Source organism: Deinococcus aestuarii (assembly GCF_018863415.1).
Taxonomy (GTDB): domain Bacteria; phylum Deinococcota; class Deinococci; order Deinococcales; family Deinococcaceae; genus Deinococcus; species Deinococcus aestuarii.
Map to the genome: position 1 here is coordinate 111,786 of NZ_JAHKSN010000008.1, position 53,360 is coordinate 165,145.

Here is a 53,360-nt window from a genome sequence, read left to right on the forward strand (position 1 = left end):
GCCTCCCAGTACACCTCCTCGCCGAATTCGAGCTGTTCGGGCACGCCCGCCAGGCTCCAGTGGTCGCGCGCCGGGGGGAGGTAGAAGCCGCGCAGGTCGGTGTCGCTCGCCGAGGTGTCCAGCCCGAAGGCCCGGCTGCCCACCACGCAGCGGTACTGGACGAAGGGGGCAAAGTCGCGTTCCACATCCGGCAGGGCGTTCTTCTCGTGCCGCCGAACGGTCAGGCCGCCCCGGCTGAGCGTTGCCTCCGTGCCGTCGGGGAAGCGGACCCGGTAGGCGTGGTCAGGGTCGGGAGGCGAGCGGACGACCACGGCGACGGCGCCCGCCGGGTGTCCGGCCACCGGGAGGCGCGTGACGACGCTGGTGCCTACAGGGAGAACGGGCGGCAGGGTCATGAGGTCGCCTTCCCGAACACCGCCATCTGCGTCACCGGGCCGAACGAAGGATGCACCTCGCCCACGTCCGCGAAGCGCACCGTGTAGCCGTGGTCCCGCGCCGCGCCCTCCGCCCACGCCCGGAACTCGGCGCGCGTCCACTCGAAACGGTGGTCGGTGTGCCGCATCCCGGCGTCCTCCCCGAAGACCGCGTTGTACTCGCGGTTGGGCGTCGTCACGACCACCGTCCCCGGACGCGCGTCCCCGAAAAGGTTGGTCGTTAAAGCGTTCAATCGGTGCGGTTCGAGGTGTTCGATGACCTCCACCAGGGCGGCGGCGCCAAAGCCGCGCAGCCGGGCGTCGCGGTAGGTCAGGCTGCCGTGCAGGAGGCGGACGCGCCCGGCGAGTTCGGGGCGTTCCCGCAGGTGGAGCCGCTCGGCGGCGATCTCCAGCGCCCGTGCGCTCACGTCCAGACCGACGAGTTCCCTGAACTGGGGCGCGGCGAGCAGGCGCCGCAGCAGCTTGCCCTCCCCACAGCCCAGGTCGAGGACGCGGGCGGCGCCGCTGGCCTTCAAGACCTCCGCCACCCGGTCTAGCCGCTCGTCGTGAAGGCGGGGGTGAGGGTCGCGGGGAGCGTCGTCCTCCGCCGCCTCCGGGGTGAAGTTGACCTCCGCCTGTCGCACCAGTTCCCGGAAGCGCAGGAAACGCCGGGTGATCAGCTCGCGCTCCGGGTGCGTGTCCAGCCACCCCGCCCCGTGCCGCAGCAGCTTCTCGACCTCCGCGTCGTCGAGGTAGTAGTGCTTGCGGCCGTCGAGCGCGGGCAGCAGCACGTACAGGTGGGCGAGGAGGTCTTTCAGCCGCACGGTCCCGCTCAGCCGCAGCCGGACGTAGGGCCGCTCCCCCCACTCCGGGAAGAGGGGGTCGAGGGGGACGGGCTGCGCCTCCACCGCGTACCCGAGGGGACCGAACAGCCGCGTGGGCAGGTCGGCGGGACCCCGTGCCGCCACGCAGGGCAGCTCGGCGACGAGGGGCAGCGGCGTGTCGGCCAGCGCCTGCCGTTCCTTGCTCCGCCCCGTCATCGCCGTGCCGAAGGCGTCACGCAGGGCGACCGCGAGGAAGCTGCCCCCCGCGTAGGGCCGGTCATTGACGTAGGGTTCGAGGGGAGCGCCCTCACCCGCCCGCGTGTGCCGGGACAGGGCGACCGGATCGACCTCCAGCAGCAGGGCCGCCGTGCAGCGCTCGGGACTCGCCTCCGGGTAGAAGACGGTGGAGCGCCCGAACGGCAACTCGCGCTCCAGCACGCGGTCGGGGTGCTTGTGCAGGAGGAAGCCGAGGTCGGTCGCCGGGGGAGCCCCGGAACCCGGGCGGGTGGCGGTGAGGGTGAGGAGCATCGTGGCGGGCAGGCTAGCGCGGCCCCGTTCCCACGGGCGTCCGTCATGTGGCGGAGCCGGGGAGGCGCGCGGGCTCATCGGCGCCCCTTACAATCGGGGCTGATGCTGTGGACCCGGCCCCTGACCATGCTGCGGCTGCTCGCGCTGCTGGTCGCCTCGGAACTCGTGCGGACCGGCTTTTTCGTGTCGGCGCTGCCGCTGGCGGGGCCGGGGCTGGGGCTGGGCGCGGCGGTGATCGGGCTGATGGTGGGCGGCCACTACCTCGCCGACGCGCTCGCCAAGGGCCCCCTGGGGCTCCTGACGGAACGCTGGGGGCTGGGCCGGGTGCTGGGGCTGGGGGCGGCGCTGGGTTTGGCGGCGGTATTGGGCGCCCGCCTCGCCCCGTCCCCGGGGTGGGGGGTGCTGGGCTGCGCGGTGTGGGGCCTCGCCTACGCCGCCCTCTGGCCGGGCGTGATGAGCACGTCGCAGGCCCTGGCGCGGCCCGGGCGCACGGCGCGGGCGCTGGCCGTCTCCAGCCTCAGCGTGGCCCCCGCCATCCTCGGCGGCGTGCTGGGGGTGGGGCCGCTGATGCAGGCGCGGCCGGAGACGGCGTGGACGCTGCTCGTGGGGGCGCAGGTCGTCGCCCTCGTCCTCGCCCTGAGCCTGTGGGGGCTGCGGCTGCCCCGCGCGGAGGGGGAGGGCGCGGGCCGCGTGAACGTGTGGCGCGGCTGGTCGCGCGTCGCGGTGCTGCTTCCCGCCGCCTTCGCGCAGACGCTCGCGCCGGGACTGCTCGTCACCGTGTTCTATCCGCTGCTCGCCCGGCTGGAGCTGGGACTCGGGGACCTGATCGGGCCGGGGCTGCTCGCGCTCGCGGTGTTCGGGGTTTCGTTCTGGGGGGCGGGCCGCGTCGCCGATCAGGCCCACCCGCGCCGCGCCCTCGCGCCGGGTCTGCTGCTCCTCGCCCTGACCTTCGGGGCGGCGGCCCTGCCGGGGGTGGAGGAGCGGCTGTGGCTGCTCGCACCCCTCCTCGGCGTGGGGTACGGCGCCTTCGTGGTGGGGTGGAACGGGCTGGTCGGGCGCGTGCTCCCCGAGGCCCACCGCGCCGCCGCCTGGGGCACGGTCATGGCGGTCGAGGCGCTGGGCTACGCCGTCGGGCCCGTCCTCGGCGGCGCCCTCTGGGCGAGCTTCGGCCCGGCGGGGGTCTTCACCCTGGGGGCCGCCGTCTTCCTCCTCGCCGAGTGCTACTACCTGCTGCCGGGCCGCTCGGTCACGCGCCCCCTGCCCCAGCCCAGGGGCGAGGGGCTGTGACCGGAACGTCCGACGGTCACAGCCCCTCGGGCTCGATCAGGAGCGGTTCCTCCACCTCGAAGGCCTCGGCGTAGCGCACCCGGGCGAGGGTGCCCCAGTACATCAGGCGGGCGCGGCGGCGCTCCACGACCTCGGGGGTGACCGTCTCGGAGACGTGCCCGCCCGCGAACTGGCTGGCGTGCGCGCGGATGGCGGCCTCCCACCCGGTCATGACGGCCCCCACGTCCACGAGCACGTTCGCCGCGATGTCCCCGTTCCCCTGGTAGAGCAGCACCCGGGAGACGCGGTGCGGTTCGCCCTCCAACTCCGCTTTTCTCAGCCCGGCAAGGTGCAGCGCCCGCCGCGCGAGGTGGTACGTGCCGAGGTGGTCCGGGTGGCGGTCTTTGTGGTGCGGCACGATGAGCACGCGCGGGCGCACCTCGCGCAGCACGCGGGCGAGGGCATGGGCCCCCTGCGGCGTGTCGCTCAGCTCCCCATCCGGCAAGCCGAGCTGCCCGCGCCACGCGAGGCCCAGAATCCGCGCTGCCTGGGCGCACTCCGCCGCCCGCTCCGCCGGGGTGCCCTGGGTGCCGCGCTCGCCGCGCGAGAGTTCGAGGACGCCGACCGGCCGCCCCGCCCCGGACAGCCGCAGCAGCGTCCCGCCCGCCCCGATCTCGGCGTCGTCGGGGTGGGGGGCCAGGCACAGCCAGTCGAGGGGCTGCGGGGCCCCGAAGGTCGTCTCGAAGGGCGGGTGCGCCGTCATGCCCCGCAGGATAGGGCGGACCTCGCCACAACGGGGCAATAAAAAAGCCGCCTCTCGGGCGGTGATGAAAAGAAGATAGCGTGGTATGCACGGGAAGTCAACTTATGCGTCCGAGTCCTGACCGTCCAGCAGGCCCGTGGGAAAACCGTCGATGCTGCGCAGGTTCTTGCGCCCCCAGTAGTCCCTCAGTCCGTCCTCGCCCCACGCCTCCGCCTGGCGGGTCAGGGCCGTGCGGTCCTCCCGGAAGTCGAGAAGCGGCACGCCGAAGCCGCAGGAGGTCTGCACGAGGTCCACGCGCAGTTCGGTGATCTGACGTGTGCCGGGCAGGAGGGTGAAGGCCGGGGCGCGGGCCTCGAACTCGGGCGTCCCCAGGGCCAGCGTGCGCCCCGTGCCGTACAGCCGCAGGATGAGCGGCGGGCCCTCGAACGCACAGAACATCAGGGTGAGACGGGGGGAAAGGCGCAGGTGCGCGGCCGTCTCGTTGCCGCTCCCCGTCAGGTCGAGGTACGCGACGGTGTGGTCGTCCAGCACCCGCAGGGTGTCCAGCCCCCTGGGCGAGATGTTGACCCGCCCCTCCGGCGCCGCGCTGCCCGTGAAAAAGACGTGCTGGCGGGCGATGAACTGTGCATGTTCGGGCAGGATGCGGTCAAACTGCTTCGCCATCCGTCCAGGGTAAAGCGTCCCCACCAAAGAGAAAGAGGCCCCCAGGTGGGAGCCCCTCTTCCGTCGGGTTGCGCTCAGACCGCGAGCACCTGGCGACCGTTGTAGTAGCCGCAGCTCGGGCAGATGTGGTGGCTGAGCTTCTTGGCGTGGCAGTGGGGGCACTCGCCCAGGGTGGGGGGGGTCAGCGCGTGGTGGCTGCGGCGCATGTCGCGCTTGCTCTTGCTCGTCTTCTTTTTGGGAACGGGGTGCTTCGCCATGATCTTTCTCCTCGGGAAGCCGCTCGGCGTCTGGGACTGGTGGAACGCTGCCGGGGCTTTTCTGCTCAGCCCTCGTGGGCGAGACAACAGCCGGGAGTATAACACGGCTGCCCGGAAGGAGGCGAGGGGGCCGGGTTAGCGGCTCGGCCCCGTGCGGGAGGCCGCGCGGGGTGAGGGCCGGTCACGTCCGCTCGCCCGAGGTCCTCGGGGTAAGGGTGAGGACTGGGCCTCCCTCCTGCCGCTCAGCCTGCCCGTGCCGCGCGTTATCCGTAGCCTGTCTCGTCCCACACGTCCGAGGTCGTCGGTGCCCGCGCCACACCCACGTCAACCTGTCCCGGTGTGGGAATCCTCCGGGAGGCGTTCTAGAGTGCTGGCGTGCAAGAACTCGCGCTGCCTCCGGTCACGCTGGCGCAGGGGCTGTATTTCCTCGATCTGCTGGGGGTGCTCGCCTTCAGCATGTCGGGGGCGCTGCTCGGCGTCCGCAGGCAGTTCGACCTCTTCGGCGTCCTAGTGCTCGGGTGCGTGACCGCCGTAGGGGGCGGGGCGATCCGCGACAGCCTGACCGGGGTAACCCTGCCCCTCTTCCTGCGCGACGAGACGTACCTGTGGGTGGCGCTCGCGGGGGCGGCCCTGAGCTTCGGCTTCGGGGAGCGGCTCGCCCGCTTCGAAAAGGCCCTGCGGGTATTCGACTCGCTGGGCCTGAGCCTCTTCGCCGCCTCAGGGGCGCTCGGCGCCATCGCCGCCGGGCTGGGGCCGCTGGGGGTGGTCTTCGCGGGAATGCTCAGCGGGGTGGGGGGCGGCATCATCCGCGACCTGATCGTGGGCCAGGTCCCCGAGGTGATGTACCGCCGCGACCAGCTCTACGCCACCGCCGCCGCCGGGGGTGCCCTCGTCGTGTACCTCCTCCACCCGCACCTCACGCCCTTCCAGGCCCAGCTCGGCGGGGTGTTCACCGTCCTGCTGCTGCGCTGGGTGTCGCGTCGGGGGTGGGTACGGCTGCCCGTGCGGCGGCTGCCGGGGGGATGAGGAGCCGTCAGCTCTCAGCAGTCAGCCTTCAGCGGCGGGAGGCTTGGGATGACGTTTCAGGGTTTTTCTGAAGGCTGAGAGCTGACGGCTGACCGCTCCCCCATCCCCTACACTGTCCCCACCATGTCTAAACAAGACTCCCGGCTCGCCGGATTCCGCACCCGTGCCGTTCACGCGGGGCACGGCCTCGACCCGGTGACGGGGGCCCACGCCGTGCCCATCTACGCCACGTCCACCTTCGGCTACGGCAGCGCCGAGCGCGGCGCCCGCCTCTTCGCGGGGGAGGAACAGGGTTACTTCTACTCGCGGCTCTCCAACCCCACCGTGCGCGCCTTCGAGGAGAAGGTGGCGAGCCTGGAAGGGGCGGAGGACGCCGTGGCCTTCGGCAGCGGCATGGGCGCGGCGAGCGCGGTCGCCCTGACCCTGCTGGCCTCCGGCGACGAGGTGGCCTTCGTCGGTCCCCTCTACGGCGGCACCGAGGGGCTGCTGCGCGACATCCTGGGCCGCTTCGGCGTGACGGTGCGTGAGGCCGGGGACCTGGAGGCGTTGCGCGCGGCGGTAAATGACCGCACCCGGCTCGTCTGGCTGGAGACGCCCACCAACCCCACCCTGAAGGTGCTCGACCTGCGGGCCGCGGCCGAGGTGGCGCACGCGGCGGGTGCCCTCGTCGTCGTGGACAACACCTTCGCCACGCCCTACCTGACGCGCCCGCTGGAACACGGCGCCGACCTCGTGATGCACTCGGCGACCAAGTACCTCGGCGGGCACGGCGACGTGATCGCGGGGGTGGTCGCCGCCCGCGCCGAGCTGGTGGCCGAGCTGCGCCTCCACGGGCTGCGGCACGTGGGCTCGGTCCTGGGGCCCCAGGGGGCGGCCCTGCTGCTGCGCGGCCTCAAGACGCTGCCGCTGCGGATGGAGGCCCACTGCGCGAATGCGGCGGCGCTGGCGGAGGCCCTTCAGGGTCACCCTGCGCTGAGGGCCCTGCACTACCCCGGCCTGCCCACCCACCCGGGCCACGCGGTCGCCGCCCGGCAGATGCGTGCGTTCGGCGGCCTGCTCAGCCTCGACCTGGGGACGCGGGAGGCGGCCTTCGCCTTCCTCGACGGGCTGCGGCTCTTTACCCAGGCGGTCAGCCTGGGCGACGTGGAAAGCCTCTCGTGCCACCCGGGCAGCACCACCCACCACCTCCTCGGCGAGGAGACGCTGGCGCGCCAGGGCGTCACGCCGGGCCTGGTGCGCCTCTCGGTGGGCATCGAGGACGCGGAGGATTTGATTGCGGACGTGCGGGCGGCGTTAGAACGGGTGCCCGTGGCCGCCGGGCGCTGAGCGGTTCGGCAGCATCGCCCACCGTCTGAACCGGACGCGTCACGGTACAACGCGGCCATGATCCAGCCGGAACGGGTGCAGATGCTGAGGCCGGGCGAGCCGGGGCGGGACGGCTTCGTCCTGCTGTGGGTGCAGTCCAGCGTGCGGACGCGGGACAACCACGCCCTCGAATACGCGGCGGGGGAGGCAAGAAGGCTAGGCCAGCCCCTCGCCGCCGTCTTCGGTCTGAACCCGGATTATCCGGAGGCGAACGCCCGGCACTTCCAATACCTGCTGGAGGGGCTGCGCGATTTAAGGGGAGGGCTTGCCGAACGCGGCATTCCCCTCTCCATCCGCATCGGCCACACGCCCGACGAGGTGTTGAAAGCCGCTCAGGGTGCCAGTCTCGTCGTCACCGACCGGGGGTACCTGCGCCCTGGCCGCCAGTGGCGCCGGAGCCTCGCCGAGCGGCTGAGCGTGCCCTTCGTGCAGGTCGAGTCCGACGCGGTGGTGCCCATCCGCACGGTGTCGGACAAGCAGGAGTTCGCCGCACGGACCCTCCGGCCCAAGCTTCACCGCCACCTCGAACACTTCCTCGTGCCCGTGGACGTGCAAGACGGCGTGCAGGGGCACCCCGACTGGGACCCCGGCCTCGATGTGGGCGACCCCGCCCTGACTGTCCGTGCCCTCGGCGTGGACAACAGCGTCCCCCCCGGCGAGGAGGGGGGCGGCGAGGTGAAGGCCCTCGCGCGGCTGGACCACTTCGTCTCCCGCCTGTTGCCCCGCTACGACTCCGGGCGGCGCGACCCCAACGTGGACGGGGGCAGCCGCCTGAGCGCGTACCTTCATTACGGTCACCTCTCGCCCCTGACGGCGGCCCTCGCGGCGCGCGAGCACTCGGACGGCGGGCCCGGCCTGGACGCCTTTTTCGAGGAGATGATCGTCCGGCGCGAACTCAGCTTCAACTACTGCGAGTTCAACCCCGCCTACGACCGCTATGAGGGTCTGCCAGCCTGGACCCGGCAGACGCTGGAGGAGCACGCCGCCGATCCCCGCCCCCACCTCTACACCCGGGAGCAACTCGACGCCGCGCAGACCCACGACCGCTACTGGAACGCCGCCCACACCGAGATGGTCCGCACGGGCCGGATGCACAACGCCATGCGGATGTACTGGGGCAAGAAGATTCTGGAGTGGACCGCCACGCCGCAGGAGGCCTACGACACGACCCTGTGGCTGAACAACCGCTACGAACTCGACGGCCGCGACGCCAACTCTTACGTCAGCGTGGGCTGGGTCTTCGGCCTGCACGACCGCCCGTGGGCGCGGCGCCCCATCTTCGGCACCGTGCGTTACCTCGCCGAGAGCGGCCTGAACCGCAAGTTCGACGCGGAGGCCTACGCGCGCCGCTGGACCTGAGAAAAGTCACACCCCTGAGCATCTTGCACACCTCACTCAAGCCGGGGTGCTATGCTGCCGCCTGAACCGCTGGTGTCCGGTTCACACAAAACAGGGCAGCGCAAGGTCTGTCTTTCGCCTGGAAGACAGAAGACGAGGTGGAGGTGAGCGAGGTTCTGCGGATGCCTCCAGGCCCCGGCACGGGCCTACCCGACCTTCCTCCGGGAAGGTGAAGCGCGGCGATAAGCCTCTGCGGCAACGTGGGGATAAGGCCGGGCAGTGCACACCAATCAACCCAGACACCGCCTGCTCCGGTCTAACTCCGGGTGTGGGTCAAGGAGCACGTATGTGCGGAATCGTCGGCTATATCGGCACCCGGCAGGCGCAGGACGTTCTGATCTCAGGCCTTGCCAAGCTCGAATACCGGGGCTACGACAGCGCGGGCGTGGCGGTCGCGGACGGAGGCCAGATCGAAGTCAAGAAAAAGGCCGGGAAGCTCGCCAACCTCAGCGGTGAACTCAGCCATCATCCCCTGCCCGGCACCCTGGGCATCGGCCACACGCGCTGGGCCACCCACGGGCTCCCCAACGACACGAACGCCCACCCCCACGCCACCGAGGACGGCCGGATCGTCATCATCCACAACGGCATCATCGAGAACTACCTCGGGCTCAAGGAGGGGCTGATGAGCCGGGGCCACACCTTCAAGAGTGAAACCGACTCGGAGGTGCTCGCCCACCTGATCGAGGAGGCGTACACGGGCGACCTGTACGAGGCGGTGAGAACGGCCCTCTCGCAGGTGCGCGGCGCCTACGGCATCGTCGTGACGCATGTGGACCACCGGGAGATCGTGGCGGCCCGGACGGTGAGTCCGCTCGTCATGGGCGTCGGCGAGGGCGAGATGTTCCTCGCCTCCGACGTGCCCGCCCTGCTGCCGTACACGCGCAACATGGTCTTCCTGCACGACGGCGACATGGTGGTGCTGCACGACGACGGCTTCCGGGTGACGGACCTGCAAGGCAACCCGGTCGAGCGCTCCATCGACCACATCGAGTGGGACGCCGAGGCGGCGGAGAAGGGCGGCTTCGACACCTACATGCTCAAGGAGATCTACGAGCAGCCCACCGCCCTGACGAACACCCTGATCGGCCGCCTCCACGACGACACCGGCGAGGTGAACCTCGACATCGGGCTCGATCCCCAGAGCTTCAAACGCATCTCGATCATCGCCTGCGGCACGGCCTACTACGCGGGGCTGGTCGGTGAGTACCTGATCGAGCAGCTCGCCCGCATCCCGGTTGAGGTGGACGTGGCCTCCGAGTACCGCTACCGCAATCCTCTGGTCAGCGAGCAGACCCTCGCCATCGTGGTGAGCCAGTCGGGCGAGACCATCGACACGCTCGAAGCCCTGCGCGAGGCGAAAAAGGGCGGGGCGAGGACCCTCGGGGTGATCAACGCCAAGGGAAGCTCCATGACCCGTGAACTCGACGACACGCTCTACATCCACGCCGGGCCGGAGATCGGCGTGGCGAGTACCAAGGCGTACACGGCGCAGGTCAGCGCGATGCTGATGCTCGCCCTGTGGCTCGCCCGGGCGCGTGGGACGCTCACCGAGGAGCGGGCGCAGGAACTCCTGGGCGCCGCCCGCGAGCTGCCCCGCCTGGTGGAAGAAGCCCTGAGCCCCGAGCGGGTCGAGAAGATCAAGGCCGTGGCCGAGAAGTACGCGGGCGCGCGCGACTACCTCTTCCTGGGCCGCGGGGTGAACGCGCCGACCGCCCTGGAGGGAGCGCTGAAGCTCAAGGAGATCAGCTACATCCACGCGGAAGGGTACGCGGCGGGCGAGATGAAGCACGGCCCCATCGCCTTGATCGACGAGCACCTCCCCGTGGTCGTGATCGCCACCGAGAGCCCGCTGCTGGAAAAGACCATCTCCAACGTGCAGGAGGTGCGCGCCCGCTCCGGCAAGGTCATCGCGCTGCTCAGCGACGGCGACACGGAAAACGCCCGCCACGCCGACGACGTGCTGTACGTTCCCCGCGCCCACGAGGCGGTGAGCCCGGTGGTCAACGTGGTGGCGCTGCAACTGCTGAGCTACTTCACCGCGACGGCGCTCGGCAAGGACGTGGACAAGCCGCGCAACCTGGCAAAAAGCGTGACCGTGGAATAAAGAATCTTGGAGGGAAGGGAAGGAGGAGGGAGCTTCCCTTCTCCTCTCTTGTTCCCACGCTGGCACAATGGGTCACCGCAGCCCGCCCAGCGGCCCCTTTCCCAGGAGACCCCCATGCAGGACCATCCCGAGAAGAACCCCTCGCCCGTGTCGGCGCTCGATCCCGAGACGCTCTCCTTCCTTCAGGACGTGCTCGACCTCGCGCGCCGGGGAGACGCCGGGAGACTCGCCCCCCTGCTCGACCACGGGCTGCCGCCCAACCTGTGCAATCAGCGGGGCGACAGCCTGCTGATGCTCGCCAGCTACCACGGCCACCAGAACGCCGCCCGCGTGCTGCTGGAGCACGGCGCCGACCCCGAGCTGCGCAACGACCAGGGGCAGACGCCGCTGCTAGGCGCGGCCTTCAAGGGGGACGTGGCGGTGGCCGACCTCCTCCTCGCGCACGGCGCCGACGTGGAGAGCGCGGGCCCGGACGGCAAGACGGCCCTGATGCTGGCCGCCATGTTCAACCGCACGGACGTGGTGGAACTCCTCCTGGCGCGCGGCGCGGACCTCCACGCGCGGGACGCCCGGGGGATGACCGCGCTCGACGCGGCCCGGGTGATGGGCGCCCCCGACACGGCGGCCCAGTTGGAAGGGCGACCGGGAGCGGCGGTGAACCCCTGACCGGAGGCGGTCTGCCTCATTCCGCCCCCGCCAGCACGACGGACCGCTCCTCCCGGTAGGCGAGGTCCCGGGCGGTGGCCCGCGCCCCCCAGTCGCCGCGCCGGGCCTCCTCGCCCATCCAGGCGCCGCGGGTGGCCCAGTCCTCGCGGGTCGGGGCCCAGGCCCGCACGGACACGCGCCACTCCCCGTGGACGACCCAGCCCACCGCCGCCAGCCGCTCCGGCACCCCGGGCACGTCCAGCGTCGGCCCGACGTACAGGAACCGGGCCCCGGGCGCGGCGACGGCGGGGAGGTGGCGGATGATGCCCGTTGGCCCGCGCCGGGACACGATCCGGTCGAAGGGACCAGCCAGGGCGCCCGGCACCTCCCCGCGTCCGTCCCAGAGGTGGAACTCGGCGCCCGGTGCGTTCGCCCGCGCGAGGTCGAGCGGGGCGGGTTCGCGGTCGTAGGCGACCCAGCGGGCCACCCCTTCCCCGAACCGAGCGGCGTCCGGACCGTGACCGCACCCGGCCTCCAGCACCCGCACGCCCGGCCCCAGCCGTTCCTCCAGCAGGGCGTCGAAGGTCTGCTCGGGGTCGGGGCCGTCCAGCAGGTGGTTCCAGGGATGGCGGTCACCCCCCAACTCCCGGGCAACCCGGGCGGACCACTCCCGGGAATGCGGCACGTCGGTCATGGGCCCAGCATGGCACCTCCCCCAGCCTGCCGACCGCAGCGCCGGGAAACGGCCGTAAGAGATTTGAGGGTGACGGCCCGGTACGTTGGGTGAATGACCTCCCCGAAGCCGCTTCTCGGCCGTCAGCGACGGGCCGCCCTCCTGCTCGCTCTCGCCGCCCTCGGCACGGGCGGCGCCACGAGCCCGCGTCTTGACGGCCTGCTCGCCGTCAACGACGCCCCCTCGCCGTGCCAGGGGGTCCGCGTCAAGGTGTTCGAGGGGGGCCGCCTCACGGGCGAGGTCACGGTGTTGCCGGGCGGTCAGGTCAACCCCGCCGGGACCGCGAAGAAGGCGGCGCCGCGCTTCGAGAAGGGCCGCGCCTACAACCTTCAGGCGACCTGCATCAGCGTGTCGGGCGCCTTCCAGAACTCGGAGCTGAGCTTCAAGGCCGAGGGCCGGACCGTGATGGTCGTGTTCATCAAGACAGGCTTTCAGTTCCGGCGCGGCGGCCTCGCCTACTGAGGGCCCCGCGCTAGCCTGCGCTCCATGACTGGCCCCCGCCCCCCCGAACGGCCCCGCATTCTCGTCGCCAACGACGACGGCATCTTCTCGCCGGGTATCAAGGCGCTGGCCCTCGCGCTCGCCGACCTCGGCGACGTGGTGGTGGTGGCGCCCGACGTGGAGCAGTCGGCGGTCGGGCACGGCATCACCATCCGGCGCCCGCTGCGCTTCAAACACACGGCCTCAGCGGGTTTCGGCGCCCTGCCCGCCTACCGGGTGGACGGCACGCCCGCCGACTGCGTGGTGCTCGGCGCGTGGCTGCTGGGCAGGCCCGACCTCGTGGTGAGCGGCATCAACCTCGGGCCCAACCTCGGCGACGACCTGACCCACTCGGGCACGGTCGCGGCGGCCTTCGAGGGGCTGGGGCTGGGCATTCCCTCTATCGCCTTCAGCCAGCAGGGAGGCGAGGGCGGCGAGTACACCTTCACGGCGGGGGCCGCCTACGCGGCGCGGCTGGCGCGGGAGGTCCTGGCGCGGGGCCTTCCGCCGCGCGTGCTCCTCAACGTGAATTTCCCGGGCCGGATGCCGCGTGGCGTGCGGGTGACCCGGGTGGGCGACCACCGCTGGGAGGACGCCATCGTGACCCGCCAGGACCCCGAGGGCCGCGAGTACCACTGGGTCGCGGGCACCAGCCGCGCCGCCGACGCCCACGACGACCAGACCGATTACGGCGCCGTGCAGGCCGGACTGATCAGCGTGACCCCCGTCCGGCTCGACCTCACCGCCCGCGACCTGCTGGAGGAGGTCGGGGGGTATCTGCCGGACGTGTGAGGTCGTGTTCGAAACGGCTCCCGACGGGAGACCGGGCGCGTCGGCACGGCGCTGGCGGCCCCTCCCGCCTGCCCCACTGGAGGTCATTCTGCGAATCCCCTCCAGTGGGGCGAACAACAGTCCCCATTCCGGAGCTAGAGAACCTGACCGCACTGTTCCGCCCCACCCTGCGGGTGGTGGTCGGGGAGGCTGGGAGTGGTCCCCTCACCTCTGGTCGAGCACCTCGAAGGCCCACGCCCGCGCCCCCGCCGGGAGGGGCAGCGCGGGCATCTGCGCCGCCCAACGGCTCGCCACCAGGAACAGGCCCGGCTGTCCCGGGCTGCCGAGCAGTTCGGCGCCCACGAAGCCCGGCAAGTCGGGCAGCGCGGCCAGGAACGCCTCCATCTGTGCCCGCGCCGCCTCGCCGCGGGCCTCGGCGTAGTGGACGCGCAGGGGCGGCGCGGCGCTCACTCGTAGAGGGCGAGGGGGTCTTTGGGGTCCCAGCGCAGGTAGGTGCCGAAATGGAGGTGGGTCCCCGTGGAGCGCCCGGTGTTGCCCACGCGCCCGACCGGCTGACCGGCGGCGACCCGCTCCCCGGTGCGGGCGATGGTCGAACTCAGGTGCGCGTAGCGGGTAATCCAGCCGTCCGGGTGCTCCAGCACGACCGTCCAGCCCCAGCCGCGCTCGAAGTCGGCCCGCGACTCGATCACCCGGCCCGCCCGCGCGGCGAGGACGGGCGTGCCCTGCGGCGCGAGGATGTCCACCCCGTAGTGCATCTCGCGCTCGCCGCCCAGCACCCGCGGCCCGAAGTCGCTCGTGACCGCCTTGTACCCCGCCACCGGCCACAGCCACCCGTTTCGGGTGGCCGGGCCCGGCACGACCGGGGTCACGCGGATGGACGCCGTGCGCACCGTCGCGCCGGGCGTGCGGTTGCCGGGTCGGGGGGCCGGGGCACCCGCCGCCGCCGTCCGCCCGGGGATGCGCACGCTCGCCCCGGTCCACAGCGCCCGCCCGGCGTCCAGCCCCGGGTTGGCGCGCAGCAGTTGCGCGAGGGTCAGGCCGTACTGTCGGGCGATGACGGTCAGGTTCTCGCCGCTGCTGACCCGGTGGGTGCTCCCCGCCCCGGTGCGGCCAGGAAGGGTCAGGGTCTTGCCCGCCTGCACGTTGTTCGCGTTCCTCAGGCTGGGGTTCGCGGCCTTCAGGGCGGCCACACTGACGCCAGCCCGCCGCGCGATCAAGGTCAGGTTGTCGCCGGGCCGGACCCGGTAGGTCGTGGCGGCGCTCGCCAGACCCGCCAGCAGCAGGGTCAGGGTGGCGAGACTCCGCCGGACGTGGGCACGAGAGGCCGCCCCACGGCTGGAGGAGCGCCGGATGAGAACGAAGTTCACAATCGCCACCATAACGGGGGGGTCATGAACTGCATGTGAAGAATCCCGCGCCGCGTGTGGGGTTCCCCCCCGGAACCGCGTGGCAAACCTCACAGGGCGCTACCCTGCCCGCATGAGCGAGCGCCCCGCCTTCTCCCCCCCGCCGGGCTTCGCGCGCCTGCGGCTGACCCTGGCCTGGGACGGGGCGGCCTTCGCGGGGTGGCAGGCCCAACGCAACGCCCCCAGCGTGCAGGAGACGCTGCACGCCGCCTGCGCGCGGGTGGGAGGAGAGGGCGCGGCCCGCCCCGTCGCCGCCGGACGCACCGACGCCGGGGTCCACGCGGGGGCGATGCCCGCCCACCTCGACGTGCCGGACGGGTTCCGCATCCCCCCGGGGCGGCTGGCCCGCGCCCTGAACGCACACCTGCCGCCCTCCGTGGCCGTGCTGGAGGCCGCTCCCGCTCCCGGGGGCTTCCACGCCCGCTTCTCCTGCACCGAGCGGCGCTACACCTACCGGCTGCTCGCCTCGCCGCAGCGTCACCCCCTCTGGGCGGGGCGGGCGCTGCACGTTCCCGGCCCCCTCGATGTGGACGCGATGAACCGCGCCGCCTGCGCCTTAATGGGCACCCACGACTTCGCCGCCTTCGCCACCCGGGAAGACCGCCAGACCGTGCGGGAGGTGCGCGCCCTGAGCGTCCGGCCCGGTCCTCCCGTCGTCGGCGGGCGGGTGTGGGAGGTCGAGGTCGCGGGCGAGAGCTTCCTGCGCCACATGGTGCGCGGACTGGTGGGCACCCTGCTCCTCGTGGGACAGGGCAAACTCGGGCCGGAGGAGGTCGCGGGCATCCTGGCGGGCCGCCGCCGCGCGGACGCCGGGGCGAACGTGCCCGCACATGGATTGACCTTCACGGGGGCGAGTTACGCGGGGTTCGGCAAAGGGGAGTGACCCAGGGCGAGGAGATGGGCGCTGACCCCGAAAAGGGCGGGGTCCCGCTCCGTTCGGCGGATCACGTCGAGCAGTCGCCCGCGTCGTTCCGGGTCTACCCACCGCGCGTCGAAATCCGGCACGACGTTGCCCAGCCCCTCCACCGCGTAGAGGTCCACGTTCCAAAACCCGGCCTCCTCCACCTCCCGCCGCAGTTCCTCGGGGCGGTGGCAGTAGGCGGTGGTGAACCAGCCGGGGGCAGAGGCTGGCGGCTGATGGACTCCACCCTCCAGCGTCGCGTCTCTCATCGCCCGGAAGCGTTCGTCCGCGTCCATCCCCGCGAGAAGCCCGTCCACCGTGCTCGCCGTGCGGGCGATGGCCGCCGCGAGCACCACCCCGCCCGGACGTAGACAGCGCCTCGCCTCGGTCAGTGCCAACCTCCGGTCCCCCTCCCCCGTCAGGTGATAGAGCGGCCCGAACAGGAGCACGGCGTCGGCGCTCCCGTCCGGGAAGGGCAGCGCCCGCGCGTCCCCGACCGTGGCGGAGGCGAGCCCGGCCAGCGCGGGATCGGCCCGAGCCCGTTCGATGTGCCCGGCCATCGCGTCGAGCAGGTGGACGGTGTACCCCTCCTCCAGCAGCGGGCGGGCGTAGGGTCCGGTGCCCCCGCCCACGTCGAGCACGGTGGCGGGCGGGGGCGGCAGGAAGCGCGCGAGGAGTTCCCGCGTCCGCTCGAACTCCAGCCGGTTGCTCCCGCGCGTCAGGCGGTCGTGTTCCCGGTCCTGCGCGTAATACGGCGCGATCTCGTCCATAGCGCAGGGTAGGCGAGGAGTCAGCGGAGGGTATCGGCCGGATGACCTGGTGACGCCTCCCCGGCCTCGGCGACCTGACGGAGACCGCCTTCCAGCCTCGGCATCGCCGCCAGCGCGTCCCGCAGCGCCCCCGTCTGTGCCCGCAGATTCTCCAGCGCCAGGCGCCGCCGCTCGCCATTCATGAACTGCCGGGGCACCCGTTCGACCTTGGGCGGCGCGTCTTCCATGCAGCGCAGCAGGCGACCGAGCCCGGCGTGTTGCCCCCCGACCTCCGCCGCGACCCGCCGCAACCTCTCGCGGTCGGCGGGGTCCAGGGCCGCCCCATTCTCCGCCCTCTCCAGAAGCCCACGGGCCGACGCGACCTCGCCGGTCAGCCCTTCGATGGTGGCCGCCCACGCGGGCAGGCCCTGGCCCGTCTGCCGCAGGATTTCCGCGCTCACCGCCGACTCCGCGAAGCCGCGCACGAAGCGGGGGAGGGCCGCGAAGGCCGTCTCCGCCTCTGTCTTCGCGGCGTTCAGGCGCGCGAAGCCGTCCAGCACCGCCGAGGCCGCACGAAAGGTCTCCTCACGGTCGGCGGCGAACTCCACGGGCATGGCGTCGTCCATGCCCCGAGGCTAACAAAAGGGCGGGGGGCAGGAACCCGCAAGCTCCCGTCCCCTCCTTCACCTGACGCCCTCACCCCCGCCGCGTCACCCCATCGCTCGTCAGCAGGGCGCCGTAGAGGTCCGGGCGGCGGTCGCGGAAAAAGCCCATCCCGGCGCGGAACCGGCGGGCCCCGGCGAGGTCGAGGGGGTGGGTCAGCGCCCCTTCCTCCTCCTCGCCGAACTCGGCCACGAGCTCACCCGTGTAGTCGGTGATAAAGGAGTGCCCGTAGTACGTCTGGGTCACGTCCCCGACGCGCTCGGTGCCGATGCGGTTGGATGAGCCCACGTAGGTCGAGTTGCTGACCGCGTGGCCCACCATCGCCCGCTGCCACATCTGGTAGGTGTTGGGCGTCTCCACCTCGGCGGGCTCGGAGCCGATGGCGGTCGGGTAGAGCAGGAAGTCGGCGCCCTGGAGCATCATCACGCGGGCGGTCTCCGGGTACCACTGGTCCCAGCAGATGCCCACGCCGACGCGCCCGAAACGCGTCTGCCACACCCTGAAGCCGGTGTCGCCGGGGTTGAAGTAATACTTCTCCTCGTAGCCGGGGCCGTCGGGGATGTGGGTCTTGCGGTAGTTGCCGAGCACGCTGCCGTCGGCGTCGATACACACCAGCGAGTTGTAGTGCGCCTGCCCCGCCCGCTCGAAGTACGAGAGCGGCAGCACCACCCCGAGTTCGGCGGCGAGGTTCTGGAACCGCCCGATGAAGGGGTGGCCGTCCAGCGGGTGCGCGAGAGCGAAGTAGTCCTCGCGCTCCACCTGACAGAAGTAGAGGTTCTCGAAGAGTTCGGGCAGCAGCACCACCCCGGCGCCTTGCCGCGCGGCGTCCCGGACGTGCGCCTCGGCGCGGCTCACGTTGTCCTCCAGCCGGTCGGTCATGTGCATCTGGATCACGGCGAGGGTCACGGGGTCAGACATGGCTCTTCTCCTTTGGGTGCGGCTCCTGAGAATGCGAAGGCAGGCCGAGGCGGCGGGCCACCTCACCTTTCGGGCGGGTCAGACCGCTGCGAGCGTCCAGATACTCGCGGTAGACGGGATCGAAAGAATGGACGAGGACGGCCATCACCCCGTGGTGGTTGACCTCCAGCCCGGCGATCACGAAGCCCGCCCGCAGCTTGGGCACGAGGACGGCGTTGTTGGTGGCGTGGTGATGACTGCGGACCACGGTGTAGCCCTCGTCCCGGAAGGTGGTGAGCAGGTGCGCGAGGAGCCGGGTGTACAGGCCGCGTCCCCGGTGCCCCGGCAGCAGGGCCGTGTTGCTCATGTACAGGGTGCGCTCGTCCCATCCCCGGGCGGAGTGCCAGCCCACGACCTCGCCGCCGCGCGCGATCAGCCACGCGAAGGTCGGAGTGTCGGGCCGGGGCAGCCTCGGCGTCTCGCCCCAGTCGAAGGTCGCCGTGTCGTAGGCGCAGCTTTCCAACTGCGCGTACACCTCGCGGTAAACGTCGTTGGAGACGGTGTGGACGGTGTAGCCGTCGCCGAGATCGAAGGCGGGCTCGGTTCCGGCGGGAAGGGACACGCTGACCGGCTCCCCCTGCGCCGCCCTCCCGGCCACGTCGCCCAGCCCCAGCCGCCGCGCCACCTCGCCCGACGCCTGCCGAAAGCCGCTGCGGACGTGCATGGCCTCCCGGTAGCCACCGTCGAGGCTCAGCGTCAGCGCCACGTTCACTCCACCCTCGTACAGGTTCAGTCCCTGGAGGAAGAACCCGGCGCGCAGCTTGGGCACGATCACCCGGTTGTTGGTGGCGCGGTGGTGGCTCTGCACCAGGGTATAGCCCGCCTCGCGGAAGGTGTCGAGGAGATGCGGCAGGAGCCGGGTGTACAGCCCTTTCCCCTGGTGCTCCGGCAGAATCCCGGTATCTGCCATGTACACCGCGCGCTCGCCTTGCTGGTGGGCGTGGTGCCAGCCGATCAGGTTCTCCCCGTGGTAGAGGCCCCACTGGAAGCTTTCGCCAAGGGGTCGTGGCGCCTTGGTCGGCGGGTCGAAGGCATACAGCGAGCCCCCGCCGAAAATGCGTCCCTCCAGCCGGGCGCACGCCTCACGGTACGCCTCCAGGCTGATGGGCCGCGCCTCGTACCCGTCCCTAAGCGCGACTACCCGCCCGTCCACGGCTCTCCCACGGGCTGCTGCTGGGTCATGCAGTGGAAGCTGCCGCCGCCCTCGATGATCTTGCGGCTGGAGAGCCCGATCACCTCCCGCCCGGGGAAGAGGGGCCGCAGCACCTCCAGCGCCCGCTCGTCGTTGGGGTCCCCGTACTGCGGGACGACCACGAACCCGTTCCCGACGTAGAAGTTCGCGTAGGTGGGCGGCAGACGGCCCTCTGCCCCCTCCAGCCGGTTCACCGGGAGGGGCAACTCCACGATGCGGAAGGGTCGCCCCCGCGCGTCTGTCATCGCCCGCAGGTCCGCGAGGTTCTTCGCCATGACGGGGTGGTTGGCGTCCGAGGGGTCCTCCGCCACGCTCGTCACGATGGTGCGCTCGTCCGTGAAACGGGTGATCGTGTCGATGTGCCCGTCAGTGTGGTCGTTCTCCAACCCGCCATCCAACCACAGCAGCTTCTCCACCCCGAGGGTGTCGCTCAGCAGGGCCGCGTAGTCCTCCTCGGTTAGGCCCGGGTTGCGCGCCTCGCTCAGGAAGCACGAGCGGGTGGTCAGGCCCACGCGCGCGCCGTTGACCTCCAGGCCGCCGCCCTCCAGCACCTCGGGGCGGTCCCAGTGCCTTATGCCGAGGAAGGCGGCGACGTACTCGGGCACCTCGTCGTCCTGCTCCCAGCGGAACTTGCCGCCCCAGGCATTGAATTTCCAGTTGATGAGGGAGAGCGCAGGCGGCTGAGCGGCGGGTGAGGGGACCTGCGCCGACCCGTCCCCCGTCACCCGGTCCTCACGCGTCACAAAGATCGGCCCGTTGTCCCGAATCCACACGTCGTCGAGGGGGACGCGGTGGAGGGTCACGTCCACCCCATCGCCCAGCCGCCGCCGCGCGTCTCCTTCGCTCTCCTCGTCGCGCACGAGGAGGTGAACGGGCTCGAAGCGGGCAATCGTGCGCACCAGCTCCGCGAACTCGGCGCGCACGCCCTCCAGGTGGCCGAACCACAGCTCGTCGTCACCGGGCCAGCTCATCCAGGTCGCCGCGTGGGGGGCCCACTCGGGCGGCATGGCGAAGCCCGACTCGCGCGGGGTGGGGTCCTGCGGGGTCAGGTGCGCGGCGGTGGGAGAGGGGGGGCGGGACGTGCTCACGGCGCGCATTGTCGCACCCCCGCATCTGGGGAAGGTGACGCGGGTGGTCCTGGGGGCGAGGCTCAGCCCAGCAGCGTGGAGTCGCCGGGGCAGGCCAGCGCGCGGAACCCGGCGGCCTTCTCGGACAGGCCCATCTCGTCGTAGCAGGCGGCGAGCTTGAGGGCGAAAAACTGGGTGGCGCGGCAGTCCTCGCGGCGTTCGGCGGCCTCCAGGCACACCCGGTAGTGCATCACGGCGAGGTGGTACTGCGCTCCAGACGCGGCGTGTTCGGCCCGGCAATGGCTCATTCTCAGGGACACGATGTCAGTCGCCAGCGCTTTCATGATCCCAAGTCTAAACACGCCTCCGACGACATGAATGAAAGGTGAATCCGATTTCCCCGCGTCCTCGGAGCCGCCTCACGTGCTCCCCAGAGGTCAGACGGGGCGCACCCGGAGCGTCAGCGCGGGCAGATTCACGTCGCCCAGACGCACCCGCAGCGCCGTACCCACCGGGGCGGGCGTGCTCAGCGGCAGGTCGAGGGCGAGCTCCGGAATGAGCAGGGTCGCCTGCGGGCCGCGTCGGTCCACGACCACCGCCTCCCACTCGCGCTCCGGCTGGGCCGCGATGAAGCGCAGGGTGTGGTGGCGGCGGCTGAGCCGTTCGGCCTGCCGGGTGGCGTCCGCGTTCAGGCTCGCCTGCGCGACCCGGGCCGCGACCTCCTTGCCGCTCAGGGGCTCCTCGCCCGTCAGCGCCGCCCTGAGTTGTTGGTGCACCACGAGGTCGAGGTAACGTCGCATCGGGCTTGTGGCCTGGCAGTAGAGGTCGAGGCCCATGCCGTGATGCGGCCCCGGCGCGGGCTGGAAGCGGGTGCGGGCGAGCGTCTTGCGCCGTGCCCAGTGGGCCGCGAGGGTGTCGCCCCGCACGTCCCGCGTCGGCGCGTCCTGGGTGGCGAAGGGAAGGGGGATGGCGTGGTCGTCCGCGTAGATCGCCGCCCCCCACCCCGCCAGCGTCATGCACTCCTGCACCACGGCGCGCATCTCGGGCCTGGGCAGGGGCGTCACGGCGGCGCCCTCCTCGTCCGCCCGCACCCGCACCTCGGGGAGGTCGATGCTCAGCGCCCCCTCCGACTCGCGCAGCTCCCGGCTGGCCCGCGCGAGCCGGGCGAGGGTGACGAAGGGGTCCTCCTCCGCCTCCAGCCGCGCCTGCGCCCCGGTGTACGTCAGCCGGGTCACCCGCACCCGTGTGAGCTGCACGTCCACGGCGTCCGCGTTCCCGTCCGCGTCGAGATCGAGGCTGATCGACAAGGCCGGGCTCGTCTCCGCGAGGCCCAGGCCCGCCCGCTCGACCAGGGCGTCAGGCAACATGCCCATCGTCCGGTCGGGCAGGTAGAGGGTCGCTCCCCGCGCCCGCGCCTCCAGGTCGAGGGGACTGTCCGGCGGGACGAGGGCCGCCACGTCCGCCACATGGACCCACAGCCGGGTGAGGCCCCCCTCCAGCGCTTCGATCCCCACCGCGTCGTCCGGGTCGCGGTTGCCCTCGTCGTCGATGGCGAAGGCCGGGAGATGGGTGAGGTCCAGCCGCTTCTCGTCGGGAAAATCGGGCACGTCGAGCATGACAGGGGTCAGGGCGGCACCCAGGCGGTCGGCGTAGGGCGTCCGCGCCTCCGGCCATAGGCCCAGGCGCAACAGCAGCGCGTGGGCGGCCTCGGGTGTCTCGGCCTGCCCCAGTTCGCGCAGCGCGCGGGACTTCTCCTGCTTGCCGCGCGCCATCAACTCCACCTCGGTGCGTTGCGCGGGCGTCAGGTCGGGGAGGGAATGGGTCATGGAGGGCAGGATAACGGGCCCGCGTTCTCCCCCGCCGCCGAGAGTGGAAAACCAACCTTTACACGAGTCATTCCTGGGGCCACTTCTGACCCTGATGAGGCCCAAAAATAGCGACTCCGGCTGCCCAAGTGAGAGCTAGTAGAAAACCAGACTTGACATTTTGTGCTTCAGATGTTTCTATTCTCTCAAAGGAGGGGCGCATGAATGAGCAGGCGAACGAAAGTTTCCGCGCGCAGGTGGAGCGTCTGGTGGCCGAGGGCAAACTCACCCCCGAGGAAGCGGCGGGGCTGCTGGAGGGGGACGAGCGCGTGGCCGGAGACGTGGCCGCCTCCGATTCGCCGGGGATACCCACGGGAGACACGCCGCCCGACCTCGACCTGGGGGTGAACGGCTACAGCCTGACGGTGCTGCACGACGCGTCGGTGCCCGGGCCGCAACTCAGCGCGAACCGCGAGGGGGAAGTAACCCTCACCGCCACGGCGCACGGCTGGCGGGTGGAGCGGGCCCACCGGCCTCAGGGGGGCTGGTCGGGTGGTCTGCCCGTCAAGGTGATTCTCAGCCTGCCCTTCGCGCCCCGGCACACGCGGGCCGAGGTCCACGGCGGGAACCTGCACCTTCCCGACCTGGCGGGCGAGGCCCGGGTCGAGGTCCACGGGGGAAACGTCCGCATGGGCCGCGCCGCGAGCCTGAGCGCGAACGTCCACGGGGGCAACCTCAAGGCCGCCGAGATGGGTGGGCCCACCCACCTGAGCGTCCACGGCGGCGGACTGAGCCTGGAGGGCGCGCGCACCCTGAATGCCAGCGTCCACGGGGGCAACCTGCGCTGGGCCGGGCAGCTCGTGGGCGGGGACCACCGGGTCGAGGTGAACGCGGGCAATGTCAGCCTCGCTCTGCTTCCCGGCAGCAGCGTCCGCGTGGAGGCCGAGGTCACGGTCGGGGGCTTCATGGCGAACTTCCCCACCACGAAAAGCGGCGGCTTCATGAACGCGCGGCACACCGGCCAGGTCGGTGAAGGGGCGGCCTCACTCTCCTGCCGGGTCACCGCCGGGCAGCTCATGGTCAACACGGCGTGAGGGGGGAAGCGAGATGAGAGAAAAGGTCAAACGTCTGCTCGACCTCGTGCGCGCGGGACGCCTGAGCCTCGACGACGCCGCGCCGCTGCTCGCCGCCCTCAGCCCCAAGCTCGCCCTGACGGAGGGCGACCGCGAACTCGTCGCCTCGCTCCTCGCCCGCGAGGAGATGGAGACCGGGCAGGTTGCCGAACACCTGCTGCTGCTGCGCGGGGTGCGTGACGTGCCTCAGCCGCCCCCGCCCCCCCGGGCCCCGGGCACGCTGGGTTCGGCGGAGTGGGTGCGAACGGGTCCGCTGCCGCGCAGCGTGGTGGACCGCCTGACGGGAGGAATCGATACCATCATGGAACGAGTCGGAGAGTCCGTGGACCGCGCCTTCGAGGGCGGCCCTCCTCGCCCGCCGCGCGGTGCCCCGACCTCTGCCCGCGTCCTGCGCGTGCAGGTCGAGTCCTCGGAGGGGGACGAGTACGCGGCGAACCTGCCCGTCAGCCTCGCGCCGCACCTGCACCGGCTGATTCCCGCCCACGGCATCCGGGCGCTGGAACGCGCGGGCCTGAGCGTCGAGGCCCTGCAACTCCTGATCGAGGCCGACCCCCCGCCCGGCGACCTGATCGACGCCGAGGACAGCGAGGGCAACAGCGTCAAACTCAGCCTGAAGTGAAGCGGAAGGCTCCAGGCACAGGGCAGAAGGCTTTTCGGGTGGCCTTTTGCCCTCGCCCTTCGGCCATCTGCGTAGAGTGACCCCATGCCCCGCCCCCTGCCCCTGCCCTTTCCGGACGAGACGGAAGCGCCACTCGTCACGGAGCTGCGTTTTCCGACGAGCGGCGTCACTGTGCGCGGCGTGTTCGAGCTCAACGAGTTCGCCACCCTGACGCCCGAGAACCTCGACTTCCTGCGCCTGTACATCCGCGTGCGCGGCAACCTCAAGGAGGTCGAGCGGGTGCTGGGCCTGAGCTACCCCACCGTCCGTGCCCGCTTCGACACCCTGCTGCGCGCCATCGGCTACGAGCCCGAAGCCGCCGATCCCCAGTCCGAGGTGCTCGAAAGGCTCGAACGCGGCGAGATCACCCCGGACGAGGCGGCCAGGAAGCTGCGGCGCTGAGGGGCCGGTCCCCTCTCCTGCCCGACCGGCCTACCAGCGGCTCATCTCACGCACGAAGCTGTCCGCCTGGTAGCCGATGCTGTAGGCCTCCATCGCGTCGTGCAGCATCTTCGCCCACTCCAGGTCGTCTTGCACCAGCTTCGCCCAACCCCGCTGGATGGGGGCTCCCCCCGCCGACGGGAACAGCTTGCTGCGGCTGGTCAGCCCCAGGCGGTGCAGGTAGTCCCCCACCTGCGCCGTCGTCTTCACCTGTTGCCGCGCCAGCGCCGTGAGCTGCGCCCGCTCGGCCCGCCCGGTCTTGGCCCACTGGGTCTGGATCGCCAGCCCGTACGTCGGCGCGTAGTCGATGCGCTGCTGAACCGACCCCGGCAGGTCGCGCCACCGCCTCACCAGGTCGCGGGTCTCGGCGGGCTCCTGGGCGGCGCTGATCGGGTTCACCCCCGCCAGCGAGGCCACGAAGCGGTGCGCCCCGAACCAAGCCCTGAGCGAGAACGCCGTCAGCAGGTACCGGGTCTCGGGGTCGGCGGCCAGCACGGGGCGGTGCCGCAGGACGGCGGCGCTGAACGCCTGGGGCCGCCTCTGGTGGTTCCAGTACGCGTTGTGGAAGTACAGGTGCAGCATGTCCACCCGCCTCACCGGGCTCAGCGTCTGCAACTGCTTCACCGCGGCCACGTCGGCGGCGATGTCACGGCGCTCCTTGGCAGGGTCGCGGCGGAACTGCGCCTGCTCGTCTTTGAGGATGGCGGCCTTTTCGGCGGCGCTGAAGGTGCCCCCCGACATCAGTTCACCGAGCCGGTAGGTCGCCGCGAGGTCGGCGGCGGTCAGCGTGTCCCGGCCCGCCGAGGCGGGTGAACCGAGAGCGAGGGTGAGGACGAGCGAGCCCAGAGCCAGGCTGCTCCGCGGAGCGGGTCGCATGTCCGAAGCCTACCCGGGCCGGGCGCTCTTGCCAACCTGGCCGGTCCGGAGAGCGCCTCAGAGCACGCCCAGGTAGATCTCGTCCAGCGTGAGGCTGCGGCCCAGGCAGGCGATCTCGATGCCGCCGCTCCCGCTCAGGTCCTGCAACGTCCAGCCGCCCGCCTGCCGCCCGTAGGCGTACACGCGCCGCTCCTTCTGCTCCACGATCAGGTAGGTCTGGAGGGAGGGGATGGCGATGTAGACGCCGTATTTCCCGAAGCGGTCGTGAGAGGCCGTGCTTTGCGAGAGCACTTCCACGAGCAGGCAGGGGAGGTCTCGGCGTCGTTATCGCCGCTGTCACGGTCGCAGACGAGCGGCACGTCGGGGTAGGAGGCGTTGTCCTCGACCCTCAGCTTCATGTCGTTCTGGTAGAGGCGGCACCCGGCGCGCACGGCGTCTAGGTACAGCGTCCCGAAGATGTTGCCACTGATCAGGACGTGGGGCCGACTCGCCCCGCCTGCCCGTGCAGCGGATACACGAAGCCGCCCACATACTCGCGCCTGTAGGGGCTCTTCTCCTCCGTGCGCAGGAATTCCTCCACGCTCATCGCTCGGGGGGCGGGGTCGCCCATGCCTCCATCGTAAGCTGCGCGAGGTCGTCCCACACCATCCGCACCTCGCGCAGTTCGCCGCCGGGAAGCGGCTCGGTCCTCTCGCCCGCCTCACGTCCGCCCAGGTGGGCATAGAAGGCGCGGGTGGGGTTTTGATCCAGCACCCACAGGGCCAGCGAGCGGAACCCTCGGGCCTGCAACTCGCGCGCCACAGCCGAGACGAGCGCACGCCCGATGCCCTGCCCGTGTGCGGATTTCAGCGCGTAGAGCGTATACAGCTCCGCGTCGAAGCCGGGGTGCTCGCGTGCCGGGCCGCCCGAGGCGAAGGCGACGACCTTCCCCTCCCGCTCGGCGACGAGGACGATCTCGCCCGTCTCGGCGCTCAGGTGGCGGGCCCAGAAGCCTTCGCGCCGCTCGCGGGCCACCTCGCCCGTCGCCCGGGTCAGGAAGTCTTCCGGCATCAGCCCCGTGTACGTCTCCCGCCAGCTCGTGACATGGACGTGGGCGAGGCCCGGCGCGTCGGCGGGGACGGCGGGGCGGACGAGGAAGGGCCGGGTCATGGCCCAGGGTACGGGGTCAGTCCTGCGCCTGCACCTCGGCCTCCTCCTGCCGCGCCTGCCACGCCGCGTAGGTCAGGCGGTCGAGGGAGAAGGTGTCGCGCGTGCGCGTGTACGTGCCCCGCCCGCCCATCCGTCCCACCAGATCGAGGGCGGCGGTCTCGACGTGGTGACGTTCCAGGTTCTGCACGGCGTCGGCGCGCAGGTGGAGGCCCAGCACCTCGCCGAGGATGACGCGGGTGCGCCCGATCACGACCGTCCGCACCTCGCGGCACTCCAGGCTCGCCGGGCTCTGCGCCACGCGCGGCACGCGCACGCGCACGCCGGGGGCGAGGGCCACGCCCAGCGTCTCGGGTTCGCCCAGCTCATACGGAAAGTCGATGGCGGTCGCGTTCATCACGGGGGCGAGGTCCAGGCTCACGAGGTTGACCGTGAACTCCCCACCCCGCCCGATGTTGAGCGCGGTGTCCTTGGGCGTGCCGTCCGCCCGGTCGCCCGGCCCGAAGGCCACGACCGCCGGGTCCGAGCCCATCAGGCCGAAAAAGGAGTAGGGGGCGAGGTTGACGTGCCCGCCCCCTCCCAGCGTGCCCACCCAGGCGACGGGACGCGGCACGACCACCCCGGCGACGAGCTTGTAGACCTCGGCGGGGGCGAGGGCGGAGAAGTCGAAGTGGAGGTGGGACGCCCCGGAAACGGTCATGGCCCAGGGTAGCCCCTCCCGGGAGGGACGCTATGCTCGGGAGGTGCCGGACGCTCAGCCGCTGACCTACCGCGAGGCCTACGCGCGGCTTTCCCGCATCGCCGCCGAGCTGGAGAGCGGGGACGCCGACCTCGACCGGGTGCTCCCGCTGCTGGAGGAGGCGAGAACCGCCTACGCCGCCTGCCGGGACCGCATCGAGGCGGTGCGCGCCGTGCTGGCGGGGGAGTGGGCCACCACCGAGCCGGACGGGGACGAGGACGACGAGGCGGACGATCCCCCCGGGGATGACCCGTACGCCGACCCCTTCTGACGGGCGCTGGGCGTATGCTCGCCCCATGAGGAACGCCCGCCCCTCCGCCGCGCCCCCCGCCGAGACGCTCCGGGCCCCCAGGGTCAATCCGCTCGTGTACCGCCTCGTGGTGATCGTCACGACGCTGCCGATCTTCCTGCGCGGGCAGAGCATCGAGGTCCACGGGCGCGAGCATGTCCCGCCGCCGGGCACGCCGTTGATCGTCGCCGGAAACCACCGCACGGGCTTCGACCCCTTCCTGATCGCCTCCAGCCTGCCGCCGGGCCGCTACATGCAGTTCATGGCGAAAAAGGAACTCTTCGTCCCGGTGATCGGCCCCATCATCCGCGCGGGCGGGTCCTTCCCGGTGGACCGCAGCGCGAACGACTTGGGGGCGGTGCGGACCAGCCTGCGCGTTCTCCAGGCGGGTGGAACGCTCGGCATCTTTCCCGAGGGCACCCGCGGCGGCGGAGAATTGCAGGGCGGCGTGGCCCTCCTCGCGCTCAAGGGCAAGGCACCCGTCCTGCCGGTGGGTCTCAGCCGCGTGGGAAGACGCTGGATCGTCCGCTTCGGCGAGCCCGTCGATCCCACCGGGGGCATCAAGGCCCTGACCGCCCAGATCGGCGAGCGCATCGCCGCCCTCGCGGAGCCGGGGGGGGAGGTCGTCCGCTCACGGTGAGGGAGGCCTCGCCGGGGCTAGAGTGGCCCGAGGGCGGGCGTGGGGGAAGCCGGTGGAACTCCGGCACGGCCCGCGCAACGGTGAGGGTGCTCCTGTGGGGCCCCCGAGTCCGGACACCTGCCCCGTCCGGGCCGCACTTCCCCGACCGGAGCGGCCCGTGCCCCGACCTCCCGCGGCCTGGAGGAACGCGCCCGGCGCCTGCCCCCTCCCGGGTGGGCCCTGGGCGTGCCCCCTCCGCCCCTCACCGGGGGCGGTGCCTCCTTGGCCGCGCGGGGAGGAACGAGACCCCCATGCCCCGACCCCCGACCCTTCCAACCCCCTTCGGCCCATCGGGGCGCGATGAGCCTTGAACGAGAGGGCCGCGCGCCCGCCCTCCCCGCCGCCCGCCCCCGCGTCCTCGGGCGCACCCTCGCGCTGGTCTGCGGGCTTCTCGCCGCCCTTGTGCTCGCGGTGGGGGTGGGGAGCGTGACCATCCCGCCGGGAGAGGTGGTGGGGGCCATCTGGCGCGGGTTGAGCGGCGCGGAACTCGCCGGAAACGACGTGATCGTGTGGCAGCTCCGCCTGCCGCGCGTGGTGATGGCGGTGCTCGTGGGCGCGTGCCTCTCCGTGTGCGGCGGGGCCTTCCAGGGGGTCTTCCGCAACCCGCTCGCCGACCCCTACCTCCTCGGCGCGGCGAGCGGGGCGGCGCTGGGGGCGACGGTCGGGATCGTGGCGGGGTGGCCGCGCCCCGTGCTTCCCCTGGTGTCGCTCGCGGCGTCCCTCGTGGCGGTCGTCCTCACGCTCGCCCTCGCGCGGGAGGGGCGGCGCTTTCCCACCACGCGCCTGATCCTGGCGGGCGTGGTCGTGGGAAGCGTCCTGAGTGCCTTCACCACCTTCCTGATCCTGCGCGGCGAGGACAGAGCAAGGCAGGTCCTCGCCTACACCCTGGGCGACCTGGGCTTCAGCGGCTGGCGCGACGTGGGGACGGTGCTGCCCTACGCGGTGGTCGGCTGTGGCGTGCTGATCGGGCTGGGCCGGGCGCTCGACACCCTGCAACTCGGCGACCTCACCGCGCGCAGCCTGGGCGTGCCCGTGGAGCGCCTGCGCCTGATCGTCGTGATCGCCGCGAGCGTGGCGACCGCCGCCGCCGTCGCGTACGTGGGGATCATCGGCTTCGTGGGACTCATCGTGCCGCATGTCGCGCGGTTGAGCTGGGGGGCGGGACACCGGGTCCTGCTGCCCGTCTCCGCGCTGCTGGGGGGGGCGCTGCTCGTCCTCGCCGACCTGCTGGCGCGCACGACCATTCTTTCGCAGGTCGGCGTGGTGACGACGCTGCTGGGGGGGCCCTTTTTTCTGTGGCTCCTGCGGCGGGGCGGGCGTGAGTAGGGCGGTCGGCGATCAGCCGTCAGCCGTCAGCGCAGAGACGCTGGAGGCGCGGGGCCTGCATGTCCGGGCGGGAACGCACCCGGCGGTGCGGGGGGTGAGTGCGGCGTTCCGGGCCGGGGAGTTCGCCGCCGTGATCGGGCCGAACGGGGCGGGGAAGAGCACGCTGCTGCGGGCGCTGCTGGGCCTGAGCCGCTCGGAAGCGGGGGAGGTATGGCTCTGCGGCCGTCCGCTCGCCGAGTGGACCCGCGCGGAGCGGGCACGCACGCTCGCCTACCTCGCGCAGGGGGAGGAGCTGCCGCTGGACGCCCGCGTGCGGGACGTGGTTTCCCTCGGGCGTGGGGCGGGGGCGTGGAGGTGGGGCCTGATTCCCACGCGGCCCTGGACCCGGGCCGACGAGGACGCGGTGACGGCGGCGCTGGAGCGCACCGACACCCGGCATTTCGAGGACCGCCGCGTCCGCGAGCTGTCGGGCGGGGAGCGGCAGCGGGTCTCCCTGGCCCGCGCCCTGGCCGCCGGGCCCCGCTTCCTGCTCCTCGACGAGCCCACCAACCACCTCGACCTCGCCTACGGGCTGGAGGTGGTGCGCCACCTGCGCTGCGAGGTCGCCGGGGGCCTCGGTGTCGTCGCCGTCCTGCACGACCTCAACCTCGCCGCCCGCGCCGACCGCCTGCTGCTGCTCGCCGGGGGCCGGGTGCTCGCCCAGGGGACCGCCGCGGAAGTCCTCACCCCCGCCCACCTCCACGCCGCCTACGGGCTGCGGGCGAGGGTCACGCGGGACGGGGAGCGCCTTCTCGTCATCCCGGAGGACTGAACCGCCTTGCCGCCGAAATACTTCAAGACCTCCGGTCATCTGCTCGTCTGCCAGGGCCCGAACTGCAAGGCCCGCGGCGCGGACTTCCTGTACCGCGCCCTCTGGACCCACCTGGAGCGCCAGTCGCTCGCCTACTACAAGACGGGCGGCAGCGTCCGCCTCACCGAGAGCGGCTGCCTGGGGGCGTGCAGCTACGGCCCGGCCCTCTGTGTGTACCGCGAGCGGGGGGGCAGGCTGGAGGAGGGCTGGTACGCGGCGGTGGACTTTTCCCTCGCCTCGTCGGTCGCGCGGGCGGTGCACGAGGGGGAAGCGTTGCCCCGGGAGCGGCGGTACGGGCCGGATGAGTGAAGCTCCGTCCCCCGTGCGGCGGGGTGGGCCTCATGTGGCCTGGGACAAAGGCCAGGCCGGGGGGGTGTAGAGAGGGGTCATGGAGCCGGTCAAACTCATCTCTCTCTCCGTGAAACGCACCCGCCTGCGTCCGTGGATCGACTTCGGCGGCTTTTTCGCGTTCTTCGGCATCTCGGGGGTGGACCACGACCGCGAGCGCCGCGTCCAGAAGCGTTTCGAGGAGGAGTTCTACCCCCATCAGGTGACCGCGACGCTCTCGGCCCGCGTCGCCCCCGGCCCCTACGCCCTGGGCGGTCTGCCGGAGGAGGCCAACCGCCTGGGCTGGACCGTCCAGCCGAACGGCGCGGCGACCACCCGCCTGAGCGACGACGGCCTCGCCAGCCTGCGCGCGTGGATGGAGCGGGGATCACGGACGGTGCAGCCCACGCCGCTGTAGGGGCGTGAAGGACGGGGCGCGAAGGTGTTGTCATGCCGAGCGCCAGCGAAAGCTCCTCAGCCTGCCAGACCCATGTGAGCCCAGCTCTGGCGTTCATCGGCCCGCAGGACAAAGCTCAACCCCCTTCCCCAAAAGGCGTGGGGCAGAACTAAGCGGTCGTTTCACCCGCAGCTTTCCGTCACCGCCACAGCCCACCCACCCAGGCCAACCCGAAGCACACGCCCGCCGCAATCAGGGCGGCCAACATGGGGGCGAGCGGCCACTCGATCCCCGGAGCCGCGCGGCCAAGCTTGTTCTGAGCGGCCGCCTCGGCTCCCGCCGTCCGCGACGTGCCGAGAGCCATCGCTCCAGCCAGGACGCACAGGACGGTGCCCGCGAAGTTGAGTCCGGCCAGCACACTCGCCAGCCCGTTCCTGAACAGCAGGAGGCCGAGGAGGGCCGAGACGGCGCCGAAGCCCACCCCGTAGAGTGCCCCGCGTCGGAGGGGGTCTCCTAGCGCCGCCCACCGCGTCCGGGGTTCAAGCGACGACTTCATGGGGTCAGAATACTACCGCTACACAGGGCTCCGACCCTTATATTCGCGTCGACCTCACCCCTACCCCCGCACCACCTCCAGAATCTTTTCCCCGTACTTGCGCAGCCGCTCGGGGCCCATGCCGCGCACGGCCCGCAGGTCGTCGAGGGTGTAGGGCACCCGGCGGGCGATCTCGGCCAGGGTGGCGTTGCTGGCGATGATGAAGCGGCTGACCTCCTGCCGCTTGGCCTCGGCGTTGCGCCACTCGCGCAGCCGGGCATACACCGCGGCCTGCTCGTCGGTGAGGTTGGCGGCGGGGTCGGGCGCCCCCCCACCCGCCTCCGCCGTCGGCAGGTCGGGCGGCAGGTCGGGCAGGGCGGGCGCGGGGTCGGGCTCCGGCTCGGCGGCCCGGGTCGGCTCGGCCTCGACGGGTGTCTGCGCCACCGTGTCCACGGCTCCCTCCGGCTCGTCAGGAGCGGCGAGGGGCGGCGTGGTCTCCAGCTCGGGGGCGTCGGGGCCCGCGCTGATCGGGGTGGGCAGGGGCGCGGGCGCCGGGGGCGGGCTGCTGAACACGATCTCGGGCGTCCAGGGCGCCTCCTCGGGCTCGGTGGGCGTGGGCGAGGTGGGCCGGGCCCCCCCCTCGGGCTCGGCCTGCGGGGCGGGCTCGGGCGCGTCGAAGGTCACCCGGTCGAGGCCCTGCGGCGCGTCCGCGCGCGGGGCGTCGGGCAGCGGCCGGTCGGGCCGGGGGAGGTCGGCGCGGGCGGGGCGCTCCGGGCGACCTCCCCGGTCACGGCGGAAGCGGTCCTCGCGTCGCGTCGCGGCCTCCTCCTGGGCGGGCGGGGGAAGGGGGGCGGGCTCCGGCACATCCGCCTGCGCGTCACCGCCCTCCACCTCCAGGTCCCGCACGAGGGGGATGGGGGCATTCACGGGTTCTTGCACCTGGGGAGCGCGCAAGAGGGCCAGGGCCGTCTCCGCGTCCTGCAAGCCGGGTGAAAAGATCACCCCGCCCTCGACATTGCGGGTGGCGGCGAGCACCCCGCCGGGGAGGTGGGGGGTGTCGGGCGCCGCGTCGGGGGGCAGCAGCAGCGCGGTCGGGCCGAAGGGGAGCGCGCCCCCGCCGAGCCGCTCGGCGAGGAGCCCGGTCGTGCGGGCGGCGCGGGCCAGCCGCAGGGGCAAGGTCGCCACGTCGCGCAGGGCGAGCGCCACCGTCAGGTCGGCGGGGGCGGGGGCCGCCGGGGCGGGAGCCTCCCCGGCGCCGAAGAGCAGCGCGAGGTGCCCGTCGCCGAAGCCCGTCAGCGTCACCGGGTCGCGGTAGACCACGTAGGCGGCGCCGCGTGAGGGCCAGCCGCCCCCCGGCGCGAGGGTGGCGTCCACGATCACGGGCACCCCGGCGCGGGCGGCCCGGCGCAGCAAGCGGTCGTCGGGCTCGGCGAGCCACACGCCCCGCGCGCCCGTCCAGTCGGCGTCGAGCCCGGCGGCGGCGAGGCCCTGCCCGGCGAGCGCCGAGCGGTTCACGCCGAGGCGTTCGTCCACCCGCAGCACGCCGGGGCCCAGCAGCGCGGCGAGTTGCCGGGCGAGCGCGGCCTCCCCCGCCAGGGTCAGGCCCCAGTCGGCGCCCTCCAGCGCGGCGAGGGCGCTTGCCAGCCGGGCGTGGGGATCACCGCGTTCGGCGTGGAGGGCCACCAGCCGGGTGTCGGGCCGCGTCTCCGGACGGGCAGGAGCTTGGGAGGAGTCGGGCGAGTTGGTCATGGCGCCCATTGTGCCGCACCGGGGCGGGGCAGCCGCGCGAGAATCCGCGGGGCGTGAACTTCATGTCCCCGCATCTGCGGCCACCTCCACCCGACGGTCCGCGTACCGTGGGGCCATGAGGACCATTCTGCTGACGGCCCTGCTGCTGATTGCCCCCTCCGTGAGCGCCCAGGGAGGGACGACCCCGGCCCCCCCACCCGCCCCCGCCGCGGCGAACACGGCGACCCTGAGCCTCACCGCGCGGCCCGGCACGCTGGCCGAACTCACCCTGACCACCGTCACGCGCCTGACCCTGGAGGACGTGCAGGTGAGCGCCCCAGACGGCGCGGGCCCGGGCGAGGCGGAGCTGAGCGACCTGCGGCGCGGAATCGAGGAGACGCTGGGTCGGGTGGGCCCCCAGACGAGCGTCGGCAAGGCGTTTTACAAGGTTCAGGAGCGTGCCCCGGACGGCACCGTCACCCTCCTGAGCACGGTGGTCACCGACGTGCCCGGTCAGGGCCCCGTGGCCCTGCGGACGGTGCAGAGAGTCGCCCCGGACGGCACGGTGAGCCTCGTCCGGCTGGAGAGCGACAACCCGCTCGTGCAGTCGGTCCTCTCCGGCCTGAGCCCCGAGGCGCTGCGGGCCCAGGCGGGCGGGGGCGGAAGCGACCTGACGGGCGTGTACGGCCAGACCTTCACGGTGGGGCAGCCCGTGACCCGGACGGTCACGGTGGACGCCCAGGCGCTGCTGGGAAATCTCTTCGGGGCGGTCGCCGCCGGGCTGGGGGGCGGCCAGAATCCGCTCGGGCAGGTGCAGGCCAGCCCGCTGACCGTCACCACGACCACGACCTACCGGGGCGTGAACCCCGCCGGGCTGCACGTGTTCGAGACGCGCAGCACCAACGCCGACTGGACGCTCGAATTCGGCGGTGAGGGCGCGGCGGCGGGCACCCCGCGCATCCGGCTCGACCTCCTCGGCGGCTCGACCGGCAGCGGCCTGAGCCTCTACCGCCAGGGCGGCCTCCCCGTGGGCAGCGCCCAGGTCCAGGCCACGCGCCTGCGGGTGAGCCTGACCCAGCCGGGCGGCGAACAGCTTCAGGTGCTGTTGCGCCTCGACCAGACCGTCACCCTGCGCCCTCGCTGAAGGGAAAGGGCAGGGGCCCCCTCCGCTACTTCCCGAACCTCCGGTCGCGCCCCTGGAAGTCGCGCAGGGCCCGCAGGAAGTCCACCCGGCGGAAGCCCGGCCAGTACACGTCGCAGAAGTAGTACTCGGAATACACGCTCTGCCACAGCATGAAGCCCGAGAGCCGGATCTCGCCGCTGGTGCGGATGATGAAGTCGGGGTCGGGGATGCCCGCCGTGTACAGGTGCGCGCTGATGTGCTCGGGTTTCAGGTGCGCGACCACGTGCTCAAGCGTTCCGCCCGCCGCCGCCTGGGCGCTGAGGTGCTGCTTGACCGCATCCACGATCTCCTCGCGGCCCCCGTATCCCACGGCGATATTCAGCAGCATCCCGTCGTAGCGGGCCGTCTTCTCCTCCAGTTCGCGCAGGGCGTCCAGAACATTGACCGGAAAGTCGTGGTGCTGCCCGATGGCGCGCACCCGCACCCGGTTGGCGTGGATGCGCGGGTCGCGGGCGAGGTTGCGGGCCTCGCGGTCAAAGAGGCCCATCAGGTGGCGCACTTCCTCGGGGTCGCGGGCCACGTTGTCGGTCGAGAGCACCCAGATCGTCACCGCCGGGATGCCCAGTTCGAGGCACCACTGCAAGACCTCGTGCGCCTTGTCGATGCCGAACTCGTAGCCCAGTTCGCGCTCCACCCCGAGGGCCCGGGCGTAGCGGCGGTTGCCGTCGAGGATCAGGCCGAGGTGGCGGGGAAGCTTGCCGTGGCTTTTGACCGCCCGGGCGAGGCGTTGCTCGTAACCCCACAGCAGGGCGCCGCGTGCCGCGTCCCGCGTTTTCTTGGCGGTGCGGAGGGCGGCTTTGAGGGGCGGGCGGGTCATGACGGGCGTCAGTGTAGCGCCTGGGGGGGAGGGCGGCTTCCCTCCAAAGGGGCAGGGGGCGCGGCGGCGGGCCAGCCGTGGTCGCGGGCCTGGAGCGTCCAGGTTGGGGGTCTGGACAGCAGCCTCTCTTCACTGTAACCCGCAGGGCCGCAGGGGGTGGGCGCCGACGTCCCCCGGCGACCCTCACCCCCGATGGGGCTCTTTTCGACCCCCGCACCCCGGCCAGAACGGGACCACCCCGACGAGGCCGTCCCGTCTGCCGAGGAGGTGCCCAGTTCGCGGCCCGTTCCCCCTACACGTCCTCGCCCCCCGTGTCCATCCGCACCACCCGCGGGGTGAAGGTCGCCACCACGTCCACGAGGTCGCTCTGGCGGGCCAGGACGTGTTCGATGCGCTTGTAGGCCTGGGGCGCCTCGTCGATGCCGCCGCCGATCAGGGTCACGCCGCGCTCTCGCAGGTAGGCCTGCACGTCCTTCTTGGCGAGGGTGTTCGCGGCGGCCTTGCGTCCGAGCTGGCGACCCGCCCCGTGGCTGGCGCTGGCGAGGGCCTCCGGGTTGCCCTTCCCGCGCACCACGAAGCCGGGGTCGGCCATGCTGCCGGGGATCAGGCCGAGCTGGCCGCGCTCGGCGGGGGTGGCCCCCTTGCGGTGGACGATCCGCTCATGGCCCTCCACCGCCTGCTTCCAGGCGAGGTTGTGGCTGTTGCCGACGGTGACGGCGGGCCTGACCCCCAGCGCGCGGGCGAGGCGGGCGTGGATCAGGTCGTGGTTGGCGAGGGCGTAGCGTCCGGCGAGGTTCATCGCCTGCCAGTAGCCCTCGCCCTCCTCGGTGTCGAGGGGGAGCCAGGCGAGCTTGCGGCCCTGCGCGTCGAGGGCGGGGTGCAGGGCCTGGGCCACCTTCGTGTAGTGGTTCGCCACCTGCGCCCCGAAGCCGCGCGAGCCGCTGTGCGAGAGGATGGCGAGGTACTCGCCCGCCTCCAGCCCCAGGTCGTGGGCGGGTAAGCTGAGGGTGCCGAACTCGACGAAGTGGTTGCCGCTGCCCGAGGTGCCGATCTGCTCGGCGGCCTTGCCGTGCAGGTGGCGCAGGAGGGGCTGATCGCGCCACGTCTCCTCATGCAGGACCTCGTGGTCCTCGCGGTCGCGCTTCTCGAAACCCACCCCGGCGCCGAAGCGGGTGTGCTTGGTCAGGAGGCGGGTCGCCTCGTCGGTGCTCAGGCTGGCCGGGGCCAGGGGCAGCACGCTCAGGCGCATCGAGCAGCCGATGTCCACCCCGACCCCGTAGGGGATCACGGCGCCCTCGGTCGCCAGCACCCCGCCGATGGGGAGGCCGTAGCCCACGTGGGCGTCGGGCATCAGCGCCCCGGCCCGGGCGACGGGCAGGCGCATCGCCACGTCCATCTGGTCGCGGGCGCCGGGTTCAATCAGGTCCGCGCCCCACACGCGGTAGGGGAGGGGGGAGGGGCGAAGCGCACTCGCACGCCGGGCGTCCAGCACCGCCTGCTGGGAGGTCAGCTCCGCCGCCAGCTCGGCATACACGCCGCCCGAGACGTACGCTTCCGGGTTGGCCTGCACCGAGCGCAATTCGTTCAGGATTTCCTCGCGGTCGATTCCTGCGCGCTCGCGCAAGGTCGCGGCGGCGAGGGCCAGCGCGACGGCTTTTTTCTCGAAGCCCAGCTTGGTGATCTGTTTTCCGTTCATGGGGTCTTTCTGCGGAACGGAACCCGGCGCCTTGCGCCATTCACGTCCCGTCGGTGGTGAGGAGTGGGGGGAGGCCCCGGTCGTCTCGTGTCTCGTCCTGATCTCGTCCGTCGTCTGGGTCTGCGGGTGTGTCCAACATGTCGCCCCCTTCCTCAAAAGGTGCGGTGTGAAGACTCGAGGTCCGCCCGTCAGTGTGCCCGGCGCCCTGCCCGGACGCATCGGCCAGATGACGCAAGGCGGGTAGGCCGGACGGGGCCACGCCTCAGCCCCACTCCTCCTCGTCGTCGTGCGTGAGTTGCCGGGCCCAGTCGGTCACCACCTCGGGGTAGAGGCCGTGCAGCCGGTCCAGCAGCCGCTCCACGTCGGCGTCCGACCAGCCGCCCACCCCCGGCAGGCGGCGCGGCGGCGTCCCCGGGAGAAAGGAGGCGGGGTCGTCGCGCAGGACCAGCAGGGTGGCGGCGGCGTGCTTGCAGATGGCGTTGTACTCGTCGGGGCAGGAGCACGAGACCTCGCCGTTCTGGAGGTTGACCCGCACCCGGTAGGGGGCTGGACGGCTGCCCCGCACGCGGGTCCGGACGACCTCGCCCTGCCGCTCGCGGTGGGTGACCTGCCCGCAGAGCGGCTGTGCCCGCTCGCGCACCTTGCCGGGGGCGGAGCGCAACAGCTCCTCCGGGGTCAGGCTCACCGCCGGGCCCCCAGCGCCGCCCGCGCCTCGCCCACCTCGTCCCAGGGCAGGGTCTCGCCGTCCCGTTCCAGGGTGTCCTCCGGCCCCTTCCCGGCAAGGAGCACGGTGTCCCCCGCCCGCGCCCCGCGGATCACGTGCCGGATCGCCTCGCCCCGGTCCCCGATGCTCGTGAAGTTGGACCGGCCCGCCTCCCGCGCCCCCCGCTCCATCTCGCGCAGGATGTCGGCCAGGGGCGTGTCGCGGTGGTCCTCCTCGGTGAAGACGGCGTGGTCGGCGAGCCGGGTCGCCACCTCGCCCAGGGGCGCGCGTTTGCCGGGGTCGCGCGGCCCACCTGCCGAGCCGATGAGCACCCACAGCCGCCCGGCGGTCGTCGCGCGCAGGGTGGAGAGGGCCTTTTCCAGGCTGGGCGGCGTGTGCGCGAAGTCCACGATCACGCGGGGGGCGTCCTCGCCCCCGTGGACGAGTTCCATTCGCCCCGGCACCCCCCGGAAGGAGGCGAGCCCCTTCACAAGTTGCGGCACGCTCGCGCCCAGGTGAGCCGCTGCCCCCAGCCCGGCCAGCGCATTCGCCACGTTGAACCGCCCGATCATGGGCAGGTGGGCGCCGAACTCGCCCAGGGGGGAGAGGACATGGAAATGCAGGCCGGTGGCGCGTTCCTCGATCCGCGCGGCCCGCCAGTCCGCCTCCCGCCCGTCCGCCGAGTAGGTCGTCTCCGACGGCGCGAGGCCCATCAGCCTCTGTGTCCACGGATCGTCCGCGTTCAGCACGGCGTGGCGGGCGCGTTCCACCAGCTTCCTCTTCTCCGCGAAGTAGTGCTCGACCGTGCCGTGAAAGTCGAGGTGCTCGCGGCTGAGGTGCGTCCACACCGCCACGTCCCAGTCCACCCCCCGCACCCGGTCCAGGGCGAGGGCGTGGCTGCTCGCTTCCAGCACGACGGCCTGGGCACCCGAGGCGACCATCTCCGCCAGGGTCGCCTGCACCTGTGGCGCCTCGGGAGTCGTGAAGTGGGCCGGAAAGTGCCGCAGCACGCCGTCCGGCAACTCGTACCCGACCGTGCTCAGAAGGCCGGTTTCCAGCTCCGCCGCCCGCAGCAGATGCCGGGTCAGCCAACTCGTCGTCGTCTTGCCGTCCGTGCCCGTCACGCCGACCACGCGGAGCTCCCGGCTGGGGTGTCCGGCGAGGGCCGCCGCCGTGTCCGCCAGGGCCGCCCGCGCGCTTCGCACCGTCAGGTAGGGGAGGGTGGAGGTCGACCCTTCCGGCAGCCCCTCGCCCAGAACCGCCACCGCTCCCCGCGCCGCCACCTCGTCCAGAAAGCCGTGCCCGTCGAAGCGCGCCCCGCGAATAGCCACGAAGGCGAACCCCGGTTCCACCCACGCCGCGTTGTGCGTCACGCCGCGCACCTCCACGTCGGGCAGGGGGGAGGCGGGGACGGCGAGAACGGCGGCGAGGTCACGCAGGCGCATACAGGTCGAGACTAGCAGCCGCCCTCCGGGCCCCACGAAGGTCCTTTCCCTTCAGGACGCCGACGCCCGCGAGGTCGGTTGCGTTCACCGGAAGCCGGCGGGCAGGGTGGATAACTGACAAGGCCGCACCGGCACCTGTCCTCACCCTGGCTCCCCGGCTGACGGCTGAGGGTTGACGGCTACCTCAACAGCGGCAGCCCGAACCCGTACCCCTGTACCCGGTCACACACCCACTGGAAGGCCGCCGGGTCATGCACGAAGTCGAGCCGGTCGCCGGGCACCCGCACGACCGGGCAGGCGTCGAAGGCCCGGATCCACTCGTCGTAGAGGCGGTTGAGGCCCAGCAGGTAGGCGTCGGGGATGCCCTGCTCGTAGTCCCGCCCGCGCTGGGCGATGCGCTGCCGCAGCGTCGGCAATGCCGCGTCGATGTGGATGAGGAGGTCGGGCACCCGCAGGGCGGGGAGGATGCCCTCATAAAGGCCCAGGTACGTCCTCCAGTCGCGCGCCTCCATCTGCCCGCTCTCAAAAAGGTTGCGCGCGAAGATGTTGGCGTCCTCGAAGACGGTCCGGTCCTGAATGACGTAGCGCGCCCCCGTCACGAGATGGAGGTGCTGCTCCAGCCGCCGCGATAGGAAGTAGATCTGCGAGTGAAAGGAGTACCGCCGCATGTCGCGGTAGAAGTCCTCCAGGTACGGGTTCTCCGCGTAGGGCTCGTAGACGGGCCGCAGGCCGTACCGTTCCGAGAGCATCCGCGTCAGGGTGCTCTTGCCGCTGCCGATGTTGCCGGAGACGGCGAGGTACATCAGCTCGTCCCGCTTGCGCCCGTGGTGTGGGGCTTGTGGCGGGTGGAGGCAGGCAGATCACCCCTCCACCCGCCACAGGCGACGCGCCAGACGCTCCCCCTCATCCCCTCACCGCCCCTTCCGCCTGCAAGGCCTCCTCCACCCGGCTCAGGATCGCCCGCTCGTCCTCGGGGTTGCCCACGAAGTCGTACCCGCTCGCGTCCACGGTCAGGAGGCGGCCCGGGTAGGTGCGGAAGTACTCGTCGTAGCGGGCGGTCAGCTCGGCGAGGTAGGCGGCCTGCATGGTGCGCTCGAAGGGGCGGCCCCGCTTCTCGATTCTCGAGAGGAGCAGGCCCGGCTCGGCCCGCAGGTACACCACGAGGTCGGGGGTGGGCAGCCGGGGTGAGAGGTGGGCGTAGAGGTCCTCGTACAGGGCGAATTCGGCGTCACGCAGGTTCATCGCCGCGAAGATGAAGTCCTTGTCGAAGAGGTAGTCGCTCACGACGTGGCCGCTCCACAGCCCCGGCTGCGCGAGGGCCGAGAGCTGCTTGAAGCGCGAGAGCAGGAAAAAGACCTGCACCTGGAAGGCGTACACCTCGGGCGCCTCGTAGAAGCGGGCCAGGAAGGGATTTTCCTCCACGACCTCCAGGTTGAGTTCCGCGCCGTAGCGCGCCGCGAGCCTGCCCGCGAGGCTGGTCTTTCCTACCCCGATGGGGCCTTCCACGACGACGTACATAGCGGGGGAGATGATAGGGCCTGGAGCGGTCAGCCGTCAGCCTTCAGCAAAAAGAGCCAGGGCACAAGCCGAGGCTCCTTCTCGCTGACCGCTCTACTGCAAGGTCCGCTTCTGGAGCGGCACCCGCACGTCCACGCTCCGCTTGTTGCGCCACACCCGGAGGTTCACCGTCTGCCCGGGGCGCTTGGCCGCGACGAGGCGGATCACGTCGAAGCTGCCGCGCACCCGCTGGCCGTCCACGGCGACGATGATGTCGCCCAGGGGCGCGAGAAGCTGGCCCCGGCTGTTGCGCAGCGAACCGCGCAGTCCCGCGCGGGCTCCGGCGCTCCCGGCGGGCACCTCGTCCACCAGCGCCCCCTCGCTGCTGCTCAGCCCGGCGAGCTGGCGCAGGGCGGGCTCCAGGCTGTCGAGGTCCACCAGGGTCACCCCCAGGGTGCCGCGCTGGGGCAAGCCGACCTGCTCCAAGTCCTCCAGGCTCTGGCGCACGAGGTCGCCGGGAATGGCGATGCCGATCACGCCGGGCACGAAGTTGTTCGGCGCGGCGTTCGCGTCGGCCACGCCCACCACCGCCCCACGCGAGTCGAGCACCGGGCCACCGCTGTTGCCGCCCTGGATGTTGGTGGTCGTCACGAGATACTGCCCGATCTCCCCGCCGAGCTGGTCGTTGCGGGGCACGTCGCGCGCGCTCGCCGCCACGCTAAACACGCCCGTTGCCACGAAGTTCGCAATCCGCAGCGGCGTGCCGATGGTGATGAGCTTCTGCCCCGGCAGGAGGCCCGCGCTGCGCCCGAAGCTCAGCGTCCGGGGGGCCGTCACCCCCGTCACCCGCAGGATGGCGATGTCGATGCCGGGGTCCACGCCCTCGACCCGCGCCGTTACCCGCCGCCCGTTGGAGAGGGTTACGCTCACCGACTCCTGGTACTGGATGACGTGGTAGTTCGTGACGATCAGGTCACGCTTGTAGAAAAAGCCCGTGCCCGTCTCCACCGGGTCGTCGCCCGCCTGAAGCACGTCCTTGCGCAGCCGGGCGTCCACCCGCACGACCGCCGGGAGGGCCCCCTGCGCCACCTCCACCGTGTTGATCTCGTCGGCGGTGACAAGGGTCCGCTGGGCGTGCACCCGGCCCGTGACATAGGCGGCCGTCGCTGCGGCGAGCAGCAGCAGCGCGAGTCCGGCGGCACGGGCCAGGGGCTTCACTCCCCCCCGCCGCCCTTGCCGCCGCCGTCCGTACCGCTGGCCTTGCCCGTTCCCGCCTCGGCGGATTTGGGCCGCGAGTCGGTCACGTAAAACCCGCTGCCCCGGAACACCAGGCCCGGCTGCGAGGGCACGCGCCTCACCGGAGCGCCTGTCTCGGGGTGGGTGCTGAGCGCCTCGTCGCGGATGCTCTGCTTGATCTCGAACGTTTCGCCGGTCTCGATGTTCTTGTAAACGTAGGTGGGCATGGCCTCGGTTCTCCAGCGGTCAATCTAGCAAGGTGGACATGAGGGAAGGGGGCGGCAAGTCCCGGTGGGCCAGACGAAAAGACCCCCACCCGCGAGAGGGGTGAGGGTCCTGGGAGGGACGTCCCGGTTACGCGCCGACCAGGGGCCGCTCCAGCCCGAACACCCGGTCGTCCACCGCGAGCGACTCGTTCCCGGCCTTGATCGTGGCGGCGAGCGCCTTCGTCTCCGGGAAGAGTTTGGCGAAGTAGAAACGCGCGGTCTGAAGCTTGCCGAGGTAGAAGCCGTCCCGGTCCTGCCCGGCCTGCACCTTCTGCGCGGCGATCTTCGCCATCCGCGCCCACAGGTAGCCGTAGACGACGTGTCCGAAGAAGCGCAGGTAATCGACGGCGACCGCGTTTACCTCGTCGGCACCCTCGGGTCCCGCGAGCGCCTTCTGGCCGACCACCATCGTGAGGCTGCCGAGCTGGTTGGCGGCCTTGCCGAGCGCGTCGAGGTAGGGGGCCAGCTCCTCGTCGCCCTCGTTCTCCTCCACGAACGCCTGGAGCACCCCGGCGAGCTTCTGGAGTTTCTTGCCGCCGTCCATCAGCACCTTGCGGCCCAGCAGGTCGAGCGCCTGGACGCCGTTTGTGCCCTCGTAAATCTGGCTGATGCGCGCGTCGCGGACGAACTGCTCCATGCCCCACTCGCGGATGTAGCCGTGCCCGCCGTACACCTGCTGGCTGAGAACAGCCACGTTGAAGCCGTTGTCGGTCATGAACGCCTTGGCGATGGGCGTCAGGAGCGCCACGAGGTCGGCGGCCTCCTTGCGCCTCGCCTCGTCGGGGTGGTGGTGCTCGATGTCGATGCTCAGCGCCAGCCACATCGCCATCGCGCGGCCCGCCTCCGTGTACGCCTTGCCGGTGAGCAGCATCCGGCGCACGTCGGGGTGCACGATGATGGGGTCGGCTTCCTCGGCGGGGTTCACGCGCGGCTCATGGCGCATCTGGAGGCGGTCCTTGGCGTAGGTCAGGGCGTTCTGGTACGCCACCTCGCCCAGCGCGAGCCCCTGGAGCCCGGTACCGAGTCGGGCGGCATTCATCATGATGAACATGTTGTTCATGCCCTTGTTGACTTCGCCGACCAAGTAGCCCCTCGCGCCGTCGAAGTTCAGCACGGCGGTCGCGTTGCCGTGAATCCCCATCTTGTGCTCGATGGAGCCGCACACCACGCCGTTGCGCTCGCCCACGCTTCCGTCCGCGTTCGGCAGGAACTTGGGCACCAGGAAGAGGCTGATCCCCTTCGTGCCCGCCGGGCTGCCCTCCAGCCGCGCGAGGACGAGGTGGACGATGTTCTCGGCCAGGTCGTGCTCACCCGCGCTGATGAAAATCTTGGTGCCCGTGATCGCGTAGCTGCCGTCGCCGTTGTCCGTCGCCTTGGTGCGGATGATCCCCAGGTCGGTGCCCGCGTGCGGCTCGGTGAGGCACATCGTGCCCGTCCACTCGCCGCTCACGAGCCTGGGGAGGTAGGTGTCCTTGAGCTCCTGGCTGCCGACCGCGTGCAGGGCGGAGTAGGCGCCGTGCGAGAGGCCGGGATACATCGACCACGCGACGTTGGCCGAGTTCAGCAGCTCCACGAGGACGTTGCTGACGAGGTGGGGCATCCCCTGCCCGCCGTACTCGGGGTCGGCGTCGAGGGCGGTCCAGCCCGCTTTGCGGTACTTGTCGTAGGCGGCCTTGAAGCCCGTGGGGGTGGTCACGACCCCGCCCGGGTGCCAGGTGCAGCCCTCCTCGTCGCCCACCCGGTTCAGGGGCACGAGTTCGGTCTCGACGAAGCGGGCGGCCTCTTCGAGGACCTGATTCATCAGCTCGGCGTCGGCGGTCTCGTTCCCCGCGTAAAAGGGCAGGGCGCCGAGGACCTGGGGGGCGTCCAGCAGCTCGTGCATCAGGAACTTGATGTCGCGCAGGGGGGCCTTGTACTGGGGCATAGGGGTCTCTCCTCCTTGGGGGCCGCTCCCTCACGGGGGGCGCACTCCCGGTCTTGATGATTGTACCCAGTCTAAAACTTCGCGGGGCGAAAGTCACGCGGGAGGGCGGCCCCTGCCGGACAGGCCCCGGGCCCCCGCGAGCATGCAGGCGGACACACGGGAGGGGGCCCTACTTTACAGCGCCCTGCCGGGCCGAACCCGAACGGTCGTCCGTCCTGGACGGACTGACGGCAGGTCCGCCGGGGGCCTGTCTCCTTTTCGGCCGCGCCTCCGGCAGAGTTTCGGGTATCCTGACCCTGATCATGAATTATCCAAGCCTGGTCTGGCACCTCAAGCGCACGGAGCTGTTCGCGGACCTTGAGCTGACGGAGTTGGAGCGCGTGGCCGCCACGACGCCCTACCGCTCGTACCAGCCGGGCGAGGTCATCTACCGCATGGACGACCCGGCAGACGCCCTGTATTTCGTCCGCAGCGGCCTCGTGAAAATCAGCAAGCTCTTTCCCAACGGCAAGGAGGCCATCCTCGGCGTGATCGGCCAGCACGACACCTTCGGGGAGTTGCTGCTGCAACCTGAAGAACGCCGCCCCACCCAGGCCGAGGCGCTGGAGCGCACCACCCTGATCGTGCTCCCGCGCACCGAGCTGCAAAAACTCCTGAACACCAAGCCCGACCTCGCCATGAAACTGATCCGCCTGATGGCCGCCCGGCTCTTCGAGGCCCAGTCGTGGACCGCCGCCGTGAGTGCCTACAGCGCCCCCGAGCGCGTCGCCAGCCTGCTCTACCGCCTCGCCCGCGAGTTCGGGCGGCCCCACTCGCAGGGGGTCGAACTGGCGCTGAAGCTCAACCAGGAGGACATCGCCCGGATGGTCGGCGCCACCCGCGAAACGGTCAGCCATTCCCTCGGCAAGCTCAAGCAGGAGGGGGCCATCGTCCGCGCCCGCGCGCCCATGATCGTCCGGCTGGAGGGCCTGCGGCGCTACCTGGAGGAGTAGGTCAGAGCGGGTCCGTGAGGGAGAGGTCGCCCGTCACGGTGCCTGCCTCTGCGGTCAGCCTGCGCCGGGCCTTCTCCGCCCAGAGGTAACGGGACGCGAGCGTGCGGTGGGGTGACCACGCCTGCACGACCTCGTTTTGCTCCTCGCGGGTGACGGCGCCGGGGTGCAGCCGCTCCAGCTCCTGCCGCAGGACCAAATCCCCGAAGCTGAACACGTCGGGCCGGGCGAGGCCGAACATCAGAAACATCTCGACGGTCCAGCGCCCGATACCGGGCAGGGGCGTCAGCCGCTCGATCACCGCCTCGTCGGGCAGGGCCTCCAGGTGCGTGAAGTCCACCCGCCCATCCAGGGCCGCCTCCGCGAGGGCGCGCACGGTGCGGACCTTGGCCCAGGAAAGACCGAGGGCGCGCAGATCGTCCGGCGCGGCGGCCAGCAGGGGACCGGGCCCCACCTCCCCGAGCCTCCCCACCAGCCGCGCGTAGATGCTCGCCGCCGCCCGCACCGAGAGCTGCTGCCCTGCCACGCTGCGGACCAGGGTGCCGAAGGGGTCGGGGGTAGGGGAGAGGACGGGCAGGGCGCCCACCCGCGCAATCAGGTCGGCGAGGGCCGGGTCACGGCCCAGCCACGGCACGGCCCCCTCGTGGTCGGTGAGGGGGAGGGCAGGGACAGAGGAGGAGAAGGTCACAGGAGGGGCCATTCAAGCGCAGATGGGCGGTGCAGACGGTGGCGCCCGTTCCTTACGCCTTCGCCCCCTGCGCGCGCTTGCGGCGCAGGAACCACACCACGGCGGCGACGACGACGACGGCCAGGATGACCTTCGACGCGGGGCCGATGTAGCGCTCCACCCGGTCGTAGTTCTCGCCGAGGACGTATCCGGCCCCGGCGAGGGCAGACGCCCACAGCCCCGAGCCGATGGCGCTGTAGAGCAGGAACTTGGGGAGCGGCATCTCGCTCATGCCCGCCGGGAGGCTCAGGAGGCTGCGGATGCCGGGCACCATGCGCCCGAAGAGCACCGCCTTGGTGCCGTGGCGGTCGAACCAGTCGTCGGCCTTGCGGATGTCCCTGCCGCTGAGGGTGAGCCACCTGCCGTACTTGTCCGCCCACGCGACGAGCCGTTCTTCCCCGAACGCGCGCCCGATGTAATACAGCGGCAGGGTGCCCAGGACGCTGCCCAGGGTGCCCATCGCCACGACCATGAGGATGTTCAGGTCCCCGCGCGAGGCCGCGAAGCCCGCCGAGGGCATGATCAGCTCGCTGGGAATGGGCGGAAACACGTTCTCCAGGATCATCAGCAGCAGGATGCCCAGGTAGCCCATGCTGTCCATCAGGTTCTGTACCCAGTCGGCCATATCCGCAACAGCCTAGCGGGTCGGGCCGGGGCGTGCGTCCGCCGAAAGTGAGCGGCCTTGGGGGCAGGGCTTCGGGGGCCGTGTCGCCCGGGCCGGGCCGGACCCTAGACTGCCCCCATGTCCCCCCTCCCGGCCCTGCGCGCCCTGATCTTCGACTTCGACGGCACCATCCTCGACACCGAGACGCGCGAGTTCCACCACTGGCAGAGCCTTTACCGCGAACACGGGCGCGAACTCGCCCTCGCGGACTGGCAGCACGGCATCGGCACCTGGGACGCCTTCGACCCCTGGGCCGGACTGCCCGAGCACGTCCTGGCCGACCGCGAGCAGGTCCGGCTGGGGCTGCACGAGCGCATCGTCTCCGACATCGCCGAACAGGACCTGCGGCCCGGGGTGCGCGACGTGCTGGAGGGGGCCTCGGGCGCGGGCCTGCGCCTCGCCCTCGCCACGAGCAGCGACCGGGCCTGGGTCACCCGCTGGCTGGAGCAACACCGCCTCCTGAGCCTGTTCGAGGTCCTCGCCACCCGCGACGACGTGCGCCGGGTCAAGCCCGACCCCGAGCTGTATTCGCTCGCCGCCTCCCGCCTGAGTCTGCGTCCCGGGGAATGCCTCGCCGTCGAGGACAGCCTCAACGGGGCCACCGCCGCCGTCGCCGCCGGGTGCCGGGTGGTCGTCGTGCCCAACGACGTGACCCGCACCCAGCCCTTCCCGCCCGAGTGGCCCCGGCTGGACGGCGGATACGCGGGCGGGCTGGAGGAGCTGGTGCGGGTGGCGGGGGGTTGAGGCGGCAACGAGAACGCGCGCCGGGTAGTTAAAGCCCGGCGCGCGTTCAAGGAAGAAGGGTGAGAGCGTTCGATGCAAAAAAAGTTATCACCCTGAGCAAAGGGTCTCCTGCCAGGAAGAGGGGAGGCTTCGCGGAGTTGACCCTTGAGCGCGAGCGTTGGAATCAGCAGGACACCTTGTCCTGTCCAACGTTTTAGAGGGCGAGCAGCTTGCCCAGGTTGCCGTCGTCGGTCAGGCCGTTCGGGAAGAAGCCGCCCTTCGCTGCCTTGCCCGTCGTGTCGAGGAAGACGATGTTCGCCACCTGACGGGGGGTGCGGCTGAAGGCGATGGCGTTGGCGTCGGCGGCGACGATGTTCGCCATGCCGTTCATGGTGATGCCCTGGTCGCGGTCGTCGCTGCCGTCCACCGCGTCGCGCAGGTTGCTGATGGCCTGCACGACCTGTTCGACGGTCAGCCCGGCGGCGGCCTGCTGGGCCCGGCGCTGATAGAGCAGGGTGCGGATGGCGCCCGAGTGGTACGCCTCGACCGCCAGGATGCCCGCCGCGTTCTCCAGGTTGCCGCCCGCCTTCTGGTCGTCGAGGAAGCGCGCCGCTCCCTTGTAGGCGGTGACGCCCACGTCCTCGAAGATGAACGCGCCGTGCAGGAAGAACAGCTCGTTGGCGTAGGGGTTGAAGTTCGTGATGGCCCCGTTCGAGGCGGCGTTCCCGGCGGCGGCGAAGGCCGGGCCGAGGTCGAGTTGCGGCTGCGCGACGGCGGCGCTTCCCAGCACCGAGCGGATGACCTTGACGTGGGCCAGCTCGTCCGAGGCGATCTCCTCGGCGTAGGCGCGGACCTCGGCGGACAGGCCGGGGATGGCCGACTTGCCGTCGAAGCCCTGGGGCAGGGTCACGCGGGCGCTGCTGCCCCCCGCCGCGTCCAGCTCACCCAGGCGGCCCACGGCGGCGAGGTAGAAGGCGGCCTCCAGGTATTCCAGGTTGAGGGCGAAGTTGAAGATGGCCGCGTCGAGGCCGTTGTCCTGGCTCGGCGTCGTGGCGATGACGCTCGTGCAGCCCGACAGCACGGCGCCCGCGCCCATCAGACCGGCCATGCCCAGGAACTTGCGGCGGGTGCTCGTGCCCTGCGTGTCGTTACTCATAGGTGAAACCTCCAGAAAAGATACGGACGAACGGAGACAGACGGCGAAGACCCGGGACCGTCTGGAGACGAACCCGTCACGCGTGGGGCAGAGGTTCTGCTCGCTGGCGTCGCTTCACCCTGCCTCTATGCCGCTCCCCCGGCTTTGGATGACTGCATTCGTCGAAAGTCGGAGACGATGAAGGCTGCATGAAAATCAAAGGGCACTCCACATTCAAAGGCCGCCGAGAACTTGCTCGGCGGCCCCTCAAATTCGGTGCGGATGACCTTCAGCGCCTACCCGTGAGCCTCCCGCCCCCCGAGCGCCCACTCCAGGAAGGCCCACACATCGGCGGACTCCTCGATCACGAGGGCGGTGGGTTTACCCGCCCCGTGCCCGGCGCGCGTCTGGATGCGGATGAGGATGGGCGCCTCGCCTCCCTGCGCGTGTTGCAGGGCCGCCGCGAACTTGAAGGAGTGGGCGGGAACCACCCGGTCGTCGTGGTCGCCGGTCGTGATCAGGGTGGGGGGGTAGGCCGTGCCCTCGCGGAGGGTGTGCAGCGGCGAGTAGGACCGCAGAAGGTCGAAGAGGGCGGGGTCGTCTGCCCGCCCGTAGTCGGTGGCCCATGCCCAGCCGATGGTGAAGAGGTGATAGCGCAGCATGTCGAGCACACCGACCTGGGGCACGACGGCCCCGAACAGCTCCGGGCGCCGCGTCATGCACGCGCCCACGAGCAGGCCACCGTTGCTCCCGCCCTGGATGCCGAGTTGTTGGGGTCTCGTGACCCCCGTTTCGATGAGGTGTTCGGCGCACGCGGTGAAGTCGTCGAAGACGTTCTCCTTGCGCTCGCGGGTGCCCGCCTGGTGCCAGTCCTCGCCGTACTCGCCGCCACCCCGCAGGTTCGCCTGCACATACACGCCGCCGCGCTCCAACCAGCTCAACCGCGAGGGGCTGAACCCCGGCGTCAGGCTGATTCCGAACCCGCCGTAGCCGTAGAGCAGGGTGGGGTTCGACCCGTCACGCTCCAGCCCCCGGTGGTGGACGAGGAACATCGGCACGCGGGTGCCGTCGGGGCTTGCTGTGAACTCCTGCCGCACCTCGAAGGCGTCCGCGTCGAAGGCCACGGCGGGCTCGGAGAGCGGCTCGGGCGTTCCGTCCGGCAGGCTCAGCCGGTATGGAGTGAGTGGGAACAGGAAGGAGGTGAAGCCGAAGTAGACCTCGAGGTCGTCCGGCCGTGTATTCAACTCGGTGACCGAGCCCAGCGTCGGCAACTCGACCTCGCGCCGTACCTTGCCCGAGCGGGCGTGCAGGGTGAGACGGTGGCTCGCGTCCCGCAGGGTGAGGGCCAGCAGACCCTCCGGTACGAGGGCGACGTACTCCAGAGCGTCCGGCCCCTCGGAGATCACGTCGCGGCGCTCGCCCGTCTCGATGTTCCAGGCGACGAGCCTGCCCAGCGGCGCGTCCTCGTCCGTCCGCACGAAGAGGGTGGGGCCGTCGTTGCCGACCACCGTGAAGCCCGCCCGGAAGTCGCCCACGAGTTCGGTGAAGGGGGCGTCCGAGCCGACCTCCCGCACCCAGAGCTGGTTGTGGGGGCTGCTGCCCAGCCAGACGTGGACGACGAGGTAACGGCCGTCGTGCGTCACGTGTGCCCCGAAGCCCCAGTCGGGCTGGTCGGGCCGGGCGAGGATCACCTCGTCCGCCTTCTGCGGTGAGCCGAGGCGGTGCAACAGCAGGCGCTGGCCCCGGTTCGCGCCGGTGAGGGCGTCTCCCTGCGCCGGAGGGTCATAGGCCCCGTAGTAGAACCCCGAGCCGTCCGGAAGCCACGCCGCGCCGCTGAACTTGCTCCACTCGATGTGGTCCCCGGCGTCCTGCCCGCTCGAAACGTCCCGCACCCGCCACGTCAGCCAGTCGCTGCCCCCGCTCTGGGTGCCGTAGGCGAGCCGGGCGCCGTCCTCGCTGACCGAGGCCCCCATCAGGGCGACGGTGCCGTCCGCGCCCAGCGTGTTGGGGTCGAGAAGCAGGCACCACGGGCCGGTGGGCGAGTCCGCCACCTGGAGGACCGGCTGGTTGAGCAGCCCGGGGTTGTAGGTGCGGAAATAACGGTCACCGCGCCGCCACGGCACCCCGTCCTTCGGGAAGTCCCACAGCGCCGTCAGCCGCTCGCGGTACGCCTCCCGCGCGGGCAAGTCCGCCAGGAACGCCCCCGTCACCTCGTTCTGCGCCGCCACCCACGCCCGCGTCTGCGCCGAGTCCGGGTCTTCGAGCCAGCGGTAGGGGTCGGCCACCGGGCACTCCCGCCCCCGCGCGTCCCGGTACACGTCCACCTGATCGCCCCGCGGCGACTCCGGATACTGAAAGGTCATGCCCGCCATCCTGCCACGGGAAGACCAAAACGAGCCCGCATCTGCTGAAAGCTGACCGCTCCTACACGTCCGGATACACCTTCAGCTCCGTCACGTGCGCCCGGTCGGGCCGCGTGAGGGCGTGCGCGACGCTCTTGGCGAGGCCGCGCGGGTCGATCATGGCGTCCCAGCTCAGGCCCGCCTCGCGGTTTCTGGGGGTGTCGACCGCGCCCATCGGGTAGAGCACGCAGCCGCGCACGCCCCGGGCCTTGAGTTCGTCGTGGAGGCTGAGGATATAGGCGGCGACGGCGGCCTTGCTCGCCGTGTACAGCGCCGACTTGGGGCCGCTGAGCCGCGCCGCCGAGCCCGAGCTGAAGCCGATGATCATGCCGTCTTTCTGCCGCAGCATGTGGGGCAGTGCGCCCTGCACCGCGTGGAAGAGGGTAAGCATATTCGTGTCGAACATCAGCCGCAGGTCTTCCCCGCTGGCCTTCTGAACGTCCTGCGGCGCGTAGGCGCCCACCGTGTGCACGAGCGCGTCTACCTTGACCTTCCGCAGGGCCTCCACGCTGGCGGGGTCGGTGAGGTCGAGGTCGAGCACCTCGGTCGCGGGAAAGCGGTCGGCGGCCTTGGCGAGGCTCTCGCCGCGCCCGACGAGGACGAGCTGCGCGCCCGCGTCCTCCAGTTCCTGGGCGATGGCGGTCGCCAGCGCGCCGCCTGCCCCCGTCAGCATGATCGTAGAGGAGCCGAGGTTCGCCATACCCCCAGCCTACCGGGCGGGGACCTTCAGGCAGCGTTAAGCCAGCGGCCAGACAGGTCTGGAGGGCGTGGACGGAGGCCTTAAGTTTCCCCCCCGTACACCGCCGCCCGCACGTCCACCCACTCCCCCGACCCGAGCACGAACGGCTGGCGCTGAAGGTCGGTCGTGACCTGCGGGCCGTGCGGCGCGAGGTACACGTTGACCTCGGTGCGGATGCCAAACCCCCGCTCACGGGGGTAGGTGCCCGGCTCCACCGTCACGGCGAGGCCGGGGGTCAGGCGGCGGGTGTCGCGCGTCTCGTAGTCGTCGAGGTTCGCCCCCGAGCCGTGGAGCTGCACCCCGAGGTCGTGCCCGGTGCGGTGGAGGAAGGAAGGCGCCCAGGTCTCTCCCATCGCGTCCCGCGCCGCCCGGTCCACCTCCCAGCCCTGGAGGCTGCCGTGCCGCTCGTGGAGGAGGCTCAAGGCCGCGTCCCGCGCACCGCGCACCGCCTCCCACGCCTCCCGGTACTCGGCGCCCGGCTCGCCAGCGAAGCCCACCCAGGTCACGTCCGCGAAGGGGCGGCCCGGCTCCTGCGCCCACAGGTCGATCAGGACGCACTCACCGGGATTCAGCGTCGCATTGCGCTCTCCCCCCAGCTGGTAGTGCGGGTCGGCGGCGTTCGCGCCGAAGCTGACGTTGACGGGGTGGCCGCTGTCCAGCCCTTCCTCCGCGATGGCCCGCTCGATCACCGCCTGCACCTCCAATTCCGTGACCGGCTCGCCTGCCCTGAGCCGCTCGTGGATCAGGCGGAAGGCGTCGTCCTTGGCCCGCATCAGGAGGGCCGCCGCCCGGCCATGCGCCACGAAGTCCTCGGGGGACCAGACCAGAAAGGCCTGGAGGAGGTCGGCGCTGCTCTCCACCCGCGCGCCCGCCGCCCGCACCCGCTCGACCGTCCCGGCGTCCACCCGGCCGACGTACGGCACGGCGCCGTGCGGGCTGTACTCCATCGCCACCGTCTTCCCGGCCACGACCTCCGCCAGCCGCGCGTCCAGCTCCGCGTGTGATCCGAACGCGCGGCGCTCCACGTCCCAGCCCTGCGAGAGGGTCGCCCACGTCCCGCCCTCGATGTGGTTGTGGAGGAGCACCGCCTGACCCTCGCGCGGTACCCAGATGAAGAAACGGCGGGTGAGGTGCGCCCCCGCCGGGAGGTCCAGCACCCGCCGGGCGTGCGGGTTGAGGCCCTGGAAGTCGTACATCAGCCAGCCGTCGAGGGGGGTGCCTTGCAGGGCCCGGCGCATGGCCTCGGTGGGGGAGAGGGTCATGTGGGCAGGATAAGGGGCGAAAGGCCGGGCCGGTCGGGTGGGCTCCCCGCATAGGCCTGCTACGGTGCCCCCATGTCCAGCCCGCCGGACTCCCAGCGTCTGCACCGCGAGCGGCTAGAGCTGCTGCGCCACCTCGACCGCCTGACCGACGCGCCCATGACCGTCCTGGGCTTCGTGTGGCTCGCCCTGCTCGTCGTGGACCTGACGAGAGGGCTGACCCCGGGGCTCCAACGGCTCAGCGACTTGATCTGGATCCTCTTTATCCTCGACTTCCTGCTGTCCTTCACGGTGGCGCCCGACAAGTGGGCCTACCTGCGCTCGAACTGGCTCACCCTGGTCTCCCTCTTCCTGCCTGCCCTGCGGGTCTTGCGCGTCTTCCCGGCGTTGCGGGCCGTGCGGGTGCTGCGGGCCACCCGCTCGCTGAACCTCGTGCGGCTGCTGACCTCGCTGAACCGCGGTTTTCGCGCCGCCGGGCGGGCCGTGCGTCGGCGGGGGGTGGGGTACGTGGCCCTGCTGACCCTGCTCGTCGCGCTCGCGGGGGCGGCGGGGATGTTCGCCTTCGAGGACGTGCCCGCGGCGCGGGAGAGCGGCCTCACCGGCTACGTTTCCTGGCTGTGGTGGACGGCGATGATCCTCGTCACGATGGGCTCGGACTACTTTCCGAAGACGGGGGAGGGCCGGTTCCTGACCTGGCTGCTCGCCCTGTACGGTTTTGCGGTGTTCGGGTACATCACGGCGTCCGTGGCGAGCTTCTTCGTGGGCCGGGATCAGACCGCCGCCGAGGGTGGGGACGACGAGGTGACGAACGCCGCGCTGCAACGTGAACTC

59 protein-coding genes and 1 riboswitch (2 of these 60 cut by a window edge) are annotated in these 53,360 nt (G+C 71.7%); of the genes, 22 read left to right on the forward strand and 37 right to left on the reverse strand.

Annotated elements, in window-relative coordinates:
* A protein-coding gene (locus IC605_RS11905; protein WP_216323883.1) for a nucleotidyltransferase domain-containing protein crosses the window boundary here: on the reverse strand, nt 1-395 show its start. The gene continues 493 nt to the left of window position 1, outside the view; the window shows 395 of its 888 coding nt (coding positions 1-395); its start codon is at nt 393-395; its stop codon lies off the left edge, out of view.
* Entirely contained in the window at nt 392-1,765 is a 1,374-nt protein-coding gene (locus IC605_RS11910; protein ID WP_216323886.1) for a 3' terminal RNA ribose 2'-O-methyltransferase Hen1, read from the reverse strand. Before IC605_RS11910 ends, IC605_RS11905 begins: the two co-directional genes overlap by 4 nt.
* Before the next feature lie 102 nt (nt 1,766-1,867).
* On the opposite strand from IC605_RS11910, the gene IC605_RS11915 reads away from it, so the two are divergent.
* A complete protein-coding gene (locus IC605_RS11915; RefSeq protein ID WP_216323889.1) occupies nt 1,868-3,052 on the forward strand; it encodes an MFS transporter in 1,185 nt (394 codons plus the stop codon).
* A gap of 16 nt (nt 3,053-3,068) precedes the next feature.
* Here IC605_RS11915 and bshB1 read toward each other — a convergent pair whose 3' ends face one another.
* The 3 genes from bshB1 to rpmF all read right to left on the reverse strand — a co-directional run bounded on the left by bshB1 (nt 3,069) and on the right by rpmF (nt 4,714).
* Nucleotides 3,069-3,794, reverse strand: coding sequence for a bacillithiol biosynthesis deacetylase BshB1 (bshB1, locus tag IC605_RS11920; protein WP_216323892.1), 726 nt, complete (start codon nt 3,792-3,794; stop codon nt 3,069-3,071).
* A 102-nt stretch (nt 3,795-3,896) separates the two neighbouring features.
* A complete protein-coding gene (locus IC605_RS11925; protein WP_216323895.1) occupies nt 3,897-4,457 on the reverse strand; it encodes a pyridoxamine 5'-phosphate oxidase family protein in 561 nt (186 codons plus the stop codon).
* Between the two features lie 74 nt (nt 4,458-4,531).
* The gene (gene rpmF, locus IC605_RS11930) at nt 4,532-4,714 is read right to left on the reverse strand and encodes a 50S ribosomal protein L32 (protein ID WP_102126070.1); all 183 of its coding nucleotides are present in this window, start codon (nt 4,712-4,714) and stop codon (nt 4,532-4,534) included.
* A gap of 375 nt (nt 4,715-5,089) precedes the next feature.
* Between rpmF and IC605_RS11935 the strand changes: the two genes are divergently transcribed.
* The 5 genes from IC605_RS11935 to IC605_RS11955 all read left to right on the forward strand — a co-directional run bounded on the left by IC605_RS11935 (nt 5,090) and on the right by IC605_RS11955 (nt 11,276).
* Nucleotides 5,090-5,740: a trimeric intracellular cation channel family protein gene (locus tag IC605_RS11935; protein WP_216323898.1), complete on the forward strand. Its 651-nt coding sequence runs from the start codon at nt 5,090-5,092 to the stop codon at nt 5,738-5,740.
* A gap of 123 nt (nt 5,741-5,863) precedes the next feature.
* Nucleotides 5,864-7,066 carry a trans-sulfuration enzyme family protein gene (locus IC605_RS11940; RefSeq protein ID WP_216323901.1) on the forward strand — a complete coding sequence of 401 codons (1,203 nt, stop codon included), beginning with the start codon at nt 5,864-5,866 and terminating at the stop codon, nt 7,064-7,066.
* 57 nt (nt 7,067-7,123) lie between these two features.
* Nucleotides 7,124-8,464, forward strand: a complete 1,341-nt coding sequence (locus tag IC605_RS11945) for a deoxyribodipyrimidine photo-lyase (protein ID WP_246580734.1) — start codon at nt 7,124-7,126, stop codon at nt 8,462-8,464.
* Between the two features lie 325 nt (nt 8,465-8,789).
* Nucleotides 8,790-10,610, forward strand: coding sequence for a glutamine--fructose-6-phosphate transaminase (isomerizing) (gene glmS, locus IC605_RS11950; RefSeq protein ID WP_216323904.1), 1,821 nt, complete (start codon nt 8,790-8,792; stop codon nt 10,608-10,610).
* A gap of 114 nt (nt 10,611-10,724) precedes the next feature.
* Nucleotides 10,725-11,276 carry an ankyrin repeat domain-containing protein gene (locus IC605_RS11955; RefSeq protein WP_216323907.1) on the forward strand — a complete coding sequence of 184 codons (552 nt, stop codon included), beginning with the start codon at nt 10,725-10,727 and terminating at the stop codon, nt 11,274-11,276.
* Between the two features lie 16 nt (nt 11,277-11,292).
* Here the strand turns inward: IC605_RS11955 and IC605_RS11960 are convergent, their stop codons facing one another.
* Nucleotides 11,293-11,949: a class I SAM-dependent methyltransferase gene (locus tag IC605_RS11960; RefSeq protein ID WP_216323910.1), complete on the reverse strand. Its 657-nt coding sequence runs from the start codon at nt 11,947-11,949 to the stop codon at nt 11,293-11,295.
* A gap of 93 nt (nt 11,950-12,042) precedes the next feature.
* Here IC605_RS11960 and IC605_RS11965 point away from each other — a divergent pair, with 93 nt between their 5' ends.
* On the forward strand, nt 12,043-12,450 hold the full coding sequence (locus IC605_RS11965; protein ID WP_246580735.1) for a hypothetical protein: 408 nt from the start codon (nt 12,043-12,045) through the stop codon (nt 12,448-12,450).
* Between the two features lie 24 nt (nt 12,451-12,474).
* On the forward strand, nt 12,475-13,260 hold the full coding sequence (surE, locus tag IC605_RS11970) for a 5'/3'-nucleotidase SurE (RefSeq protein ID WP_216323913.1): 786 nt from the start codon (nt 12,475-12,477) through the stop codon (nt 13,258-13,260).
* A gap of 204 nt (nt 13,261-13,464) precedes the next feature.
* On the opposite strand, the gene IC605_RS11975 is transcribed toward surE, so the two are convergent.
* A complete protein-coding gene (locus tag IC605_RS11975) occupies nt 13,465-13,710 on the reverse strand; it encodes a hypothetical protein (RefSeq protein ID WP_343216594.1) in 246 nt (81 codons plus the stop codon).
* The gene (locus IC605_RS11980; RefSeq protein ID WP_343216595.1) at nt 13,707-14,627 is read right to left on the reverse strand and encodes a M23 family metallopeptidase; all 921 of its coding nucleotides are present in this window, start codon (nt 14,625-14,627) and stop codon (nt 13,707-13,709) included. The genes IC605_RS11975 and IC605_RS11980 overlap by 4 nt, the downstream gene beginning before the upstream one ends.
* A 112-nt stretch (nt 14,628-14,739) precedes the next feature.
* On the opposite strand from IC605_RS11980, the gene truA reads away from it, so the two are divergent.
* Nucleotides 14,740-15,549, forward strand: coding sequence for a tRNA pseudouridine(38-40) synthase TruA (gene truA, locus IC605_RS11985; protein ID WP_216323936.1), 810 nt, complete (start codon nt 14,740-14,742; stop codon nt 15,547-15,549).
* On the opposite strand, the gene IC605_RS11990 is transcribed toward truA, so the two are convergent.
* The 7 genes from IC605_RS11990 to IC605_RS12020 form a co-directional block, all read right to left on the reverse strand.
* Complete coding sequence (locus tag IC605_RS11990) at nt 15,522-16,337, reverse strand: class I SAM-dependent methyltransferase (protein WP_216323939.1); 816 nt, start codon at nt 16,335-16,337, stop codon at nt 15,522-15,524. The genes truA and IC605_RS11990 overlap by 28 nt on opposite strands.
* 20 nt (nt 16,338-16,357) lie before the next feature.
* The gene (locus IC605_RS11995; protein WP_216323942.1) at nt 16,358-16,942 is read right to left on the reverse strand and encodes a hypothetical protein; all 585 of its coding nucleotides are present in this window, start codon (nt 16,940-16,942) and stop codon (nt 16,358-16,360) included.
* Nucleotides 16,943-17,012: 70 nt separating this feature from the next.
* Nucleotides 17,013-17,897 (reverse strand): N-carbamoylputrescine amidase, encoded by an 885-nt coding sequence (gene aguB, locus IC605_RS12000; RefSeq protein ID WP_216323946.1) that lies wholly within the window; start codon nt 17,895-17,897, stop codon nt 17,013-17,015.
* Nucleotides 17,890-19,089 carry a GNAT family N-acetyltransferase gene (locus IC605_RS12005; RefSeq protein WP_216323949.1) on the reverse strand — a complete coding sequence of 400 codons (1,200 nt, stop codon included), beginning with the start codon at nt 19,087-19,089 and terminating at the stop codon, nt 17,890-17,892. The genes aguB and IC605_RS12005 overlap by 8 nt, the downstream gene beginning before the upstream one ends.
* A complete protein-coding gene (locus IC605_RS12010) occupies nt 19,074-20,225 on the reverse strand; it encodes an agmatine deiminase family protein (RefSeq protein WP_216323952.1) in 1,152 nt (383 codons plus the stop codon). The genes IC605_RS12005 and IC605_RS12010 overlap by 16 nt, the downstream gene beginning before the upstream one ends.
* Before the next feature lie 53 nt (nt 20,226-20,278).
* Nucleotides 20,279-20,539, reverse strand: a complete 261-nt coding sequence (locus IC605_RS12015; protein ID WP_216323956.1) for a hypothetical protein — start codon at nt 20,537-20,539, stop codon at nt 20,279-20,281.
* Between the two features lie 93 nt (nt 20,540-20,632).
* Complete coding sequence (locus IC605_RS12020; protein ID WP_216323959.1) at nt 20,633-22,021, reverse strand: ribonuclease R family protein; 1,389 nt, start codon at nt 22,019-22,021, stop codon at nt 20,633-20,635.
* A gap of 200 nt (nt 22,022-22,221) precedes the next feature.
* On the opposite strand from IC605_RS12020, the gene IC605_RS12025 reads away from it, so the two are divergent.
* From IC605_RS12025 to IC605_RS12035, 3 genes are all read left to right on the forward strand, one after another.
* Nucleotides 22,222-23,094, forward strand: a complete 873-nt coding sequence (locus tag IC605_RS12025) for a DUF4097 family beta strand repeat-containing protein (protein WP_216323962.1) — start codon at nt 22,222-22,224, stop codon at nt 23,092-23,094.
* A gap of 13 nt (nt 23,095-23,107) precedes the next feature.
* Nucleotides 23,108-23,752 carry a hypothetical protein gene (locus IC605_RS12030; RefSeq protein ID WP_216323965.1) on the forward strand — a complete coding sequence of 215 codons (645 nt, stop codon included), beginning with the start codon at nt 23,108-23,110 and terminating at the stop codon, nt 23,750-23,752.
* A gap of 84 nt (nt 23,753-23,836) precedes the next feature.
* Nucleotides 23,837-24,193 (forward strand): DUF2089 domain-containing protein, encoded by a 357-nt coding sequence (locus IC605_RS12035; protein ID WP_216323968.1) that lies wholly within the window; start codon nt 23,837-23,839, stop codon nt 24,191-24,193.
* A 30-nt stretch (nt 24,194-24,223) separates the two neighbouring features.
* Here the strand turns inward: IC605_RS12035 and IC605_RS12040 are convergent, their stop codons facing one another.
* The 5 genes from IC605_RS12040 to IC605_RS12055 form a co-directional block, all read right to left on the reverse strand.
* Entirely contained in the window at nt 24,224-25,108 is an 885-nt protein-coding gene (locus tag IC605_RS12040) for a hypothetical protein (RefSeq protein ID WP_216323972.1), read from the reverse strand.
* A gap of 57 nt (nt 25,109-25,165) precedes the next feature.
* Complete coding sequence (locus IC605_RS24640) at nt 25,166-25,405, reverse strand: Uma2 family endonuclease (protein ID WP_343216596.1); 240 nt, start codon at nt 25,403-25,405, stop codon at nt 25,166-25,168.
* Nucleotides 25,406-25,577: 172 nt separating this feature from the next.
* The gene (locus tag IC605_RS24645; RefSeq protein ID WP_246580736.1) at nt 25,578-25,718 is read right to left on the reverse strand and encodes a hypothetical protein; all 141 of its coding nucleotides are present in this window, start codon (nt 25,716-25,718) and stop codon (nt 25,578-25,580) included.
* A complete protein-coding gene (locus IC605_RS12050; RefSeq protein WP_216323974.1) occupies nt 25,691-26,257 on the reverse strand; it encodes a GNAT family N-acetyltransferase in 567 nt (188 codons plus the stop codon). The genes IC605_RS24645 and IC605_RS12050 overlap by 28 nt, the downstream gene beginning before the upstream one ends.
* Before the next feature lie 16 nt (nt 26,258-26,273).
* Nucleotides 26,274-26,954, reverse strand: coding sequence for a flavin reductase family protein (locus IC605_RS12055; protein WP_216323977.1), 681 nt, complete (start codon nt 26,952-26,954; stop codon nt 26,274-26,276).
* Nucleotides 26,955-26,997: 43 nt separating this feature from the next.
* Here IC605_RS12055 and xseB point away from each other — a divergent pair, with 43 nt between their 5' ends.
* From xseB to IC605_RS12085, 6 genes are all read left to right on the forward strand, one after another.
* Nucleotides 26,998-27,264, forward strand: coding sequence for an exodeoxyribonuclease VII small subunit (gene xseB, locus IC605_RS12060; protein ID WP_343216597.1), 267 nt, complete (start codon nt 26,998-27,000; stop codon nt 27,262-27,264).
* Nucleotides 27,265-27,289: 25 nt separating this feature from the next.
* Entirely contained in the window at nt 27,290-27,922 is a 633-nt protein-coding gene (locus tag IC605_RS12065; protein WP_216323983.1) for a lysophospholipid acyltransferase family protein, read from the forward strand.
* A 43-nt stretch (nt 27,923-27,965) separates the two neighbouring features.
* A riboswitch (cobalamin riboswitch) is annotated at nt 27,966-28,040 on the forward strand.
* A 221-nt stretch (nt 28,041-28,261) separates the two neighbouring features.
* Entirely contained in the window at nt 28,262-29,287 is a 1,026-nt protein-coding gene (locus tag IC605_RS12070; RefSeq protein ID WP_216323986.1) for a FecCD family ABC transporter permease, read from the forward strand.
* Between the two features lie 85 nt (nt 29,288-29,372).
* Entirely contained in the window at nt 29,373-30,098 is a 726-nt protein-coding gene (locus IC605_RS12075) for an ABC transporter ATP-binding protein (protein ID WP_425514222.1), read from the forward strand.
* 6 nt (nt 30,099-30,104) lie between these two features.
* Nucleotides 30,105-30,446, forward strand: coding sequence for a (2Fe-2S) ferredoxin domain-containing protein (locus tag IC605_RS12080; RefSeq protein ID WP_216323992.1), 342 nt, complete (start codon nt 30,105-30,107; stop codon nt 30,444-30,446).
* A gap of 109 nt (nt 30,447-30,555) precedes the next feature.
* A complete protein-coding gene (locus IC605_RS12085; protein WP_343216598.1) occupies nt 30,556-30,882 on the forward strand; it encodes a hypothetical protein in 327 nt (108 codons plus the stop codon).
* A 178-nt stretch (nt 30,883-31,060) separates the two neighbouring features.
* Here IC605_RS12085 and IC605_RS12090 read toward each other — a convergent pair whose 3' ends face one another.
* Together IC605_RS12090 and IC605_RS12095 are read right to left on the reverse strand one after the other, a co-directional pair.
* Nucleotides 31,061-31,417 carry a hypothetical protein gene (locus IC605_RS12090; protein WP_216323998.1) on the reverse strand — a complete coding sequence of 119 codons (357 nt, stop codon included), beginning with the start codon at nt 31,415-31,417 and terminating at the stop codon, nt 31,061-31,063.
* Between the two features lie 60 nt (nt 31,418-31,477).
* Entirely contained in the window at nt 31,478-33,145 is a 1,668-nt protein-coding gene (locus IC605_RS12095; protein ID WP_216324001.1) for an HRDC domain-containing protein, read from the reverse strand.
* Nucleotides 33,146-33,260: 115 nt separating this feature from the next.
* Between IC605_RS12095 and IC605_RS12100 the strand changes: the two genes are divergently transcribed.
* Nucleotides 33,261-34,268, forward strand: coding sequence for a hypothetical protein (locus tag IC605_RS12100; RefSeq protein ID WP_216324004.1), 1,008 nt, complete (start codon nt 33,261-33,263; stop codon nt 34,266-34,268).
* A 25-nt stretch (nt 34,269-34,293) separates the two neighbouring features.
* On the opposite strand, the gene IC605_RS12105 is transcribed toward IC605_RS12100, so the two are convergent.
* The 9 genes from IC605_RS12105 to IC605_RS12145 form a co-directional block, all read right to left on the reverse strand.
* Nucleotides 34,294-35,124 carry an isoprenyl transferase gene (locus IC605_RS12105; protein WP_216324007.1) on the reverse strand — a complete coding sequence of 277 codons (831 nt, stop codon included), beginning with the start codon at nt 35,122-35,124 and terminating at the stop codon, nt 34,294-34,296.
* A gap of 292 nt (nt 35,125-35,416) precedes the next feature.
* Nucleotides 35,417-36,820, reverse strand: a complete 1,404-nt coding sequence (locus tag IC605_RS12110; protein ID WP_216324022.1) for an RtcB family protein — start codon at nt 36,818-36,820, stop codon at nt 35,417-35,419.
* Nucleotides 36,821-37,082: 262 nt separating this feature from the next.
* Nucleotides 37,083-37,505, reverse strand: a complete 423-nt coding sequence (locus tag IC605_RS12115) for an SWIM zinc finger family protein (RefSeq protein WP_216324025.1) — start codon at nt 37,503-37,505, stop codon at nt 37,083-37,085.
* Nucleotides 37,502-38,968, reverse strand: a complete 1,467-nt coding sequence (locus tag IC605_RS12120; RefSeq protein WP_216324028.1) for a UDP-N-acetylmuramoyl-L-alanyl-D-glutamate--2,6-diaminopimelate ligase — start codon at nt 38,966-38,968, stop codon at nt 37,502-37,504. The genes IC605_RS12115 and IC605_RS12120 overlap by 4 nt, the downstream gene beginning before the upstream one ends.
* Nucleotides 38,969-39,147: 179 nt before the next feature.
* Nucleotides 39,148-39,771, reverse strand: a complete 624-nt coding sequence (locus IC605_RS12125; protein WP_216324031.1) for a deoxynucleoside kinase — start codon at nt 39,769-39,771, stop codon at nt 39,148-39,150.
* Nucleotides 39,772-39,871: 100 nt separating this feature from the next.
* Nucleotides 39,872-40,486: a deoxynucleoside kinase gene (locus IC605_RS12130; protein ID WP_216324035.1), complete on the reverse strand. Its 615-nt coding sequence runs from the start codon at nt 40,484-40,486 to the stop codon at nt 39,872-39,874.
* Nucleotides 40,487-40,579: 93 nt separating this feature from the next.
* Entirely contained in the window at nt 40,580-41,683 is a 1,104-nt protein-coding gene (locus IC605_RS12135; RefSeq protein ID WP_216324037.1) for a S1C family serine protease, read from the reverse strand.
* Nucleotides 41,680-41,928: an FmdB family zinc ribbon protein gene (locus tag IC605_RS12140; RefSeq protein ID WP_216324040.1), complete on the reverse strand. Its 249-nt coding sequence runs from the start codon at nt 41,926-41,928 to the stop codon at nt 41,680-41,682. Before IC605_RS12140 ends, IC605_RS12135 begins: the two co-directional genes overlap by 4 nt.
* Before the next feature lie 127 nt (nt 41,929-42,055).
* On the reverse strand, nt 42,056-43,891 hold the full coding sequence (locus IC605_RS12145; RefSeq protein WP_216324044.1) for an acyl-CoA dehydrogenase C-terminal domain-containing protein: 1,836 nt from the start codon (nt 43,889-43,891) through the stop codon (nt 42,056-42,058).
* Nucleotides 43,892-44,193: 302 nt separating this feature from the next.
* Between IC605_RS12145 and IC605_RS12150 the strand changes: the two genes are divergently transcribed.
* Nucleotides 44,194-44,883: a Crp/Fnr family transcriptional regulator gene (locus tag IC605_RS12150; protein ID WP_216324047.1), complete on the forward strand. Its 690-nt coding sequence runs from the start codon at nt 44,194-44,196 to the stop codon at nt 44,881-44,883.
* Between the two features lies 1 nt (nt 44,884).
* Here IC605_RS12150 and IC605_RS12155 read toward each other — a convergent pair whose 3' ends face one another.
* Nucleotides 44,885-45,580, reverse strand: a complete 696-nt coding sequence (locus IC605_RS12155; RefSeq protein WP_216324050.1) for a DNA-3-methyladenine glycosylase family protein — start codon at nt 45,578-45,580, stop codon at nt 44,885-44,887.
* Between the two features lie 40 nt (nt 45,581-45,620).
* Entirely contained in the window at nt 45,621-46,232 is a 612-nt protein-coding gene (locus IC605_RS12160) for a DedA family protein (RefSeq protein WP_216324053.1), read from the reverse strand.
* Between the two features lie 117 nt (nt 46,233-46,349).
* Between IC605_RS12160 and IC605_RS12165 the strand changes: the two genes are divergently transcribed.
* Nucleotides 46,350-47,015 carry an HAD family hydrolase gene (locus IC605_RS12165; RefSeq protein WP_216324056.1) on the forward strand — a complete coding sequence of 222 codons (666 nt, stop codon included), beginning with the start codon at nt 46,350-46,352 and terminating at the stop codon, nt 47,013-47,015.
* A 193-nt stretch (nt 47,016-47,208) separates the two neighbouring features.
* Here IC605_RS12165 and IC605_RS12170 read toward each other — a convergent pair whose 3' ends face one another.
* From IC605_RS12170 to IC605_RS12185, 4 genes are all read right to left on the reverse strand, one after another.
* Nucleotides 47,209-48,150 (reverse strand): ferritin-like domain-containing protein, encoded by a 942-nt coding sequence (locus IC605_RS12170; RefSeq protein ID WP_216324059.1) that lies wholly within the window; start codon nt 48,148-48,150, stop codon nt 47,209-47,211.
* 275 nt (nt 48,151-48,425) lie between these two features.
* Complete coding sequence (locus tag IC605_RS12175) at nt 48,426-50,492, reverse strand: prolyl oligopeptidase family serine peptidase (protein WP_216324062.1); 2,067 nt, start codon at nt 50,490-50,492, stop codon at nt 48,426-48,428.
* Between the two features lie 61 nt (nt 50,493-50,553).
* Nucleotides 50,554-51,231, reverse strand: coding sequence for an SDR family oxidoreductase (locus IC605_RS12180; RefSeq protein WP_216324065.1), 678 nt, complete (start codon nt 51,229-51,231; stop codon nt 50,554-50,556).
* An 80-nt stretch (nt 51,232-51,311) separates the two neighbouring features.
* Nucleotides 51,312-52,532 (reverse strand): M24 family metallopeptidase, encoded by a 1,221-nt coding sequence (locus IC605_RS12185; protein WP_216324067.1) that lies wholly within the window; start codon nt 52,530-52,532, stop codon nt 51,312-51,314.
* A gap of 72 nt (nt 52,533-52,604) precedes the next feature.
* On the opposite strand from IC605_RS12185, the gene IC605_RS12190 reads away from it, so the two are divergent.
* Nucleotides 52,605-53,360: the 5' portion of an ion transporter gene (locus IC605_RS12190; RefSeq protein ID WP_216324070.1), read on the forward strand. It continues 66 nt past the right edge of the window; only the first 756 of its 822 coding nucleotides appear in the window; its start codon is at nt 52,605-52,607; its stop codon lies beyond the right edge, outside the window.

Bases quoted from the DNA above. Each gene is read 5' to 3' on its own strand.
- IC605_RS12065 (WP_216323983.1), top strand. From the start codon at position 27,290: ATGAGGAACGCCCGCCCCTCCGCCGCGCCCCCCGCCGAGACGCTCCGG.
- IC605_RS12010 (WP_216323952.1), bottom strand. From the start codon at position 20,225: ATGCGCGCCGTGAGCACGTCCCGCCCCCCCTCTCCCACCGCCGCGCAC.
- IC605_RS12185 (WP_216324067.1), bottom strand. From the start codon at position 52,532: ATGACCCTCTCCCCCACCGAGGCCATGCGCCGGGCCCTGCAAGGCACC.
- IC605_RS12025 (WP_216323962.1), top strand. From the start codon at position 22,222: ATGAATGAGCAGGCGAACGAAAGTTTCCGCGCGCAGGTGGAGCGTCTG.
- IC605_RS12055 (WP_216323977.1), bottom strand. From the start codon at position 26,954: ATGACCGTTTCCGGGGCGTCCCACCTCCACTTCGACTTCTCCGCCCTC.
- IC605_RS12100 (WP_216324004.1), top strand. From the start codon at position 33,261: ATGAGGACCATTCTGCTGACGGCCCTGCTGCTGATTGCCCCCTCCGTG.
- IC605_RS12145 (WP_216324044.1), bottom strand. From the start codon at position 43,891: ATGCCCCAGTACAAGGCCCCCCTGCGCGACATCAAGTTCCTGATGCAC.
- IC605_RS12175 (WP_216324062.1), bottom strand. From the start codon at position 50,492: ATGACCTTTCAGTATCCGGAGTCGCCGCGGGGCGATCAGGTGGACGTG.
- IC605_RS12090 (WP_216323998.1), bottom strand. From the start codon at position 31,417: ATGAAGTCGTCGCTTGAACCCCGGACGCGGTGGGCGGCGCTAGGAGAC.
- IC605_RS11925 (WP_216323895.1), bottom strand. From the start codon at position 4,457: ATGGCGAAGCAGTTTGACCGCATCCTGCCCGAACATGCACAGTTCATC.
- IC605_RS12095 (WP_216324001.1), bottom strand. From the start codon at position 33,145: ATGACCAACTCGCCCGACTCCTCCCAAGCTCCTGCCCGTCCGGAGACG.
- IC605_RS12160 (WP_216324053.1), bottom strand. From the start codon at position 46,232: ATGGCCGACTGGGTACAGAACCTGATGGACAGCATGGGCTACCTGGGC.
- IC605_RS12105 (WP_216324007.1), bottom strand. From the start codon at position 35,124: ATGACCCGCCCGCCCCTCAAAGCCGCCCTCCGCACCGCCAAGAAAACG.
- IC605_RS24645 (WP_246580736.1), bottom strand. From the start codon at position 25,718: ATGGGCGACCCCGCCCCCCGAGCGATGAGCGTGGAGGAATTCCTGCGC.
- IC605_RS11955 (WP_216323907.1), top strand. From the start codon at position 10,725: ATGCAGGACCATCCCGAGAAGAACCCCTCGCCCGTGTCGGCGCTCGAT.
- IC605_RS12170 (WP_216324059.1), bottom strand. From the start codon at position 48,150: ATGAGTAACGACACGCAGGGCACGAGCACCCGCCGCAAGTTCCTGGGC.
- IC605_RS11960 (WP_216323910.1), bottom strand. From the start codon at position 11,949: ATGACCGACGTGCCGCATTCCCGGGAGTGGTCCGCCCGGGTTGCCCGG.
- truA (WP_216323936.1), top strand. From the start codon at position 14,740: ATGAGCGAGCGCCCCGCCTTCTCCCCCCCGCCGGGCTTCGCGCGCCTG.
- IC605_RS11990 (WP_216323939.1), bottom strand. From the start codon at position 16,337: ATGGACGAGATCGCGCCGTATTACGCGCAGGACCGGGAACACGACCGC.
- IC605_RS12070 (WP_216323986.1), top strand. From the start codon at position 28,262: ATGAGCCTTGAACGAGAGGGCCGCGCGCCCGCCCTCCCCGCCGCCCGC.
- IC605_RS11910 (WP_216323886.1), bottom strand. From the start codon at position 1,765: ATGCTCCTCACCCTCACCGCCACCCGCCCGGGTTCCGGGGCTCCCCCG.
- IC605_RS12125 (WP_216324031.1), bottom strand. From the start codon at position 39,771: ATGTACCTCGCCGTCTCCGGCAACATCGGCAGCGGCAAGAGCACCCTG.
- IC605_RS11945 (WP_246580734.1), top strand. From the start codon at position 7,124: ATGATCCAGCCGGAACGGGTGCAGATGCTGAGGCCGGGCGAGCCGGGG.
- IC605_RS12180 (WP_216324065.1), bottom strand. From the start codon at position 51,231: ATGGCGAACCTCGGCTCCTCTACGATCATGCTGACGGGGGCAGGCGGC.
- IC605_RS12165 (WP_216324056.1), top strand. From the start codon at position 46,350: ATGTCCCCCCTCCCGGCCCTGCGCGCCCTGATCTTCGACTTCGACGGC.
- IC605_RS12050 (WP_216323974.1), bottom strand. From the start codon at position 26,257: ATGACCCGGCCCTTCCTCGTCCGCCCCGCCGTCCCCGCCGACGCGCCG.
- IC605_RS12155 (WP_216324050.1), bottom strand. From the start codon at position 45,580: ATGGCCCCTCCTGTGACCTTCTCCTCCTCTGTCCCTGCCCTCCCCCTC.
- IC605_RS11940 (WP_216323901.1), top strand. From the start codon at position 5,864: ATGTCTAAACAAGACTCCCGGCTCGCCGGATTCCGCACCCGTGCCGTT.
- IC605_RS12150 (WP_216324047.1), top strand. From the start codon at position 44,194: ATGAATTATCCAAGCCTGGTCTGGCACCTCAAGCGCACGGAGCTGTTC.
- IC605_RS12040 (WP_216323972.1), bottom strand. From the start codon at position 25,108: ATGCGACCCGCTCCGCGGAGCAGCCTGGCTCTGGGCTCGCTCGTCCTC.
- IC605_RS11965 (WP_246580735.1), top strand. From the start codon at position 12,043: ATGACCTCCCCGAAGCCGCTTCTCGGCCGTCAGCGACGGGCCGCCCTC.
- IC605_RS12130 (WP_216324035.1), bottom strand. From the start codon at position 40,486: ATGTACGTCGTCGTGGAAGGCCCCATCGGGGTAGGAAAGACCAGCCTC.
- IC605_RS11995 (WP_216323942.1), bottom strand. From the start codon at position 16,942: ATGGACGACGCCATGCCCGTGGAGTTCGCCGCCGACCGTGAGGAGACC.
- bshB1 (WP_216323892.1), bottom strand. From the start codon at position 3,794: ATGACGGCGCACCCGCCCTTCGAGACGACCTTCGGGGCCCCGCAGCCC.
- IC605_RS12110 (WP_216324022.1), bottom strand. From the start codon at position 36,820: ATGAACGGAAAACAGATCACCAAGCTGGGCTTCGAGAAAAAAGCCGTC.
- glmS (WP_216323904.1), top strand. From the start codon at position 8,790: ATGTGCGGAATCGTCGGCTATATCGGCACCCGGCAGGCGCAGGACGTT.
- IC605_RS12035 (WP_216323968.1), top strand. From the start codon at position 23,837: ATGCCCCGCCCCCTGCCCCTGCCCTTTCCGGACGAGACGGAAGCGCCA.
- IC605_RS12020 (WP_216323959.1), bottom strand. From the start codon at position 22,021: ATGACCCATTCCCTCCCCGACCTGACGCCCGCGCAACGCACCGAGGTG.
- IC605_RS12140 (WP_216324040.1), bottom strand. From the start codon at position 41,928: ATGCCCACCTACGTTTACAAGAACATCGAGACCGGCGAAACGTTCGAG.
- IC605_RS12015 (WP_216323956.1), bottom strand. From the start codon at position 20,539: ATGAAAGCGCTGGCGACTGACATCGTGTCCCTGAGAATGAGCCATTGC.
- rpmF (WP_102126070.1), bottom strand. From the start codon at position 4,714: ATGGCGAAGCACCCCGTTCCCAAAAAGAAGACGAGCAAGAGCAAGCGC.
- aguB (WP_216323946.1), bottom strand. From the start codon at position 17,897: ATGTCTGACCCCGTGACCCTCGCCGTGATCCAGATGCACATGACCGAC.
- IC605_RS11915 (WP_216323889.1), top strand. From the start codon at position 1,868: ATGCTGTGGACCCGGCCCCTGACCATGCTGCGGCTGCTCGCGCTGCTG.
- IC605_RS12030 (WP_216323965.1), top strand. From the start codon at position 23,108: ATGAGAGAAAAGGTCAAACGTCTGCTCGACCTCGTGCGCGCGGGACGC.
- IC605_RS12120 (WP_216324028.1), bottom strand. From the start codon at position 38,968: ATGCGCCTGCGTGACCTCGCCGCCGTTCTCGCCGTCCCCGCCTCCCCC.
- surE (WP_216323913.1), top strand. From the start codon at position 12,475: ATGACTGGCCCCCGCCCCCCCGAACGGCCCCGCATTCTCGTCGCCAAC.